Source organism: Nocardioidaceae bacterium (genome assembly GCA_018672315.1).
In the GTDB taxonomy this organism is placed as follows: Bacteria; Actinomycetota; Actinomycetes; order Propionibacteriales; family Nocardioidaceae; genus TYQ2.
Genome location: CP076053.1, coordinates 2,515,161 through 2,572,107, shown reverse-complemented (window position 1 = coordinate 2,572,107; position 56,947 = coordinate 2,515,161). Strand labels below are relative to the sequence as shown.

Genomic DNA, 56,947 nt, shown 5'->3' with positions numbered 1-56,947 from the left:
CCGCGGTGGCGCTCTCCTTCACCCGGCCCACGACCGAGAGCTGGATCTGCGTCCTGCTCTTCCTGCTCGCGGGCTTCCCGGAGCTGTGGAGCAAGACCGCCCGGTCGGTGTCGGTGGCCCTCGAGAGGCCTGCGAGCACGTCGGCTGCGCTGGTCGGTCAGCGCATCGTCACCGCCGTCGGCGTGCTGCTCGGCGCCCTGCTCGGCTACGGCATCGTCGGGGTCGGGGCCGGATTCCTCGCCGGCACGGTGCTGGGGTGGCTGGCCCACGTGGTCGCGGTGCGTCGCCTGGGGGTGCGCTCGGACTTCGGCTCGCTGGACCGCTCGGACCTGCACGTCGCGGCACGCCAGACGGCGATGCTCGGTCTCTCCGCACTGGTCCTGATGCTGCTGTTCCGTCTCGACGCGGTGCTGCTGGAGGTCTTCAAGGGCGACGGTGCGGTCGGTGTCTACTCCGTGGCCTACCGACTGCTCGAGACCACGCTCTTCGTCGCCTTCGCCATCAACCAGGCGATCTTCCCCGTGGTCAGCAGGTCACCGGAGAAGTGGAAGTGGAGCTACGCGTTCCGCCACGCCATGGCCATCGGCGGCTTCGTGTACCTGCCCTTCATCGCGGTGGCGGTCTTCGAGGGACAGGGACTGATCGACCTGCTCTTTGGCGCCAAGTACGCCGAGCGCGGCGCCGAGATCCTCTTCTGGCTGGCGCCCGCGGCACTGTTCTACGCCGTCGCGTTCTTCTGCAACGCACTGCTGGTCGCGGCGTACGACGGACGCGCCCTGTTCATCAGCTCGGTCGCGGCCACGGTGACCAACGTCGCGCTCAACCTCGCCCTCATCCCGCCCTTCGGCGGTGTGGGCGCCGGCGTCGCGACGGTGATCGCGTACGTCGTGCAGGCCGGCGTCTCGGTGTACGCCCTGCGTCGCGCCGGGGTGGAGCTGCCGTTGGTGCGGCCCCTGATCGTGCCCGCGGCCGCCTCGGTGGCGCTGGTGGGGGTGCTGTGGGCGCTGAGCCTGCCCGTGCTCGCGGAGCTGCTGGTCGGCGGTCCGGTCTACGTCGTGGTCTGGGCGGTGCTCGCCCGCTTCTTCGCGCCCGAGCAGCTCGACGTGGTGCGGTCCCTGCTGACACGGCGCGAGCCTCCGGGCGTGAGCAGCGCAACGCCGTGAGATGACCACACGGTCGTTGCACCTGGCTACGGTCGAGGGATGACTCGACCGTGGCCCGGCCGTCGCACGGCGGACGCCGGCCGCTACGTCCGGCTCACCAGCCCGCGCACCGCGGTGCTCGACACCCGGTGGCCGGGCCCTGCCGACTTCCACGCGACGCAGCTGCGGCGGGCGCTGAACCACGGGATGCCCGCCGCGGCCACGCGAGCGCCCCGCCTGCGCGCGCGGGTGTCGCGGTCGCCGCTGCCGACCGATCTCGCAGCCGCCGTATTGCGACGCCTGCCGACCTCGACCGACGAGGAGCTCGACGCGCTACGCCGGGACCTGGTCGACGCCTGGGCGGACTTCAGCGTCAAGGGGCTGCCGGGGCGCCGCGCGCCGTCGCTGGAGGAGGCGTCGCTGCTCGCGGTCTCGCGCAGTGGCGGCCGGACGGTCTTCGTCTTCCGGCAGGACGACCTGCACCCGAGCCTCGTGCTGACCTCGGCCCGGTCCTCGGGACGGCGCGCCGAGGCGGACGCGCAGGAGCGCGCGGCGTCCCTGGGCATCGCCCCGCGGCAGCTGGGGCGGTTGGGCTCCTGGCTGGTGCAGGAGGGTCTGGCCGGGCTGCCGCTGTGGATCGACGGGGACCGCGACGGCCTCACCTGGCCCGCGACCACCGTGGCGACGATCGAGGACCTGCACGACAAGCTCCGGCTGCTCGCCCTCGGCACCGCGCGGCCCGGCAACCCCGCGGCGGCGCTCGACGCGGTGTTCGACCCGCTGGGCACGATGCCGCTCGAGGCGCGCACCGTACGCCGTCTGGAGGCGGTGCGCCGCGACCTGAAGGCCCTGGACGTGCAGGTGCTCGAGCACCGCGACGTCTCCGCGCAGAACGTCACCGTGGACTGCGACGGGCCCGGCCCCGGACGGGTCACGGGGCTGGTGGACTGGGAGTACGCCCGTGACGACGGGATCGTCGGCTTCGACCACCTGCTCGCGGCCGTGTCGCTGACCGAGCACGCCCAGGGTCGCTACCGGTGGTCGGACGAGGCGTCGTACGAGCTGCTGCGCGACGGGTGGGACGACGCCCCGATCTACGCCGTCGCCCGCGCGGCGCTGCGGCGGACGCTGCGGGAGACGATCGGGTCCGACGCGCTCGCCGGGCAGATCGAGGTCGCGGTGATGGTCAGCCGACTGACGGCGGCGACGCGCAGGTCCTTGGCTCCGACGGTCGCGCAGCGCTGCCTGATCAGCTCGCTGGAGCTGGTGCTCGACCGCTGAGGTCGGGCCTGCTGCTCGGGCCTGCTGCTCGGGTCTGCTGCTCGGGTCTGCTGCTCGGGTCTAGCGCCGGCCGGCCACCTGCACCGCGACCGGCAGGTTGTCGTCGACACGGGCGCCGTCGCAGGAGAACCCCGTGGGGGGCCGCTGCCAGCACACCATCCTGTAGCTGGTGGCGGTGGCGAGCACCAGCACGCGGTCGACGTTGCTGCGCACGAACCCGATGCGCGCGGTGCCGGAGCCCCGCTTGTCGACCTTGACGGGACGGACGACGCGCTTGCCGTTGCTGCGCACCTGCACCAGCTTCACGCGTACGCCCCGGGCCCTCGCCGGCGTCTTGACCGCGACGACGAGGCGACGCATGCCGCTGGTGGCGTCCCGGGTCGGCACGACCAGGGACTGCGACCCGGTCTGACGCACCACGAGACGCTGGACCTGGCTGACCGGCGCCTGCCGGCTCAGTCCGATGCGCTGACCGGCCGACGCCGGCCGCCACAGCTTGCTCTCGCCGCCCTCCTCGAAGGTGCGCTTGGCGAACCTCAGGTCGACCGCGTAGCGGGGGAGCTGCGCCGCGAGCGTCGTGCCCCGGGCGCGCAGCGCGGTGTCGATGGCCTGCAGACCCCACTTGTCGGGTCCGGCGACCGAGTCGGCCTGACGCCAGGCCTGCAGCACGATCGAGGGGCCGAAGCGCTCGCTGAGCCAGCGCATGAACACCCAGTTGCCGTAGCGGCCGAGCGGGTCGTCGATCGGCAGGTTCGGGAAGGCGAGCTGGGACTCGTCGAGGTAGTTGCGGTTGCCGTTGGCGCGGTCGTAGAGCTCGTCCTCGATCCAGGTGGCCGTGGACTCCATGAACCACAGGTCCTCGACGGCGTCGTAGGCGAACTGCACGGCGTGGAAGAACTCGTGGGCGATGGTCTCGCGCAGGCTCTTGCGCGGCGGCGCCTTGAACTGGCGCGCGGAGAAGTCGTTGTCGACGACGCAGTAGCCGGCACCGGCGTAGTCGTACCCGGCCTTGGACTCCCAGGCGCAGTAGCCGAACAGCGGGAACGGGCGCAGCGAGCCGAGGTCGGCGAGGTAGACGTCGAAACGGCCGCGGGCGTCGGGGTCGGCGACGTCCACGTCGTCGACGAGCGGCGGACGGTAGCCCATCGCCACGGTGCGCTTGCGGACGTTCTCGAAGGTGCGGAGCGTCAGCTGCACCTGGTCTGGGACGCCGTCGCCGTCGGTGTCGGCCCGCGGCGGGGTGTCGTCGCGACCACGGGCAGGCGCTTCGTCGACCCAGTGCACGCACACCTGCGGCCCGCACGAGGTCTTCAGCTCCGCGCCCGCCAGGTAGGAGATGTAGTCGCCCTGGTACGAGCTCGTCGGTCGCGCCAGGATGCGTCGTGCCTCGCGCCTGTCGGCGGGCCCGAGGTCGTCGAGCTGCATGCCGAGGTCGCGCAGGGCGAGGGAGAGGTGCGCCTCGGGCTCCGCTGCCTCCGCGAGGCGACCCGGTGGGAGCGTCCCCGGGTCGGCCGGCGTCCCACCCGTCGCGGCGGGCTCGCCCTGCCCGGACAGGATCGCCTGGACTTCCTCCAGGGTCTCCTCCGCCTGCTCCGAGCGCTGCTCCTGCCCCATCTCCGCACCCGGTTCGGCGGGGCGGTCCGGCGTCCCGGCCGGTGTCCCGGCCGGCGTCCCGGTCGGCGCCGGTGCCGGCTCCTCGGCCTGGGCGGTGACCGCGAGGCCCTGGACGGTCAGCGCCGCCACGAAGGTCAGGGCCGGGACGGCCCGGGCGAGCAGACGGGGACGACGGTCACGGGTGGCTCGCACCAGCCAAGCGTAGGGCTCGCTGGGACAGTTCGCGAACGTTCGCCCAGTTCATCCGGCAGGTTTCCCCGGTCAGGGGTTGACGCAGACGATGTTCGGCAGGGGCCGGTAGGACGCCTCCAGGTCGTCGGTGCGCACCTGCGCGCCGCCGCCGGGTCGCAGGAGCGTCCGGGTGGCGGTGACGTCGAAGCCCGGCTGACCCGCGACGCCGACACAGCCCTCGGTGGACACGAACTCGCTCGCCGGGGACTCCTGGTCGGTGAAGGCCGAGAGCGACGTACGCACCTCGCGCCAGGTCGTCGACCACAGGGACACGGTCACCGCCCGGTTCCCACCCTCGGCGACCTCCGCGGTGACGAGGACGCCGTACGGGGAGGGGTTGGCGACGACGAGGTCGGTGACGCCGAACTGGACGGCGGCGTCGACGCCGATCGGGTACTCCTCGGGGTGCCATGGCATCGGGCTGCGCTCCTGCAGGTCCAGGGCGGACTGCCAGGCGGCGCTGGCGAGCGCGCTGGCCAGGCGGGAGAGCCCGGCACCGACCCCGGCGTACGTCTGACCGTCGTCGTAGCGGACGCCCTCGACGAAGCCGCGCTCGGGCGTCGGGGGGCCGATCGTCTCGTTGAACGACAGCGACTCCCCCGCCTCGATGAGCGTGCCGTCGAGCTCCTCGGCGCCGCGCGCGAGGTTGGTGTCGCGGAAGGGGGCGCTCGCGTACGGGATCTGCACCTCGGCGAGCTGCTCGGTGATCTCGAGCTGCTCGGCGGCGGCGGTGGTCAGCTCGGGTCGCCGCCGTTGCAGCGGCACCCGGAGGACGCGGTCGGCGACGTCGGCGGCCAAGGTGGCCTGCCGGAAGCGCAGGACCAGCGGCTCGGTGACGACCCGCTGGCCGACGACGGCGGGCTCGATCTCGACGCGTCCGTCGACGACGTCCAGCTGGGCGTCGCGTCCGGCGTCCAGCAGGTCGGCCTGGCTGAGCGCGAGGGACACCCGCAGCGGCAGGCGCTCCTCGTTGACGGCGAGCTCGAGCCGGCCCTGCACCGGCGTCAGCGAGACGAGGTCGGTGTAGTCGCGGGGGGCGAGGCGTACGACGTCCTGCCCCACCCGCAGCCGCACGGGCCCGGAGACGACCGGCTCGGCGATCTGGGTGACGGCGCGGCGTACGTCGTCGGCGTCGATGTCGGGCAGCGCGGGCTCCAGCGGCAGCTCCACGACGTCGGCGTCGAGCCACTGCGACCGCAGGGTCGCGACGGCCTGGACACGGTCGAGCCGGGTGCCCTCGACGGGCTCGACGACCTCGTAGTCGGCGCCGCTGATGAGGACCTCGCCCTCGACGGGCGCCTGCTCGGCGTCTGCGACGACGTCGTCGAGGAACGGCAGCAGCGTCGCGCGGTCGACGTCGACGACGGCGTCGAGACTGGTGCCGCCGGTGTAGAAGTCCCACAGGTTGGCCGGCAGCCAGCGCGATCCGCCGGCGGCCTGGTCGACGGTCGCGGCGTAGTCCACCGACAGTCCGAGCGACGACGGCGACCGGAGCACCTGCGCGCCGGCCACGGTGAGCTCGACGTCCTCGCTCGCGCGGGTCGCGAGTCCGTTGCGCAGCGTCAGCTCGGCGGCCGCGGGCTGGACCCCGCCGACGTCGACGCCGGCGACGGTGGTGCCGGGGGCGATGCGGTCCCCGGCGTTGAGCACCGCCCACACGTAGCCGGCCCCGGCGACCAGGACGACGGCGACCAGTACTGCGAGGGCCGCGCCGGCGCCGCTGCGCTCGGGCCCACTGGCCGGGTCGCCGAAGTCGTCGCCACCGACGCCTCGGCTCCGCTCGTCGGGTCGGTCGTCGGCGGCGTGCTCGTCGTCGGGACCGGTGGCATTCACGGCGACGAGGATAGAGCCCGGTCGGGCTGATTCCGTGGCCACGTGGCCGCGGCGACGACGAGGAGAATCAGGCCCACCAGCGCGAGGAAGACGCTGCGGACGTCCTGGGTGACCACGATGTCGCCACCGGGGCCGCCGCGGGCGGCGAGCAGCACCGCGAGCGTCCAGCCGACAGCTGCGGCCCCGCGTACCCGTCCCGGCGGTGTCAGCAGCAGCGCGGTCGTGCAGGTGACGGCGACCAGGGCGAGGCCCCAGTCGTACGCGTAGAGCGCCACGCTCGCGACGCCGGCGACGACACCGCAGGTCAGTCCGGCAGCAGGACCGGCCACGGAGCCGGCGACGCCGCGTACGTCGCGTGCGCCGCGTACGCCGGGAGCCACCTCAGTCGGCCGTGAGGCCGGCGAACAGGTCGGTCTCGAGCTGACCGTCGACATCGGGGTCGTCGCCGCCCTCGGGGTCGGGAACGGCCTCGCCCTTGACGATGCGGAAGTACTCCGCCGCCCACGCCTGCTGCCCGGAGTTGTCGGAGAGGGCGAAGAACGGCCCGTCGGTGGTGACCTGGGTGGCGTGGGCGCGCAGCGCGGCGAGCTTGGTGTCGACCAGGGTCTCGTCGGCGACGACGGTGGTGACGTCGGCGTCGGGGGTGATGAAGCGCGGCAGCGGTCCGTCGGGGTCGAGGCCCTCGAAGGAGGTGGTGTCGCCGGCGGCGCGGATGGCGCGCAGCCCGGCGCGCATGCGCGACTCGGGCATGGCCCCCCAGTAGATCTTGGGAATGTCCCAGGCCTCGCCGAGCTCGCGGCGGTAGGAGGGGACGGCGGCGAGCTGGGCGGCGTACATCGCGACGCGGTGGGCCTGGATGTGGTCGGGGTGGCCGTAGCCGCCGAACTCGTCGTAGCAGACCAGCACCTGGGGACGGACCTCGCGGATCACCTCGACGAGGTCGTTCGCCGCCGCCGTGAGGTCGGCGCCCCAGAACGCACCGGGGTGGATGTGCTCGCCGGCCACGGCGTGGCCCTCGTCGTGCCAGACCATGCCGGAGTCGCGGTAGGCGCCGAAGCCGCCGAGGAAGCGGTGGTCGGTGACGCCGAGGATGCGCATCGCCTCGGCGAGCTCGATGCGTCGGTGCTCGGCGAGGCGGTCCTCGCGGTCGGAGGCGAGGTGCTCGAGCTCGGGCACGAGGATCTCGCCCTCCTCTCCCCCGGTGCAGGTGACGAGGGTGACGTGGGCGCCGTCGCGGACGTACTTCGCCATCGTGACGCCCTGGCCGATGGTCTCGTCATCGGGGTGTGCGTGCACCAGCAGCAGGCGTCGGTCGGGCAGGTCGCTCATGCGCGCGAGCCTAGTCAGGGGGCGCTCGCTGCGTGAGCGCGAGTGAAGACGATGGACCCGTCGGGTTGTCGTCGGTGCTGGTAGCCGCCGTCGTGGATGCGGCGGTGGTGGAACGCGCACAACGGGACCATGTCGTCCAGATCGGTGGCGCCGCCGTGGGACCAGGGTCTGGCGTGGTGCAGCTCGGTCCAGGCGTAGGGGGTCTGGCACCCGGTCGCGGCGCAGGTGGTGTGCCGGGTCGCTCCCGCGAGGCGTTGGGCCTCGGAGAACAGGCGACGTTGCCTGCCGAGGTCCAGCGGTTGGGACTCCCCACCGAGCACGACGGGCACGAGCCCGGAGCTGCACGCGAGCCGCCGGGTGGTCGCGGCAGAGAGCCGCTCACCGGTGTCGATCCCGGCCGCCTTCACCGCCCCCGCGAGCGTGGTGTGGTCCATCGTGACCACGAGGGTCGTCGCGGTCTTGCCCGAGAGCCGGTCGGTGGGCAGGTGCTCGAGGAGGGCCGCGAACGCGACACCCCGCTCGTGCGCCCAGTCCCGATCGATGCTCTGACCGCCCTGCGCGTGTGATGCTCCCAGCGCGGCGCGGCGGGGTGCGGTCATCGCGGCCAGGATCTTGCGCAGCACCGATCCGGCCAGGTGGGGGACGGTGAAGTGTCCGGTCACAGTGCCATCAGCGTTGTCGTGCAGCGTCAACCGGGCCTTGGCCAGGGCGCGGGACTCCTCATCGACGAGCTGCGCGTCCTCGTGCGCATCGACCACGGCGGGGTCGGGTTCGACGACCTCGAGGACCCGGCGGGCGTGGCGCCGCAGCTGGGTCGGGTCCAGGGTGCGGCTGCGCTCGACGAGCCGCTGCTCGACGGTGGCCCTGTCCTGGGCGGACAGTCCGGTGGGGAGCTGGGCGGTGGCGTGCGCGATCACCGCGGCGTGCTCGCGGGAGACCAGCCCGGCGTCCAGGGCCTGACTGGTGGCGGGGAGCCGCTGGTCGAGGTCGGCGGCCAGACCCACGGTGCGGGCAGCGGCTGCCCCGGTGGTGCGGGTGCGAGCAGCCAGCCAGTCACTGGTGGTACGCACCCCCGCATCAGAGGCCACGGTCGTCTTCGCGGCCGCGGCGACCAGCCGCAGCTCGTACGCCTGCAACCGCGCCCGCGCCCGAGCGACCTCAGCGATCAACGCATCACACTCCCGCGACGAGAGCCCCTCGACCGGACCCGCAGCGTCGAGCGCGTCATGAACCGAACTGACCGTCTCCCGCGGACCCCGCACACGCGACCGCCCAACGATCGGGGCGGGGTCCAGGAGCGAGGTCATGCCTGCATGCTAATCGAACATGCGTTCGAATGCATGTCGGACACGCGTGCCTGTGGACGAGGCCGTGCTCACTCGCGCGGCGGTCGGTGGTGACGCCTCGGCGCAGCCGGCAGGTCCAACGGGGGCCTCGAGTGCGGGGGCGGTTCGGCGTCGAGCCAGCCGTCGTACTCCTCGCACAGGAGGTCCAGGGCGGCCTCGGGCGCGTCGGTGCGTACGGCCCAGGCGTGGTCCTCGTCGTCGTCCTCCCCCGCGAACGGCTCGCGCGCCGCGGTCGCCTCGAAGCCGTCGGCACGCAGGCGACGGGCGACGGCGAGGGCGTCGTCCTCCTCGCCGAAGATCGCGCGGGCGGTCATGCGGGGTCTCGCGGCTCGGCTGGCGCCTCGCTCCTCGACCACCGAGTAGCTAACTGGTCGACGAAGGGCAGGTCGGAGTCGAGCCAATCGACCTCTCGCAGCTGTCCGGCTGCCACCCACTGCACCGCTGAGTGCTCGTGGGGCGCCGGGACCCCGGAGACGAGGCGTACGAGCGCGACGCGCAGCACCAGGCCGGCCTTGACGGGGACCTCCCCGTCCAGCCACTCCAGCACCTCGGCCTGCACGTCCAGCTCCTCCGCGAGTTCGCGCACCACCGCGTCCTCCGGGCTCTCGTCGGGCTCGACCTTGCCGCCGGGGAACTCCCAGCGCCCGGCGACCTCGGGCGGGTCCGTGCGCTGGGCCGCCAGCACCTGCCTGTCGTCTCCGTCGCCGTGGACGATGGCGGCGCCCACGACGAGTCGGGGCGTGCCCTTCATGAGTCCGGGTCCTCGACGGTGCGCTCGAGCTGCGTGCCGGCGTCGCGGAAGCCTCGCGCCAGGGCGTGCTCGACGAGGGTCTGGTCGGCGGTGCCGGGCACGTGGGCATCGAGGCGTACGAAGCCGCGGTCCCGAGCCCAGGACCGCAGCGCCGCGTCGACGCCGTCGAGCGCGGAGGTGTCGAACCCACCACGCAGCCGGAGCGCGTGGAGCACGCCCCCGCGGACGGTCACGCCGCTCTCCCCCGCGGCCTCGACCTCACTGACCCAGACGTCGGCGACGACGCCATCACCCTCGCGGAGGGTGAGGAAGTGCTGTCCGGAGCTGCTGCGCATCGCGCGGAGGGCGGCACGGTTCGGCGTGCGCGGCATCGCGGCGAGCGTACGAGCGGAGGTCAACCAGGCCAGGAACGACGCGGCGTCCTTCTCCCCCGCCTCGGCCACCTCGAGCGCGTCGCCGGACGGCTTGCGGGAGAAGCGGGAGCGCCCCTTGGGCGTCCGGGGACCGACGGCGTCGCCACTCAGGTCGAGGGTCAGGTCGCGGCCGACGACGTCGAACCCGGCGGTGGTGAACGTCGCGAGGGCGGACTCCCCCGCCCAGGCGCGGAAGTGGGTGTAGCCGCCGCGCGTGAAGTTCTGCACGACCGCCTCGACGACCGTGGTGGCGAGGGCATCGTCGGTGACGTCGAGTGCGCGGATCTCGGCGGTGAGGCGTACGCCGGGCTCGGCGCGCACCAGGGCGTTGGCGACGGGGCCGGTGCGGGCGTACACGAGCACCCCGACCTCGGTGGTGCCGGGCCGCGCGGGGAGGTCGAGGGCGTCGCCGCGACCGGCGTGCCAGAGGGCGTACTCCTCCGGGCTCAGGGGGCGTACGCGCAGCTCGGCGGGTGGGACCATGGGCTCACCGTACGACTCGGTGGCCTCGGTATCGCGGCGGCTCCGGCTCAGCGGATGCGTGCACGCCAGACGCGGTCGATGGCGCCGTCCGCGGTGAAGAGCACGACGCGGTAGCCCGTACGCGCCTCCTCGTCGCGGTCGCTCACGCGGAACCGGACGGTGCGGCTGTGCTCGGCCGTCGCCTTTCCCATGTCGGCCGTCGACTCCCGGACGGCGCGTCGCTCGACCAGCTGGAAGGCACCCCGCTCGCCCTGCGCGCGGCGCGAGAACTCGACGCGACCGCCGTCGACCCGCGGTGGAAGGGCCACGACGCTGAGGTGGTCGCTGCCCCGGTCGTCGTGGGCCACCAGCCGTGGGCGGTAGCAGCAGTCGCGGCCGTACGACATCTCGACGTGCACGTGCTGCGACCGTGCACGGAGGTTGCCGTCGGGGGCTGCCCCGTCGCGGTCGTCGTTGGCCACGACGAGGGTGACGATGCCGGTCTCGAGCCGGTCCGTGGTGTCGCTTGGGAGGACGAGGTCCGCGGCGATGCGACCGTGTGGGCCCGTGGTGCGGGTGACCAGGCGGGAGCCGGTGCCGGGGGTCGGGTCGTCGTACTGGTCGACGAGCAGGCTGAGGGCCGCATCGGGGGCTCGGCCGGCGTCCTCGGTCGGCCCCGAGGGGGCAGGGATGTCGGCGCGGTAGCTGAGGGCGATGTCGCGGCCGGGCAGCGGGGTGCCGTCCTCGAGCGCGAGGCGGGCGCGGACGCTGCCGGGGCTCGCGGTGGTGCGCGCGGCGGGCGGCGGATGACCGGCCTTGTGGTCGCTGATGACCAGGGGCGACTGGTCGAGCGTCAGCGAGGCCTCGCCGATGGTGAGCTCGAGGACCTCGTCGTACGCGTCGGGGCCGACCTCCCGTACGCCCTTCGGGACGAGGCCGGCGTGGAGCCGGTAGACGCCGCTGACGCGTGCTCCGATCGGTGGGATCACGTCGATCGTGGAGACGTCGCGCACCGTCTGGTGTGTGACCACGGGGCCGGAGCGAGCCGGCGGGCGAGGGCTCTGGGCGATGTCGTCGAAGGGGTCGACGGTCCAGTACGTCCGCAGCTCCTCCTCCGCGCCGACGGGGACGGGTTGCCCGGCGAGGTCGGTGACGGTCACGGTGATCTCGCTGCGCGCGCTGTCGCCGGTGTACTCGTCGACGTCGAAGGCGAGACCGTCCTCGGAGTGCGCATCGAGGAGGCGGGGCGCCGTATCGCTTTCGGTCTCGGTCTCGAGCGCGTACGCCGCCACGGGCACGAACACCAGCGCGAGACCCCCGACGACGGCGGCGCAGCGTTGCCTGGTGCGTACGCGGACCACCCTCATCACACCTCGAGCGCGAGAGTCATCGGACCCGCCTCTTGTTCGAGACCGAGCGTGGGTAGTCCCCCTCGGCGGCGCGGAGGACGACGCGGTACTCGGTGGCCTCGGCGCCGTTCCGGTCCTTGACGCGGAAGCGCACGTCGCCGTGCTTGTTGGACGTCTTGGTGTCCATCAGCCAGCGCAGTTTGCCGGGCGAAGCCGTGCGGAACAGGTCGATGGTGCCGCCCGCGGTGTAGCGGGGTGCTTTCACAACGAGGACGTCAGCGCGCGCGCCGTTGTGCTCTGCCCGCAGCTGCAGGTAGGGCGTTGGCAACGGCGAGAGGGCGTACGCTCCCGATGCGCTGGTGACGAGTCCGACCGTGGCGATGGCTGTTGCGATGCGCGCCCTCATCGGATGCGCTGACGGTTCGAGGGGACAGTGCACGCCGCGCCGGCGTGCATCACGGCGCGGTACGTGGCGGGTCGTCGGCCGTTGCGGTCCGGCACCGTGAATCCGACGTTGCCGCGGTAACCGGCGCGGTCCCGGCCGACAAGCTGGCGGCCCCGGCCGAGTCCCGTGCGGTAGAGACGGACGACCTCACCCGCGATGAGGCGACCGCCCTTGGCGAGCATGAAGTCGTCCTGGGCGCCGTTGCTTCGCCCGCGTAGCGACAACAAGGGGTGCACGGGGGCGGGCGGGTCGTCCGAGGCCTGGCCAAACTGTGTGGGAACGGGGTCGCCCGGGGCGTACAAGTCCCCCTGCACCGTGGACCATGGCAGGTCGCCCCGGAGGAATGGGCTGTCGACCGGGATCTGCTCGGCAGCGACGGACAGGGTGCCCGACTCAGCCACCGCGGTGGACTCGCACGGCGTCCTTTCGTTCCCGGCGAGGTAGGCCTCGAAGATGCCGTCGCGATCGGTCACGCGACCGGTGCTCGTGCGCGCTCGCAGGGGGCGGGTCGCGTACGAGTACGGCAGGAAGGTCGCGGACCTGGCGCCACGGTCGGTCGCGGGCGTGTAGTCGAGGCTGATGAATCGACGCGGCAGGGTGGTGCCGTCCTCGAGGGCGAGCGTGCCGCTGATGCGGACGACCTCCTCGAGGTCGGCGACCAGCTCGTCCTGGTCGAGCGTCAGCGCGGCGTTGCCGGCAGTGACGCTGTCGATGGCGGCGTACGGCGGTTGCGCCGCCGTCTCGGCTTCATTAGCGGGCGTGACGAGGGTGGCGTGGAGGGTGTGGACACCAGGTACGGCCTGCTGTGCCGGGAACGGCACGTCGAAGATGTCACCGCCGAGTGCGTCGCCGTCGCCGGTGTATCGGGGGTCGTCGTTGACCTCGAAGGAGCCCTCGGTGTCTGGCACCCGTATCTCTTCGGCCGAGGGGTCGAACGGGTTGATGGTCCAGTAGTAGCGGACCTCGGCCCCGTCAGGCGCGCGCTCATCGGAGAACCCCCGTCCGCTGCGGCTCACGACCGCGACGGAGGTGTCGTACGAACCGGGCCCGTCGTACTCCGCGAAGTCGAACGCGGCTGCGTCGCGCGACGACAGCAAGAGGTCGAAGTCGTCCGACGTCTCGGCGGTGGCCGTCAAGGACAGCGGTGAGGTCACGAGGGCGGCGGCGGACAGCGCAGCGACCAAGCGGGGCGTACGACGGGGCATGGGGGTCCTCTCGACTTGCTGCCCTTCGTGGGCGTTATCGGGAAGACGTCGTACGCGGGGCGCGAGGTTCCGTCGGCATTGAACCTCCTTGGTGCGTACGCCAGAAGGCCCGGACGCCTGTCGCTCGGGAGAGCGACGAGGCGTCCGGGCCTTGTGGGTGGGACACGGGAAGCGACCCGGGACTCCTCACGGCAGCGGCGTCGCGAGGTGCCCCGGGCCGCGATCGTGGACCCAGTTTGAGCAGGTCCAGCCCCCGTCAAGGAACTGGAGCCGACCCAGGTGGGCGAAGCGGCCCCCGGCCGGAACCGGGGGCCGCCCCACCTCTGGGACGGATGGTCAGCTCACGCTGACCGCGCAGCCGTCAGGTCAGCGGACCTGACGACGGTTCGACACCGCGCGGTTGTACTCACCAGCGGACGGCGCCAGGAAGGCGCGGTACTGGGTGAACTTCTTGCGGTTGCGGTCGGCCACGCGGAAGCGCACGTTGCCGAACTGGTTGGACTGCTTCACCGCGACGAGCTGACGCGGCCGGTTCTTGAGACCCGTCTTGAAGAGACGGACCGTGCCGCCGGCCGTGTAGCGCGGGCCCTGAACCAGGAGACGGTCCGCCTTGGCGCCGTTGTTGCGGCCCTTCAGCGTGATCGTCGGGTCCTGGACACCGCCACCGGCACCGAAGGTCACCGTGTCGCTGACCTGGGATGCCGGCTGGACCGTGCCCGGGTCACCCTCACCGTTGAAGTCGATGCTGCGTCCGCTCCGGCCGATCGCCGTCACGGTCGCATCGCCAGCGGCCTGGCCGGTGAACACGTACGAGATCTGGCCGTCGGCACCAGTGAAGCCATCGAAGTCACCGTTGCCACGGTCCTCCGAGTTGCCCGGACCGTTGCGGAAGAACTCGACGTACAGGTCGTCGATCGGCTCACCGGTCTGGTCGAGAGCAGTGTACGTCTCAGTAACCGTCTCACCGACAGTCGCCTGATCGCCGGTGTTGTTCTCCAGCGTGAAGGTGCTGTTGGCGTAGTCGATCGCGTAGAAGTTGACCGTCAGAGCGTCGGTCACCGTCTCCTCGGCATTGCGGTACTGAGTGTCCGGCGCCGTGCCGGCGTCCCCTCCATCGGCCGCCAGCGTGCTGCGGTCGTTGGTCCAGCTGACGGTGACCGTCTCGTCCTCACCGGAGGTCGAGTCGAGGGTCGCGTCGAAGCGCTCGTCGTAGTCCGTCGTCCCGGTCCGCTCGAAAGCGTCTGAGTCCGGGTTGTTGCTCGTGATCGAGAACGGCTCGCCACCGACGCGGTTGCCGAACTGGTCGAAGGTCTTCACCAGGAAGTTCACCTGGTCACCCTGCTGAGCCTGCGGCAGGTTGCTCGAGTCCGAGGTGCTGTCGTCGAACTCGAGGGTGATCTCGCCTGCGTTAATCGGGTTCTCAGACGTGAAGCCCTGTGCCTGGGTGTCAGACGCGCTGCCGGACGTCGCGGTGATCGTCGCGTCCACCTGACCGTCGTCGTCAAAGCCCTCATCGCGACCGATCGCGATCGAGAACGTCGCCTGACCGGCACCGTTGGTGGTCACGGTCTTGGTCTGGCCGTCGTTGTCGAACACACCGGTGTCGTCGCCCGCGGCACCCTGCGGCACACCGTCGGTGAAGTACCCGTCGGTGGTGGTCAGGGTTACCTGCTGGTTGGACAGGAGGCGCGACTCGTCCGCCGCAGTGGCCGGGTCGTTGGCGGAGCGCACGGTCACCGTGTAGGTCTCCAGCTCGCCAGCCACCTCGTCATCGGCATCGCCGCCGCTGATCACCACCGTGGCGGGGGTGGTGCCGTTGGCGAGGAACTGCACCTGGAGGGTCCGGTCCGCAGCGTTCGGGTCACCGTCGGGCTCGTTGCCCGTCGTGGTGGTGATGCGGTCCTCGGTCGACGCAGTGACCGTTCCGGTCTCGTCCGCGGCGGCGGTGTTCGCCGGAGCGGCCGGGTCGTCGAGGACGGCGGAGAAGGTGCCGTTGCCGTCGGTGGTGAGGTCGATGCTGCGCGCGTCGGCCTGAGGCTGCCCGGCGGCGTTGTTGGGCTGGTTGAACGCGGCGCTCTGCGCGTCGGTGCCACCGGTGGAGGCATCCTCGGCGTAGTCGAGCTGGACACCGCGTGCCGGCAACCCGGTGCCGTCCTCGAGCGAGAGCTCACCGGAGACGGTGGTCTCGCCGCCCGCGGTGGACTGCACGGGTGCGCTCTGGTCGTACGACAGCGTCGCCTGACCGGCCTTGAAGCTGCCGACCTGACTGTTCGCGATGCCCTGGCCACCCGTGACGGGCCGCTCGTTAAGGTCCGCGAAGACCCGGTAGGTGCCGGACTCGGCACCGGGCGGCAGGGCCAAGTTGTAACGACCGCTGTCGGTCTCCATGGCCGTGAAGGTGCCCGTGGTCGGGAAGCGCCGGGTGGTCGAGGTCGCGCTGAAAGGCGTGAACTCGTAGTAGTAGTCGACCGTCTGGCTATCGGTGTTGAGGTTGTTGCCGTTCTGGTCCTTGACCTGCACGTACAGGTCGTCGGCCTGGTTCTCGTCGAAGTCGAAGGCCGAGCCGTCGGAGGACACGAACTGCAGCGAGCTCGGGGCCTGCTGGAACTCGCTGACGGTCACGTTGTCCGAGCGCACGTCGCCGCGGGTCGCCTCGAAGGGGTCCGAGTCCGTCGCGTTCGCGTAGTAGAACTCGGTGCCGTTGCCCTGCGTGTAGGTCACCTGGCCGTCGGCGTTGGTGAACTTCGAGGTCGTGGTCCCGTTGGCGCCACTGTCGAGCACCTCGGCGCCAGCGATCGGGTTGCCGTTCTGGTCGGTCACGGTGACCGTGACGTTCGCGGTCTGACCGATCGGCACGTTGGTGCGGTTGGCCGTGGCGGTCACGGTGGTGATGGTCTGCTGGTAGAGGGTGTAGCCCTCCACGTCGTCGGAGTCGCGCTCGGCGCCGAGGGCAACGAAGTCGGGGTCCTGGGCGGCGAAGTTGTAGGGCGCGTCGCCCTCACGGAGGTCGTACACGCCCTTGAAGGTTCCGGTGGTGGCGCCATCAGCGGCCGTGACCGCGAAGTCCTGCTCACCCGTCTGCACGCCGGTGGGACGGGTGGGCTCGCCGGTGGACGTGGTGTCGGTGTATCGCGACACGGTCACGTCGCCGCCGGTGGCCGACGTGGTGCCGGAGACAATGACGTTGAAGCCGTTCTCCGTGGTGTCGTAGTTCGGCTGCTGGAAGACACCAGCCTGCGAGGCCTCGTTCAGGTTGACCGACTCAGCGGCCTGGCCCTGTCCGACGATCTGGACGTCCTCGCGGACCTCCGCGTTCGGGTCCTCGACACCGGTGGGGCTGATGCCGACGGCGCGAAGGTCGACGGTCACGCCGACCAGGGTGGTCGCCCACTCGAAGGAGAAGAAGCCGTCGTCGTTCCGGTCCACGGTGGCAATGGTCTGCCACGGGTTCTCGGTTGCTCCCGCGGCTGCCGCGATGCGGTACTCGAACCGCGTCGTAGTGCCGGCCTGCGCTGCACTGTCCGCCTCGAGACGGATCGTCGTGTTCTGACCATCGTTCTTGATGGAGGCGAGGCCGGTGTACTGGCTGATCACCTTGGTCTCGTGGACGGCGTTGGCCACGCCCGCGAGCATGGGTGCGCCGGTAACTGCGAGAGCGGCGACGGCCGTGCTGGCCAGTCCCCGCTTGATGCCGCTGCTTGCCATGAAGGATTTCCCTTTCGGTCCTCCCGGCGGGTGTGTCCCACCGGGGTTGGTCCGGTCCCGAGAGGACCGGGGTCGGCGCAGGCTAGGCGTCGACCATTCGCGACCGTAGGTACGGGAGACACGCGTTGCGCCCGAGTTGCACAATCGAATGTCAAGATACAAATCGCTTGGATGTTTGCGTTTGCAACCGCCAGACTTCAGCAGTTTCGGGATCCCAGCCGTCGACTCGGGCGGCGGTTAGCAGGAGGTACGGCGAGTGGGTGTCGGCAGCGCTGACGCGGATCCGTCCCAACGTCCAAAGCCCCCGCGGGGCAGACCGTTCTCCCTCCCCAGCGACCAGACGCCGCTGACAGCGACTCGCGGGGGCGAGCAGACCCGCTTCGGCTGGTTGCTGGCGACGACCCGTCTCTACGCCTTTCCGGCGCATCTCGCGCGCCGCGTCGACCTCTCCGAGCACCTGCGCTCCATCGGCATCGCGTCCGACCAAGCTCGTCTGAGTCGGTGGGAATCCGGGTCGGCGGCGCCGAACGTGCGGGTGCTTGAGGCGTACGCGTCACTCGCAGACCGCGCCACCGACCCCCTGGTGCCGGCCGCGTACGCGCTCTCCGCGGTAATGCCCGACACCCACGGCGCCCAAGACTCTGACGAAGCGCGCGCCGACCTCGACGCCCGCTTCGACAAGCTGAGTGGCAGCTGGACCGTCATCACTGGACTCGAGTGGCTCCGGCTTGCTGACCTGCTCACCCGCATGCCTGGTCTTTATCTCTCCCCCGTCGAGCGTGAACGACTCACCGGACGGCTGACCGACGAGCTCATGCGATCCACCGGGAGCGAGTTCGTCGCGCGACGAGCTGCGCTGAAGATGCTCGCAGGACATCGACCGACGACGTTTGCCGTGCTTGATGCTCTCGAGAACGTCGTCAGCTCGTGGGCCTCGCCGGTGACACCAGAGGTCGTCTCTATCCTCGCCCACACCGAGCACGCACACGCGAGCGCCGTAGCCCTGCGAATGCTCACCTCTGAGGACCACAACCGGCGCGACGGCGCCGCTTGGGCTCTCGCGCACACACTGAGCTCGCCCTCGCTCTGCGCCGAGACGCGCATGATGATCGAACGACGTGTTGCGGCGCTGGACGGTCAGGCATCGAAGGCCCGCGCCCTCGTCGATGTGGCCGCGCGTCTCTCCGCGCTCCCCGGCCAACGATTCTTCGACCAGCGCAATAGGCCCGAGCGAGAGCGCATCATGGCGGTGAAGCGTACGGGCGAAGAAGTCCCTGCGGCCCGTTCACTCGAGGTCGTCGAGCCGCTCGTCTCGCACACGCTGTCGTCCATGGCACCCGTTGAGGGCGGGATCCAACCCGACGAGATGCTGCACCGACTCGTCCGTGAGTCGCTGTTCCACGGGCACGCCGAGCGCCGCTATCTGGCAATGACCACGGTCATGTCGTCGTCGTACCGCAACGCCTTGGCCGAGGCCGCCCTAAGCTGTCTCGGCGAGTACGGCGAGGACGTGGACGAGCGACTCCTCAGCGCGTTGTGCTGGTGGGCGGGGCCCGAGCAGAGCCAACGGCTGGTCGCCCTCGTGGACACGTGGAGCCACGGCCGCGTACGCGCTCTCGCGCTTCGCGCTGTCGTGCGCTGCGGCGTCGGAGTGGACGAGGTACTCACCTCAGAGAGCATCCAGTCGTCCTCAGGACGTACGCAGAGCGCCGGCATGTACGCGGCCGGCATGAACGGCTCCTCCGTATTGAGCAAACTGGCGCACACGCCTGGCCCGCACCGAGCGCAAGCGGGATGGTGGCAAGTCTCCGGCGCGGGAATCTTCGAGCAACGCTGAGTCCAGACAGCACGAACCCCGGATGCCTCGTCAATGGGAGGCACCCGGGGCGAGTGCAGGAACACGGGAGCGACCCGGGACTCCTCACGGCAGCGGCGTCGCGAGGTGCCCCGGGCCGCGATCGTGGACCCAGTTTGAGCAGGTCCAGCCCCCGTCAAGGAACTGGAGCCGACCCAGGTGGGCGAAGCGGCCCCCGGCCGGAACCGGGGGCCGCCCCACCTCTGGGACGGATGGTCAGCGCGAAGCTGACCGCGCAGCCCTCAGATCAACGGACCTGACGACGGTTCGACGCCGCACGGCGGTAGTTGCCCTCGTCCGGGCGGATGAAGGCCCGGTACTGGGTGAACCGCTTGCGGTTGTTGTCCGCCACCCGGAACCGCACATTGCCGAAGCGGTTCGAGGTCTTCTGACCGACGAACACCCGAGGACGGTTCTTCAGACCCGTCTTGAACAGGTTGATCGTGCCACCGCGGGAGTAGTTCGAGCCCTTGATGAACAGACGGTCAGCCTTGCCGCCGTTGTTGCGACCGCGGAGCGACAGCTCGGGGCGACGGTTCGGGTCGAAGCCGGGGTTCACCTCCTCGTCCTCACCGAACGTGACGGTGTCGGTCAGCGTCGCACCATCGATCGGCGCGCCGGTGGCGTCGTCCTCGTAACCGACGGTGGACACAGTCGCCTGGCCCTCCGTGGTGCCGATGAACGTGTACGAGATCGCGCCGTCGGGACCGGTCTGGCCCTGAGCGACCTGACCACCGTCCTGCTGGGTGTCCGGACCCGTGCGGAAGAACTGCACGAACACGTTCTCGATGTTCTCGCCGAACTGGTCGACGGCCGTGAAGGTCTCCACGACCGGGGTGCCCGGCTCGACCGTGTTGTCGTCACCCGCGTTGTTGGTGAGCGTGTAGACGCCGTTGTCGTAGTCGATCGCGTAGAACTCGGCCGTGGCGGTGTCGGTGAAGTCGGTGTTGTCGTCCTCGCCGGCCTCGCTGTAGTTCCACGTCGCCGTAACCGTCGAGGTGATGTCCTCGGCGGCGTTGGCGTCGATGACGACGTCCTCGTCGTCGACGAAGTCCGTGATGACCGTGCCGTTCTCCTGCGCAGGCACCTCTCCGGCAGCAGGCGTGTCGTCGTCGGTGTCGACCGAGACGTTGCCTGTGGCGTCGATGTCGACCTCGGCGCCGCCGACCGGGTTGCCGAACTGGTCACGCGCGATGACCTCAAACGCGACCGTGTCGAACGTCGCCTGGGCGCCGTTCTCGTTGTCCGAGTCCTGGTCCGCCGAGCGGACCAGCTCGACGGCCGACCCGTTGAGCGGGTCGCTGCTGTCGAACTGGTAGTCGTCGGAGTCCGAGGACCCGGCGCTGGTGGCCGTCACATCGGCGTCGACGAGACCGTCATCGTTGAAGCCGTCGTTCTGCCCGATGGTGAGGTAGGCAGTGGCGACGCCGTTCACGGTCTCGACCGTGATGGTCTGACCCTCGGAGTCGTACTCACCCTCCTCGCCGTCAACCGTGGTGTCCTCGGTGAAGTAGCCCTGGTCGGTGGTGAAGGTGACCTCGGTGCCGTCGGCGACCGGGTTGCCGGCGGTGGTGTTCACCGTGGCGGTGTAGGTCACGATCTCACCGGCTGCCGCGCCGTCGTCAGGGTCGTTCAGGCCGAGGTTGCTGACCGAGTTGTCGGACGTGAAGTCGAGCTCGACCTCGTCCGACTCGTCGGCGTTGCTGGTCTCGTCGCCGTCACCGTCGGGGTTGATGTCCGACTCGTCGGTGTCGGCCGTGGCGGCGGTGATCATGTTGTCGAGCTCGGCGCCCTGGTCGTCTGCGTCGGCCGTCTGGGGGTCGCGGGCGGTAAAAGACACCACCCCGGACTCGTCCGTTGTCAGGCTCAACGACTGGACCAGGTTGTTGCCCTGCACGAGGCCGGAGTCGGCCGTGCCGTCACCCGGGGCGAACTCATTGCCCTGCTCGTAGGTCACGTCGATGTCGCGGTTCGGCAGCTCCGTGCCGGACTCGAGCGCCAGCGTCGCGGTGAATGCCTGCGAGTCGCCAGCGTCGGCCTCGACCTCACCGTTCTCGCCGCCGCCGGGGTTGATCTCGAGGGTGGACTCGCCCGCCTCAACCGTCAACACGTTGGTGTAGTCGATGAAACCCGACTCCGGGTTGTTGCCCGTGCCGTTGATGGTGTCGCCGGTCAGGGCCGCGCTCAACACGTACGTGCCGTCGGCGTCACCGTCGATCTGCGGGAGACCGACCTCGTACTGACCGTTGTCGTCGTCCTCGTTGACGTAGTAGTCCGGGTCCGCGTCCTCAGCCGGGTACTGAACTGTCTCGCCACCGTCCGCCGGGGTGAAGTTCCAGCGGTAGTGCAGCTCCTGGTCCCCCTGCGGCGACGTGGGCTGACCGTTCTGATCGAGGATCTGGACCGTGAGTTCGGACTCCGAGCCCTCGTCCGTGCTGGTGTTGTCGCCGTTGCCGGAGACGAAGTTGCCGTTGTACTCGTCGAAGTCGAAGGCGGCACCATCGTCGGAAGTCGCCTCGAGCGAGTCGGTCTCGGGGGCGTCGCCCGCTGGGGTCGTGACCTCGTCGGTACGCACCTCGGTCGCGCTATCGAAAGCGTCGTTGCCGTTGAGGTCCGTGAAGTAGCGGTCGGTCGTGGCGTCGCGCTGCTGCAGAGTCACCTGACCGGCCTCGTTGGTGACACCAGTGGAGCCGGTGTTCTGCGAGTCGACCTGGATGCCAGCGACCGGGTTGGTGCCGTCGGTGACGGTGATCGTCACGTCGTAGGTGCCACCGGCGGAGACGTTCTGGCTGTCGAAGTCGTTGTCAGCCGCCACTGCTGCGATGCTGAGGGTGCCCTGCTGAAGCTCAAACGCCTCGACGTCGTCGTCGGTGTTGTCGCCCAGCGTCGCGACGAACGCGATCTGGTCGGGCGTGCCGGCGCGGTTGTAACCCGACACGGTGAACGAACCGGACCAGGTGCCGTCCTCGTCGACGGTGACGTTGCCGTTGTTGGACGCGACCGAGACGCCGGGGACCGGCGAGGTGACCACGACAGCGGAGCCGGCGTCGGCGCTGGAGGTGCCGCTCAGAGAGACGACGAAGTTGCCACCGCCGCTGAGAAAGTACGAGAGGTTCTCACCATCGGTGATGTCGACCGTCGGCTGGTCACCGGTGAGGAGCACGTTGCCGGCCGGGTTGTTCGCCACGAGGGTCTGACCAGCGGCGTTCGTGCCGGTGCGGATGACCCGCAGGTCGACGGTGGTGCCGTTCGGCAGCGACGGGTCCCACTCAAAGGAGAAGAAGCCGTTGTCGTTGCGCTCGGCGACGGTCGCGATGTCGACCCAGACGTCCGGGTTGCCGGTGTTGTACTGGAACGTCACCGACGAGGTCCCGGCGCCGGCGCCCGCCTCGAGGCGGACCGTCTCGTCGCCCTGGGTCGAGGCCACACCCTCGCTCTGCGACAGCAGTGCGATCTGGTTGGCGGTGTAGAAGCCGTCGTTGCCGGCTGCCGGCTGGGCGTACGAAGCGCCCTGGAAGCCGGAGACTGCGAGTGCGGCGACGGCCGTTGAGGCCAGTCCCCGCTTGATGCCGCTGCTTGCCATGGAGGATTTCCCTTTCGTGGAGTCCTCTCCACGGGGCCTTCCCCCGCGGAGCTGATCCCCCGGGGCAGGTTCAACATCGCCCCAGGAGGGTCCGCAGACGGCAAGGCCTGCGGACCGCGCTCGACGCTAGGGGCGGCACGGCGGATACCGGCAGTAGTTGCATGCCAAGACGGACCTGTGAAACAAATAAGTACGCCAGGGCTTGAACCGTGTCTTGCCCGGCTCGTACGCAAGCAATCCTCGGCGCTCGGGAGCCCTCGTGAACTGGTCGAACTCGGACCCCCGGCAGCCCCTGGCGTCTACGGCGCCGCCGAACCGCGGCCGAGGTCGACCGTTCAGATTTCCTGACGACCCCACCCCCATCACGGCCACCGACGGTGGGGAGCGCACGCGGTTCGGATGGCTTCTCGCGGCCTGCCGCGTGTACGCCGCTCCCCCACCGATCAGCTCGCGGCGAGCTTTCGGTTCTGCCTTGCGCGACGTCGGAGTGACCTGCGACCAGGCGCGCCTCTCGCGCTGGGAGTCCGGTGGCCTGCCCGTGCCGCGGACGGCGGTGGCAGCGTACGAGGAGCTGTGCGGTCTGCCCCAGGGGCACCTGATCTGTCACGCAGCGTCGCTCGAGCCTGCGACTCGGGAGAACCCTGTCGTCGACGGGCCGGCGGCCGACGACACCCTCGACGAAATCTTCTCGGCCCGCGCGGAAGGCGGCCTCGACGGTGGTGCGTGGCTGCGCCTGGCCGAGACGCTCGCGACGTACGAATCGGTCTATCTCCCGCCGCAGCTGTGGGCCGACCTGACCGACGAGCTGCTGCGCGAGACCGTACGAGCGACCCAGCACGAGTTCACCGCCCGCTACGAGGCGATGCGCGTGCTTCTCGCGACGCCACGCGGACGGCGTGCCGGACTCAGGGCGATCGGTCGTTTCCTCACCGATCCCCACGCCCAGTCGGTCGCCCCCGCGTTGACGCTGCTCGGAGAGGTCAAGCACCGCAAGGCGCAGCGCCTCATCCTGAAGATGCTGGCGCAGGGGTCCGACCCAATCCGCTACGGCGCCGGCTGGGCGGCCGCCGCCGCGCTGGCTCGCGGTCACCTCGAGCCCGAGATCACCGGTGACCTCGAGAGACTCATGCACGCGCGTCTCGGCGGGGCGCCCGACGCGCACGTCGAGATCACCGACGTCATCGCCCGGATGCCGCCGAAGGCATTGGACCGCCTGCGCGCCGCCGCGGCAGCCGGCGACCAGAGGCGACGACTCGAGGCGGTGCTGCGTCACGGCCAGGTGCTGCCCCGCTCCCGCGTGCTCAGCGTTCTCGAGGACTGCGTGCCCCGCATCCAGGACGCCACAGCGCAGAACCGAGCGGTGGAACCGGACGAGATGCTCCACCGCCTCGTCCGCGAGGCGCTGTTCCACGGCCACCAGGCCCGTCGGCGACGCGCTGCGATCCTGCTGGCCGCCAGCCCGTACAGGACCGCCGTCGCGGACGAGTTCGCCGGCCTGCTCGAGCACCCGGAGCCCGTCATCGCCGCCCAGGCCGCCAGCGCGATGAGCGCCCTCGCCACCACGGAGCACGTCGCTCTCATGCAGGAGCGGTCGTTGCGGGAGGACACGGTTGAGGACCTCCGCGTACGACTCCTGTACGCCCTCGGCAGCTGCGGCGCCGACGGCGAGACCATCACGCCGGCGATCAGCGCTGCGCTGGCGACGACGTCGGAGACCCTGCGACGAGCAGCGCTCTTCGCCGCGGGCATGACGGGGTCGCCGTGTCTGATGACCGTCGCGCAGAGCGCCGGTGATCCCCTGGCGGGTCATGCTCGCTGGTGGCTGGAGCTCGGGCCGGCGATCACACCGGGTGGTTTCGAGACGGCCGCCTAGCGGCGAACTCCTCAACCACCGAGCAGACGGCCGCCTAGCGGCGACCTCCTCAACCGCTCGGGACGCAGTGCGGGAGACTGCGGCGGTGAGCGAGTACGACGACCTGACCCGCGTCCGACGCACCGACGGTGCGACAGGCGAGGGCGGTGAGCGCGCGACGTACGTAGGTGCCCTCGGCGACGCCTGGTCCATCGGCGCCGCCGTGAACGGCGGAGCGGTGCTCTCGGTGATCGGCGCCGCCCTGTCCGACCTGTTCGGCGACAGGCACCCTGACCCGCTCTCGGTCTCGGCCGTCTACCTCGCCCCGGGCACCGACGGTCCGTGCGACATCACCATCGACGTGCACCGGCGCGGGGGGCGTACGAGTGTCGCCTCGGCGACCTTGTCCCAGGACGGCACCGAGAAGGTGCGGGTGCTCGCCACCTACACCGACCTCGACCTGTGGACCGGTGAGACCCACCTGGCCGGCGAGCAGCCGGCGATCCCGTCGCCGGAGGACTGCTTCGGTCGCGAGTCCGCTCCCGACGGCGGACCGGAGCAGCCGCCGCTGACCCACCGGCTCGACCTGCGCTTCGACCCCGCGTGCATCGGCTGGGCCGTCGGCAAGCCGTCGGGACAGGGCATGCTGCAGGCCCAGATCGCGCTCGCCGACGGCCGCGACTGGGACGCGGTCTCGCTGCTGCTCGCCGCCGACGCCCTCGTGCCCACCACCTTCGACCTCGGCATCCCCGGGTGGGCGCCGACCGTCGAGCTCACCGTGCACGTGCGCGCCAAGCCCGCGCCGGGCCACCTCCACGTACGCCACGCCACCCGCTTCATGACCGGCGGACTCTTCGAGGAGGACGCCGAGGTCTGGGACTCCGCCGGCACGCTCGTCGCCCAGGCACGGCAGCTCGCGATGGTGCCGAAGGACGCGCGCTAACACCCCGACCTCCCGGGTAGGGGTTGTCGCAGACAACCTCGATCGTTAGGAGCGCAGATGCGCGTCGCAGTGCTGGGAACCGGGATCATGGGCCGCGCGATGGCCGCCAACATCGCCGCCGCAGGCCACGACACCGTGGTGTGGAACCGGACCCGTGACAAGGCCGAGGGCATCAAGGGCACCACCGTCGCCGACAGCGCCTCGGGCGCCGTCGCCGGACGCGACGCCGTCGTCACCATGCTCGTCGACGCCGACACCGTCCTCGAGGTGATGAACCCCGACGTGCTCGGCGCCGCGAAGGGCGCGGTGTGGCTGCAGATGTCGACCGTCGGCGAGGAGGTCTCGCGACTCGCCGAGGCCGCCGCGGACGCCGACATCCCCTTCGTCGACGCGCCCGTCGCCGGCACCAAGGCACCCGCCGAGCAGGGTGAGCTGACCGTGCTCGCCTCGGGCCCGACCGACGTACGCGAGACCGCCGACGCCGTCTTCGACGCCGTCGGCAAGCAGACCCACTGGCTCGGCGAGGACGCCGGCGCCGGGTCCCGCATGAAGCTGTTGGTCAACGGCGTGCTCGTGCACCAGGTCGCCGCCGTCGCCGAGGGCGTACGCGGCGCCACCGCCCTCGGACTCGACCCGGAGCAGTTGCTCGAGGTGCTCGACGGCGGCCCGCTGAACTCTCCCGTCGTGCAGGGCAAGGGGAAGCTGATGGTCGGCGGCAGCTTCGACCCGCAGTTCCCCCTCGAGCACGCCGGCAAGGACGCCCGGCTGCTGCACCAGGCCGCGAAGGACGCCGGTCAGGACCTGCCCGTGCTCGAGGCCATCGCGCAGCTGCACGCCGATGCCGTCGACGCCGGGCTCGGCCGGGAGGACATGGCGGCGATCGTCAAGCAACTGGACTGATGCTCCCGCAGGGCGCGGATGATGTCGAGACGACCTCGCCCAGCGGCTCGGCCTCCTCAACCGTCGGGGTGATCCGTCCACGGGTCGAGGACGGGCACCCCGAGCGGCTCGACGTACCGCACGTTCCGTGTCACCACCGCCATGCCGGCGGCCTGGGCCACCGCGGCGATGAGGGCGTCGTCGAACGGTGCGTGCTCAGAGCCCCGGTAGCCGGCCAGGATCCGTGCGGCCGCCAGATCGAACGGCAGCACACGCCCCGCGAACGCAGGCAGGACGTTGGCTTCCAACCACCGTCGTAGCACCAGCCCCTGGCTGGCGTCGACGCGTTCCTTGGCGACCACGCCACGCTCGATCTCGGCGACGGTGAAAGCCGAGACGAACTGAGCCTCGAGCGGCACCGACACCGCCCAACCCTCCACCGCCGGATGACGACCGCGCACTCTGAGCGCGGAGACCACGTTGGTGTCGAGCAGATACCTCACAGGTGCGCTGATCGAGCCGTCAGCCCCAGCCGCTCCGGCTCGAAGTCGATGTCCGCGCCCTCATCGGTGCCCAGCAGGTCGACGATCGTGGCAGGTTCGTCGCTCAGCGCCTCAGCGAGGGCATGGCGTGCTTCGGCCTCCAGCGATCGGTGATTTCGTGCGGCGCGCTTGCGCAGCGCCGCCTTCGTCCCGACAGGGAGGTTGCGGATAAGGATCTGCTCCACGGCGACTCCTTTGATATCACTACCACGATAACAGGGCGATTCTGCACGTGGAGATCTGCCAGCTGGGCCGCGGTGAGAGGTTGAAGGCATGAGTGGCGAGACGAGCACCAGCGACACGATGTTCGCGAGCCGGTCGGTGCGGGTGCACTGGGCGCGAGGCATCGCGGGGCTCGCGCTGGTCGTGCTCGCGCTGGCCCTGACGCCTGCGTACGGGGCCGGCATCTGGATCGTCGCCCTCCCCGCCCTCGTGCTGTGGCGCGGATGCCCGACCTGCTGGACGCTGGGACTGATGCAGACCAAGCAGGTCTGCGCGATCAGGGGTCGGTAGGTCTCGCGGCTCGCCTATCGGGTCGCACCTCGACCACCGGAGCGGCTCGCCTATCGGCTCCCACCTCGACCACCGCAGCGGCTCGCCTATCGGCTCGCGCCTCGACCACCCGAGCGAGATCAGGGGTCGATGACGGCGACCTGCAGCGCGGAGTCCGGGAACCACTCGACGGTCGCCAGCCAGCCGCGGCCCTCGCGGCGGACGAGGTAGACGACCTGCCCCTCCCAGCCGTCCGCCCCGCGGCGCCACTCGAGCAGCAGCCCGGCGCGCTTCTCACCCGTGTGGTCGGCGGCGTCGAGCACCCAGCAGTGGCGGGCAGGGCAGGCCGGCGTCGGGGGTGGTGACGCCGGCGTCGACGCCGGGTCGCGCCCGAGGCGTACGCGCTCCGCCATCGGCAGCCCCGTGCTGCCTCGCTTGTTCATGCCGCCTGCCATGACCCCACCATGGGTCAACCTTGCCACACAGTTCGAACACATGTTCGAAACGGGGTCGACGACTCACCCGTCGCCGATGGTGAACCAGACCTCCGTGCCTCCCTCGGCCCCGCTCTCCACGCCGATGAGACCCCCGTGCGCCTCGACGGTGCGAGCCACGGTCGCCAGGCCCGTCGCGCCGGCGTCGAAGTCGTTGAACTCCTCGAAGATCTGAGCGACCCGCGCACTGTCGACCCCGGGGTTGCCCGACCCGGAGTCACGGACGCGCACCGTGAAGCCGTCGCGACCCTCCTCCCCCATGACCGAGATCTGCGGCGATTCCTCGCCGTGGTCATGGGCCAGCCCTTGGGCGACGAGGTTGAGCAGCACGCTGTAGAGCTCGGCCCGCGCACCTCCGATCTCACCGGCGGCCCCCATGCCCGACCACGTCACGGAGCCGCCGGTCTGGGCGATCAGCCCGGCGAGGTCCGTACGCACCTCCCGCATCACGCCGTCGAGGTCGACCGGTCCGGGCGGCTCGACCGCCACTGCCGAGCTCTCCAGCCCGTGGGCGAGCTGCTCGGACATGGCCAGGGCCCGACCGACGAGACCGTGCGCGAACTCCCCGACCTGCTCGCTCCACAGGATCGTGTCGAGCACCTCCAACGTCGCGCGCAGCACGATCATGGAGGCGCCCGGTGGCGGTGCCGCGGCACGGTGCTGGTCGCGGCGGACGCGGGCGTCGACCGCCGTCGAGGCGGCACGAGCGAGCACCTCGAGCAGCTTGCGGCCCTCGGCGTCCATCGTGCGCGGCTCGTGGTCGAAGAGGCAGACCCGCCCGACGAGCGCCCCGCCGACCCGCAGCGGACAGGACCCGAAGTAGCGAAGCGCCATGCGGCGTCCGTCGACGACGGCGTAGTTCTTCGTGCGGTCGTCGCGGGAGAGGTCGGGGATCTCCACGAACCCGTCCACGTCGAGCACGAGGTCGCACAGCGCCTGGTCCCGCGGGTTGGCGAACGGGCCGAGACCCGAGCACACCAGGTAGTTGAACGCGTCGTCGTCGAGCACGCTGACCGAGGCGACGTCGACGTGGAGGGACTCGCGGAGCAGGTCCACGATGTCTTGCAGCTCGGTGCCCGACCAGTGCTCGAGCGCCGATCTCGCCTGCGCGGCCAGCTGGCCCGTCGGCGCCGACCACGTGTCCGCCGACGCGCGCTCACCGAGCGAGACGACGCCCGGTGCAACCCCGCGCCGGCGCCACGACTGCCGAGTCGAGTCGTCGTCGGTCCAATCGGATTGCGCGCCCATGAGGCACTGCTTAGCAGCGCAAACGCGTGCGTGACAGTGGGGCCCACCACCTGGGCCGTCCCGGCTGCGACCTCGTACGGTGGCCGCATGCTCGGACGCACCCTCCCCCGTTCCACCCGTCTTCGTCACCTCGTCGTCGCACCGCTGGCCGTACTGGCCCTCGGCGGGTCGCTCGGCGCCTGCACCTCCGGCGACGACGCCTCCTCCGACGGCACCTCGGCGTCCGACGGCTCCGGCACCTCGGGAAGCTCTGGTGAGGCCGCCGAGGAGGCGGCCGCCGACGGCACGGCGGGCTACGTCCTGCACTCCGGCGACGGCGTCGTACGCGTCCTCGAGGACGGCTCGACCGAATCGATCAGCGACACCGGCGCCGCGGACGCGTACGGCGTGGGCTCGGTCGTGGTCTTCCAGGACGCCGCCCGCGGCCGCTTCGCCGTGGACGGCCCGGTGCGCGTGTGGCAGGACGGCGAGGTGGCCGACCTCGAGGGCAGCGACGGCAGCAGACTGCTCGAGGCCGGGTACGTCGACGGGCAGCCGGTCGCGGTGCTCGTACGCCTCGACGGCTCCTCGGACGGCGACGCCGGTCAGGTCGTCGCCCAGCCGCTCGGCGGCGGCGAGCCCACCACCCTCGCCGAGGCACCGGACGGTGACGCCGCCCAGGTCATCGGCCACGGCCGACTGGTCGACGGCGCCTGGATGCAGCTGCGCGAGGAAGGCGACCGGCCCGTGTTCTTCGTCGAGCGCTACGACGAGCCGGGGCAGGCCGCCTGGAGCGAGCAGGTCGCGACGGTCTCGCTGACCGAGATCGCCGGCGACGAGCAGCAGATCGCCGTCATCCAGCCCGCGATCGACGGTCGGCCCGGGCGCAACAACGCACCGCTGCTCGAGGTGACCCAGCTGAACCCGGCCGACGGGTCGACGCAGAACTCCAGCATCGTGAGCCTGGACCTGCCGCCGAGCGAGCAGTTCCAGAACGTGCCCCGGTGCTACGACTTCTCCGACTTCTACCTGCTGACCTGCGGGGTGCAGGGTGAGCAGCCGGTCGACATCCGTGTGCCGGACGGCGGACTCAGCCCGATCATCGAGGGCGCGGACCTCCCGGTCGGGGCGATCCCGGCGCCGATCCGGCTGCCCGCCCAGGGCTGATCGGGGCTGATCGGGGCCGGGTCAGTCGGGCACGTCGACCGTGCGGGTCCCGCCCCCGAAACCGTTCCGGAGGTCGCGACCCTCGACGGTCACCTCGTCGACGTCGGCGGGGATCTCCAGGGCGTACTGCGTGCGGGTGAAGGGCTGCTCGTCGGCGTGGTCGTGGGTGAGCTCGTGGACGCCGAGGACCTCACCGTCCTGGTCCATCACCCGCCAGCCGTCCGCGTACCGCTCGGGGCTGTCGTACGGCGAGCTGATGGTCACCGCGACGTCGTAGGTGCCCTGCCCGGCCGGGGTCAGCTCAATCGATCGGACCTCCGGGTACGCCTGGCCCTGCGACGGCGAGGCGTCCTCCGGCGCACCGTTCACCCCGGGCGTCTGCTCGCCGCCGCATCCGGTGAGGGCGAGCGCCAGGCAGGCGACCGGCACGGCGAGACGACGACGCATGATCAGACGGTGCCCGCTTCTCAGCCGCGGGACACCGGGATCTGCCAGCGGCGCCGCAGCGCGATGAGCCGGAAGCCGGTGATGAGGATCGCCGCCCCGATCGCGACGACGGGCCCTTGCACATCCAGGGAGTACAGCGTCGCGAAGGTGGCGCTGCCGACCAGCGCGGGCACGGCGTAGAGGTCGCGGTCGGCCAGCAGCGCAGGCACCTGGTCGGTGAGCAGGTCGCGGATGAGTCCGCCACCCACCCCGGTCAGCGTGCCGACGATGATCGCCGTGTGCACCGGCACGCCGAACTGCAGTCCCTTCAGCGTGCCGGCGATCGCGAACGACCCCAGCCCGAACGCGTCCACGACGAGCAGCGGCCGACGGCTCCGCTCCACGCCGCCGGGCAGCAGGAACGCCACCATGCCGGCCAGCAGCGCCGAGAGGATCAGCGTCCAGTCGCTGATGCCGACCGGCGGGACCGCCCCGATGAGCAGGTCGCGCAGCACGCCCCCGCCGAGCCCGCACGCGCCGGCGAGCACGAGGACGCCGAAGATGTCGAAGCCCTTGCGTACGCCTGCCAGCCCACCGGCCAAAGCGAACGTGAAGACACCGACGATGTCGAGGATCGTCAGGCCGATCGTCTGCGCGTCCGGGGTCACGCACGCGACCCTAGACACCCGCGCCAGGGCGCACCGCCGACGGTTGTCGGCGCCGCGTGATCTGCTGAGCCCGTGCCTTCGGAGACGTTGACCGCGCGCGGCTGGAACCGTGCCCTGCTCGCACGTCAACTGCTGCTCGAGCGCAGCGACCTCGACGTCGTCCCTGCGGTGCGCTCGTTGCTGGCGGTGCAGTCGCAATCGGCGCCGTCGGCGTACCTGGCACTGTGGAACAGGCTCGCGAGAAGTGACCTCTCGGCGGGGGGGCGGCCGGGGGTGTGGCCGGAGCTGGACGTGGCGTACGCGGACGGTCGTCTGGTCAAGGCCTCCCTGATGCGGCTGACGCTGCAGACGGTCACCGCTGAGGACCTGCCCACCCTCACCACCGCCATGCGGCCGCTGCTGCGCGACCGCCTCGGCGACGCGCGCTTCGCCGACGGCGGCGTCGCCCGCGACGAGGCCCTGGCCGCTGCCCCGGAGTTCCTCGCCGAGCTGCACGAACCCCGCACGAACGAGCAGATGGACGCCTGGACCCAGTCCCGCTTCGGGCAGCACCCGACCCCCAGCGTGTGGTGGGCGATGCGGTACCTGCTGCCCGTGGCACACACCCCGACCGGCGGGCCGTGGAGCTTCGGGCAGAAGCCCGCCTTCCGCGCGACCGGCCACCCGATGGTCGACGCCGACGACCTCGACGGGCAGCACCGGGCCGAGGAGCAGCTCGTACGCCGCTACCTCGCCGCCTTCGGCCCGGCCACGGTCGCTGACATCGCGCAGTTCACCGTGATGCGCCGCGCGCCGGTCACCGCAGCCGTCGCCCGGCTCGGCGACGAGCTGACCGAGGTCGCCGTCGAGGGCGTACGCGGTCGCTTCCTCGACCTGGCCGACACCGCGCTCGCCCGGCGACCCGACCCGGGGACGCCGGCTCCCCCGCGGTTGCTGGGCATGTGGGACGACGCGTTGCTGGGCAGCGCCGATCGCTCGCGCACCCTGCCGCCCGCGATCAAGGCCGCCGTCGTGCGCCGCAACGGCGACGTGCTGCCCTCGCTCCTCGTCGACGGCTCCGTCGCCGGCGTCTGGCGCGTCACCCCTCACGGTGACCGACACCGGATCGAGGCCCACGCCCTCATCCCGATCGCCACCGCCGACTGGGACGGGCTCGAGGCCGAGGCGACCGCTCTGCTGCCCCTGCTCGCCGAGCGCGAGCCCGCTCCGTACGCCCGCTACGACCACTGGTGGGACAAGCACATGCCCAGCGTCGAGGTCCGCCTGCTCGGCTGAGGGAGGCGCCTCAGTCGGCGGCGTACGCCTCGATCAGGTCCGCGGTCAGCCGCGGCACACCCTCGTCGCCCGGCGTCGGGCTGAAGCCCATGCGCAGCACCACGAGCTCCTCGCTGGGGACGACGACCAGCCACTGGCCGTCGTGACCGAGCCCGAAGAACGTGTCGACCGGCAGCTCCTCGTGCACCAGCGTGCCGTCGGGACGCTCGTTGGCCCACCAGCCGGCGGCGTACCCGGGGTCCTCGTTCTCGGCCGGGTCCGCCAGCTCCACGGCGGTGGTGGACGACTCGACCCAGCCCTCGGGCAGCAGCCGGGTGCCCTGCCAGACCCCGTCGTCGAGAGCGAGCTGACCGAAGGCGATCCAGTCCCGCGGGACACCCCAGCCGTAGGAGGAGCACACCGGGGTGCCGGCCCCGTCGGGCTCGACGAGCATCGAGGCGGTGCCCAGCGGCGCGAAGAGCTCCTCAGTCATCAGCGTGGCGGCCGCGGAGCCGGTCCGGCCGGTCGCGTCGGCCAGGGCACGGCACAGGAAGGTGGTGCTGCCCGAGGAGTACTCCAGGTGGGTGCCCGGCGCGAACTCGTCGCCCTGCCGGGACACGTAGTCGGCCATGTCGTCCTCGAGGTAGAGCATGCGGGTGATCGGGGTGCCGAGGCTGTACGTCTCGTCCCACCGCAGCCCCGAGGTCATCTGCTCGAGCTGGCGGATCGTGATGTCGGCGCGGCGGTCCCCTCCGGTCCAGGAGTCGCTGAGGCCGGCGGAGTCCTCGCGCACCTGATCGGCGAGCACCAGGCGACCGGTCAGCAGGTTGGTGAGGCTCTTCGTCAGCGACCAGCCGAGTTGCGGGGTGCTCTCGTCGTACCCGTCGCCGTAGCGCTCGGCGACCAGCTCGCCGCCCTGCAGCACCAGCACCGCGCGGGTGCCGAGTTCCTGCGCCGCCGCGTCGGAGAGGTCGTCGCCGAACGCGCGACCGAGCGCCACGTCGACCTCGTCGGACGGCACGCTCGCCGTCGCGGTGCGGAACGGGTTGCCCTCCACGACCTCCGCGGCGGCAGGCAGGTCGAGCTCGTCCTCCTCACCGAGGGTGCAGCCGAGCCCGTCGGTGTAGGTCGCACGCTGACCCGCGAGAACCCCGAGGACGCTGGCGGTCGCGCCGGTCTCGTCGACGCTGGTGCGCAGCACCGGGATCAGCGGGTTGTCGGGCAGGTCGCGCTCCGGGTCGTCCCGGTCGGCGAGGAACTGCAGCGCGCAGGCGTTGTGCGCGGCGTACCCGGTGCCGGTGAGCAGCAGCGGGCGGGCGTACCAGTAGCCCCCCACCAGGACCACCACGAGCAGGCCGACGGCGATGAGCACGAACTTGCGCATCTGCGGAGGCTAGAGGACCTCTCCGACGAACGGGCACAACCTCACCGCGAGCAGCTCCTCGCCGTCGCGACCGCAGTTGTGCACGTTCATCGGACAGCGATGTGTGCGAGGGTCGGCCGATGAGCGTGGACGCCGACGTCATCGTGGTGGGAGCGGGCCTCGCGGGCCTCAGCGCAGCCCGGGCACTCGTCGCCGCCGGACGGTCGGTGGTCGTGCTCGAGGCCCGCGACCGCGTCGGCGGGCGCACGCAGACACTCGACCTCGCCGGCGCACCGGTCGAGGTCGGTGGCACCTGGCTCGGGCACGGCCACACCGCGATGTACGCCCTGGTCGAGGAGCTCGGCCTCGAGACGTTCCCGACGCACAACACCGGCGACCTGCTCGTCGAGCTCGGCGGGAAGCAGAAGCGGATGTCGCCACGTCGGGGGGCCGTGCCGCCGCTCAACCCGTTCGTGCTCGCCGACCTCGCCCAGGGGCTGCTGCGCTTCGAGCGGCTGGCGCGCACCGTCGACGCGACACGGCCGTGGGAGCACCCCGACGCGACGGTGCTCGACGGGCAGACGTGGGAGTCGTGGATCCGCCGCAACCTGCTGACCGAGACCGGACGCACCTACTTCCGGGTGGCGGCAGAGGCGATCTACTCCGCCGACGCGAGCGACTTCTCGCTGCTGCACGCGTTGATGTACACCCGCGCCAACGCCGACCTCGAGACGCTGCTCTCGGTCGAGCGGGGGGCGCAGGAGGCGCGGGTCGTCGGCGGGTCCGACCGGGTCTCGCACGGGTTGGCGCAGGGGCTCGACGTACGCCTCTCCACCCCGGTCGCCTCGATCGCGCACGACGACATCGGTGTGCGGGTCACGACGCGGGGCGGGGCGACGCTGACCGCCGGGAGGGTGGTCGTCGCGATGCCCCTGGTGCTGTCCTCCCGGCTCGTCGTCGATCCTCCGCTGCCGGCAGCACGCGACCAGCTGACCCAGCGCACGCCGGCCGGTGCGGTGGCGAAGTGCTTCGCGGCGTACGAGACACCGTTCTGGCGCGACGACGGACTCAACGGCCAGGCAGTCAGCGACCGCGGACCGGTCAAGGTCACCTTCGACGTCTCCCCGCCGGACGGACCGGACGGTCGGCCCGCGCCCGGATCCCCCGGCGTGCTGATGGGGTTCATCGAGGCGACCGACGCCCGCATCTGGCAGCGCCTGCCGGCCGGCGCACGACGGCAGAGCGTGCTGGACGCCTTCGCCCGCTTCGTCGGCCCGCGGGCCGCAAACCCGGTGGCGTACGTCCAGCGTGACTGGGGCGCGGAGGAGTTCACGCGTGGCTGCTACGGCGCGCACTTCACGCCGGGCACGTGGACGGGCTACGGGCCGGTGCTCCGCGAGCCGGTCGGGCGGATCCACTGGGCGGGGTCGGAGTACGCGACGGAGTGGACCGGCTACATGGAGGGCGCCGTGAGGTCGGGCCGCGCGACGGCGGCCGAGGTGTCGAGCAGACTGACGAGCGATGTCTGAGCGCCCGCCCCTGCTGCACGTCGCGTACGCCTCGGACTGGGCGGAGGCCCAGCGCACCGGCACCTACCCCTGGTCGACGCGCGGCGCGACGTACGCCGAGGTCGGCTTCGTGCACTGCGCCGAGCCCGACCAGGTCGACGGGGTCCTCGAGCGCTTCTACGCCGACGTCGACGAGCCGCTGGTGCTGCTGCACCTCGACCCCGACGATCTCGCGCGCGACGGGGCCGAGGTGCGCTGGGAGCCCGTGCCGGGTGGCGAGGCGTTTCCCCACGTGTACGCCCCCCTCGACCCGGCCTGGGTGCGCGCCACCCAACCGCTGGATCGGTAGCGGGTCGCCGACACACCGTCGTCACACGACGGCCCTAGCCTCCCGGCATGACGCTCCCGACCCTCGAGACGGGCACCGGACCCGTGTCCGGCACGTACCTGCCGAGCACCCCCGACGAGGTGCTCTGGGGACGCCTCCCCTGCGCCGCCGACGACCCGGTGCTGCGTGTCGACCCGGGCACCGACCTGAGCATCGACACGCTCAGCCACGAGGGCATCCTCGAGGACCAAGGACGCGACCCACGGGCCTTCTTCGCCCCCTACGACGTGCCGGTGCTCGACGACGCCGTCGCGCTCGCCGCGTCCGACCACCCGCACACCCAGGCGGCCGACGGCCCGCACGTGGTCTCGCGTCCGGTCGCCGTCACCGGGGCCCGACCCGGCGACCTGCTGGCCGTCACCCTCACCGACACGCGGCCGCGGGTGCCGTACGGCGTGGTCTCCAACCGCCACACCAAGGGCGCGCTGCCCGGGGAGTTCCCCGCCGACGGCCTGCCTCTCTTCAGCGCCTTCGCCGCCCTCAACGACGACGACGGGCAGACCATCAGCATGGGTCTGCAGCCCGGACCCGTCGGGCCCGACGACCCCGTCGTACGCTTCCCCGCCGCCCCGTTCCCCGGCATCCTCGGCGTGGCCGTGCCGGGTGCCGTGCGCCCTCACTCCACCCCGCCCGGGCCGCACGGCGGCAACCTCGACATCCGCCTGCTGACGACGGGCGCGACGCTCTATCTCCCGGTGCTCGTGCCCGACGCCTTGTTCTACGTCGGTGACCCGCACTTCGCGCAGGGCGACGGCGAGGTCGCGCTCACCGCGGTGGAGGCGTCGCTGCGGGTCGACGTGCACCTCGACGTCGTGCCTCGCGAGGAGGCCGTGGCTCGGTTCGGCGAACTGGTCGGTCCCCTGGCCGAGACCCGCGAGCACCTCGTGCCGACCGGCCTCGACGAGGACCTCGACGTCGCCGTGCAGCAGTGCGTCCGCGCGGCGGTCTCACTGCTCGTCGCGCGGCACGGGATGCACCCGGCAATGGCGTACGCCTACCTCTCCGCCGCGACCGACTTCGACATCTCCCAGGTGGTCGACGTCGTCAAGGGCGTGCACGCACGCATCCGCAAGGCCGACTTCGCCCACCTGCCGAGCGCCTGGTGAGCCCCGTGATGAGTGTGAGCAGCGGCCAGCCCGGCGACCTGCCCGAAGGTCTCATGGCCGCCTTCGCCGCGTACGAGGCCGCGCTGATGAGCAACGACACCGCTGAGCTGGACCGCCTCTTCGCCGCGGGCGGCTCGACCCTGCGCGGCGACGCCGACGGGCTGCTCGTCGGGCACGACGCGATCAGCGCCTTCCGCGCGAGCCGCGGAGGCGCGCCCCCGCGGCGCATCGCGGCCACCCACGTGCAGGTCGTCGACGACGACCACGCGCTGGTCGTGGCCGTCACCGAGCCGCTCCGTGGGGGCGCGGCCAGCAGACCCAGCTCTGGCAGCGCGGCCCGGACGGCTGGCAGGTCACCGCCGCGCACGTCGCGGTGCCCGCGCCCGCCCTCGACACCCGCGTCTGGCGGGTCGTCGGCGACCCCCTCGTCGCCGGCTCCGGGGCCGGTCCGCTGCACGGGGAGACGGTCGCGGTGAAGGACCTGTACGCCGTCGCCGGTCACCCCGTCGGTGCCGGCAACTCGACCTGGCTCGCCGAGGCCGCCCCCGAGACCGCGCACGCCGGCGCGGTCGCACGCCTGCTGGCCGCCGGCGCCGACGTGCGCGGCATCGCGCGCACCGACGAGCTGGCGTACTCCCTCGCCGGCAGCAACCACCACCACGGCACCCCGCCCAACCCGCGTGCCCCCGGACGCGTGCCCGGCGGCTCCTCCTCGGGCTCGGCGAGCGCCGTGTCCCTCGGCCACGCCACGATCGGGCTCGGCACCGACACCGGCGGCTCGGTCCGCGTCCCCGCCGCCTACCAGGGCCTCCACGGCCTGCGCACCAGCCACGGCAGGGTGGACCGCAGCGGCCTGCTGCCCCTCGCCCCGAGCTTCGACACGGTCGGTTGGCTGACCCGGTCGGCGGCCCTGCTGCGCTCTGTCGGCGACGTGCTGCTGCCGCCGCCGACCGCCGGAGCCGAGGCCGCGCCGATCGAGCAGGGCGACCTCGTGCTCCTCGGCGACCTGACGGCACTGGCCGAACCCGACGTCGCCGACGCCGTCCTCGCCTGGGCACGCGACCGCGACGTGCACCCCGAGACCTGGGCGGGCGCCGCGCAGCTGCCGGCGTGGCTCGACGCGTTCCGCACCTGGCAAGCGTACGAGGCGTGGCAGGCCCACGGCGCCCGGCTCGAGGGACGGCTCGACACCCTCGGCCCGGACGTCCGCGGCCGGTTCGAGACCGCCCGCGGCGTCGACGAGGCGTCGGCGACCGCCGCGTACGAGGTGGTGCAGACCGCACGCGACCGCATCATGGACCTGATCGGCGACCGGGTGCTGGTCCTCCCCTCCGCCGCGTCGGTCGCGCCGACCCCGACCGGGGCGGGTGCCGCACGCGAGGCGACCATGCGTCTGACCTGTCTGGCCGGACTCGTCGGCGCGCCCGCGCGGAGCGTGCCGACCACGACCCGCGACGGCCTGCCCGCGGGGGTCTGCCTGGTCGCGGCACCGGGGCGCGATCGCGCGCTGCTGCGGTTCGCCGCGTCCGACGACGCCACCGCGAGCCGGGCGTCCGTGGACGACCGCAGGCCGTAACCGGCCAGAAACGCGCGTTCCTCGCGCTGAAACGAACGCGCCCTACGTTCACCGCACGAGGTCCGGCCCCCCGGACCCGCGCCGGGCGAGACCCGGCGTCGTGCGAGGAGGACGGGACCACCGTGCAGCTGCAGCAGCTCAACACCTGCCCGTCGGCGGAGGCGGACGCGGCCTTCCGGTCGTGCGCCGACGTCGACCGCTGGGTCGACCGGCTGGTGCAGGACCGGCCGTACGCCGACCGCGACGTCCTGCTGACCCACGCGGCCCAGCTGGCGACGACGTGGACCGAGCGCGACCTCGACGCCGCGCTCGCCGACCACCCCCGCATCGGCGAGCGGCATGCCGGCGACGGCGCCTCCGCCGACGCGAGCGCGCGTGAGCAGGCAGGCGTCGGCGACGACGCGGACGTGCGGGTCCGCCTGGCCGAGGGCAACGCCCGCTACGAGGAACGCTTCGGGCGCATCTACCTCGTCCGCGCCGCCGGGCGCGACGCCGAGGAGATGCTGGCCCTGCTCGAGCAGCGGTTGCAGCACGACGACGCCACCGAGGTCGCGGTCGCGGTCGGGCAGCTCGCCCAGATCGCGCTGCTGCGTCTCGCCGCCCTGCTCGACGACGGCGACGGGGCAGGCGGGACCGGCGAGGCGCGGTCCACGGATGACCGGGCCGAGGTGCGCGCATGAGCACCCTGTCCACCCACGTGCTCGACACCGCGACAGGCACCCCGGCCGCGGGCATGACGGTCACGCTGCGCGACGACGCCGGCTCCGTGGTCGCAGACGCCGTCACCGACGACGACGGACGCGCCCGCTTCGACGGCGACCACACCGGCACGGTCGTCCTGCGCTTCGCGACCGGCGCGTGGTCGGCCTCGCGGGAGGCCTCGACCTTCTACCCGTACGTCGACGTCGCCGTGGCGCTGGCCGCCGACCGACCGCACCACCACGTGCCGCTGCTGCTCTCCCCGTTCGGCTACTCCACCTACCGGGGGAGCTGAGATGAGCGACTCCCCACCACGCAGCGGCATCGTGCTCGGCGACAACCAGTTCGGCAAGGCCGAGGTGCGGCTCGTCCGCGTCGACCGCGAGGGCTACCCGCAGCGTCCGGGCGAGCCCCGGCACCACGTGCTCCACGACCTGTCGGTCACGAGCCTCCTGCGAGGCGACTTCGCCGCCGCCCACACCGACGGCGACAACTCCGGCGTCATCGCCACCGACACCCAGAAGAACACGGTCTTCGCCTTCGCCCGGCAGCACGGCGTCAGCACTCCCGAGCAGTTCCTGCTCACGCTGGCCGACCACTTCGTCGGCACCTTCGACCACGTCACCGGGGGGCGGTGGAGCGCCGAGCAGTACACCTGGGACCGCATCGTGACCGGCTCCGGCGACGACGCGGCACCTCACGACCACGCGTTCGTGCGGGGGGGTCGGGAGACCCGCACCGCGCTGGTGCACCGCGACGGGGATGCGGTGCACGTGCTGGCCGGCGTCGCCGACCTGACGGTGCTGAAGTCGACCGGGTCGGAGTTCAGCGGGTTCCCCCGCGACCGCTACACCAGCCTCGCCGAGACCGACGACCGCGTCCTCGCCACCGACGTCACGGCCTGGTGGCGCTACACGCCGGGCCGGGAGCCCGCGGACTACGACGCGACGTACGCCGAGGTGCGCGACCTGCTCCTCGCACGCTTCGCCGAGGTGCACTCGCTGGCGCTGCAGCAGACGGTCTTCGCGATGGGCCGGGCCGTGCTCGAGGCACACCCGGAGATCACCGAGATCCGGTTGTCGTGCCCCAACAACCACCACTTCCTGGTCGACCTCTCGGCGTACGACCTGGACAACCCCGGCGAGGTCTTCCACGCCGCCGACCGTCCGTACGGCCTGATCGAGGCCGCGGTGCGCCGTGAGGACACCGTCGAGGGGCCCGCGGTCTGGGCCAGCGTCACGGGGTTCTGCTGAGGTGGCCGACGGGAGCGTCGTGGACGAGCACACCGGGCTCGTCGCGCAGCAGGTGCTCGTCGACGGGGTGCTCGGCCCCGCCGCGCTGCGCTGGGCCGACGGGGTCGTCACCTCGATCGTGCCGGGCGCGGACGACGCGGAGGACGGGGCCGGCCTGCTCCGCGTGCCCGACTCCGCGGTCGTGCTGCCGGGCGTCGTGGACAGCCACGTCCACGTCAACGAGCCGGGGCGTACGCACTGGGAGGGCTTCGCCACCGCCACCCGGGCGGCCGCGCTCGGTGGCGTGACGACGCTCGTCGACATGCCGCTGAACTCGGTCCCGCCGACGACCACCGTCGCGGGACTGCGGGCCAAGCAGCAGGCCGCGGCGGGCCAGTTGGCCGTCGACGTCGGCTTCTGGGGCGGCGCCGTGCCGGGCAACCTCGCCGACCTGCGACCCCTGTGGGACGAGGGTGTGCTGGGGTTCAAGTGCTTCCTCAGCCCCTCCGGGGTCGAGGAGTTCCCCCCGCTCGACCCCGCCGGCTTCACCGCGGCGCTGCGCGAGGTCAGCTCCTTCGACGGCCTGGTGGTCGTGCACGCCGAGGACGCCGCCGTGCTCGAGGCCGCCCCGACGGCACCGAGCCGCGCGTACGCCGACTTCCTCGCCTCGCGTCCCGACGAGGCCGAGCTGGCCGCGATCAGGCAGGTGCTCGACGGCGCGCGGGAGACCGGGTGCCGGGTGCACGTGCTGCACCTGTCCAGCGCCCGCGCGCTCGACCTGCTCGCCGACGCCCGGGCCGAGGGCCTGCCGGTGACGGTCGAGACGTGCCCGCACTACCTGTGCCTCGCCGCCGAGCACATCCCCGACGGCGACGCGGCGTACAAGTGCTGTCCGCCCATCCGCGACGAGGGCAACCGCGACGCGCTGTGGGACGCGCTGCTCGCCGGGGTCATCGACATGGTCGTCTCCGACCACTCCCCCGCCGACGTCGCAGCGAAGACCAGCGGCGGCGGGGACCTCATGCAGGCCTGGGGCGGCATCGCCGGGCTGCAGGTGGCGTTCCTCGCCGTCGCCGACGAGGCCACCCGACGCGGCATCGGGATCGAGTCGGTCAGCCGCTGGATGTCGACCGCCACCGCCGACCTCGTCGGCCTCTCCGCCAAGGGACGACTCGCCGTCGGCGGCGACGCCGACCTGCTGGTGCTGGACCCTGCCGCCTCGACCACCGTCGACGCCGCCGCGCTCGCGCACCGCCACCCGATCTCCGCGTACGACGGCCGTCGGCTCTCCGGTCGGGTCACCGACACCGTGCTCCGTGGCCGCCGCATCGCGTCGGGCCGGACCGGGCCGTCCGACGAGCCGCGCACCGGCCTCCAGCTCACCCGACCCGAGGAGTCCCCGTGATCCAGCCGATCGACCCCCCGCCGCGGCTGCTGATGGGCCCCGGCCCCATCACGGCCGACCCGCGGGTGCTGCGGGCGATGTCGGCGCAGCTGGTCGGGCAGTACGACCCCGCCATGACCACGGCGATGAACGAGACCATGGAGCTCTACCGGCAGGTGTTCCGCACCGCCAACGAGCACACGTTCCTCGTCGACGGCACGTCACGCGCCGGCATCGAGGCCGCGCTGGTGAGCCTGCTCGAGCCCGGCGACCGGGTGCTCGTGCCGGTCTTCGGCCGCTTCGGCCACCTGCTCGTCGAGATCGCCGAGCGTTGCCGCGCCGAGGTGCACACGGTCGAGGTGCCGTGGGGCGAGGTCGTGCCCGAGGACCTGCTGCGCGACGCGGTCGCATCGGTCGAGCCGCGCCTGGTCGCCACGGTGCAGGGCGACACCTCGACCACGATGTGCCAGCCCCTCGCGGGCCTCGGCAGCATCTGCGCCGAGGCCGGGGCGCTGCTGTACGTCGACGCGACCGCCAGCGTCGGCGGCAACCGCCTGGAGACCGACGACTGGGGACTCGACGTCGTCAGCGCCGGACTGCAGAAATGCCTGGGCGGACCGTCGGGCAGCGCCCCGATCACGCTGTCGCCGCGGGCCGCGGAGCACGTCGCCGGCCGCAAGCACGTGGAGGCCGGGCTGCGCCAGGACGGCGACGCGCGCGCCGAGGGCGACCGACGCATCGCGTCGAACTACCTCGACCTCGCGCAGATCATGGACTACTGGGGTCCGCGCCGGCTCAACCACCACACCGAGGCCACCACGATGCTCTACGGCGCCCGCGAGTGCGCCCGGATCCTGCTCGAGGAGGGCCTCGACGCAGGGATCGACCGGCACACCCGGCACGGCGAGGCCATGACCGCCGGGCTGCGGGGACTCGGTCTGGTCGTCTTCGGCGACACCGCGCACAGGATGACCAACGTCGTCGCCGTCGAGGTGCCGGCACCCCTGGACCACGCGGGCGGGGAGCGCGTGCGTCGCCGCATGCTCGAGGAGTTCGGCATCGAGATCGGCACCTCGTTCGGACCGTTGGCCGGGCGCGTCTGGCGCGTCGGGACGATGGGCTACAACGCCCGCACCGACGCCGTGCTCACCACGCTGGCCTGTCTGGAGGCGGTGCTGCGCGGCGAGGGCGTGACCACCGTGCTCGACGCGCCCGGCGGCGGTGTCGAGGCGGCGCGTGCGGCGTACGCCATCCGTGACGAGCAGGGGGCGGCGTCGTGACCACCGGCGCGGAGGTGCTGGCGCGGTGCGCGCAGCTCGACACGTTCTCCGCGGACCCGGTGATGCTCGTACGCACCCACCTGACCCCGCAGCACGCCGCGGCGAACACCGCCACCGCCACATGGATGGTCGAGGCCGGCATGCACACCTGGGTCGACGCGGCCGGCAACCAGTGGGGCCGCGTCGAGGGCCGGCAACCGGGCCTGCCCGCCCTGGTGCTGGGCTCGCACCTCGACACGGTGATCGACGCCGGCTCCTACGACGGGCCGCTCGGGGTGCTCATGGCCGTCGCGGTCGTCGAGCGGCTGCGCGACCGACTGAAGGAACTGCCCTTCGCGATCGAGGTGGTCGCCTTCAGCGACGAGGAGGGCACCCGATTCGGGTCCGCGCTGATGGGGTCGTACGCCGTCGCGGGTCTGTGGGACGAGGCCTGGTGGCAGCTGCGCGACGCGGACGGTGTCGGGCTCACCGAGGCCTTCGAGCGCTTCGGCCTCGACCCCGCGCGGGTCGGCGAGGCGGCCCGCCGACCCGAGGACGTCGTCGGCTACCTCGAGGCGCACATCGAGCAGGGCCCGTACCTGGAGCGGGACGACGTCTCGCTCGGCTACGTCACCACCATCGCGGGGGCCCGGCGGTTCACCCTGTCGGTGATCGGGGAGGCGCGGCACGCGGGCGGCACCCCGTACGACCGTCGCCGCGACGCCCTGGTGGGGGCGAGCCACGCCATCACCCTGATCGAGCAGCTCGCCCGCGCCTCCAGCGCCGACGACGACGGCGGGTTCATCGCGACCGTCGGCCGGATCGAGGTGCACCCCGGTGCGGTGAACGTGGTTCCCGGGCGCGCCGACTTCAGCCTCGACCTGCGCGCCGGCACCGACGAGGTGCGCGACGCCGCCTGGGACCGGATCGTCGCCGGCATCGAGGCGCTGTGCGAGGAGCGCGGCCTGGCCCTCGAGTCCGTCGAGCGCTACCGCGCCGCCGCCGCCACCTGCGCGCCGTGGCTGCGCGACGCCGTCGTCGCCGGGATCGTCGCCACCGGGCAGACCGAGGTGCCGGGGCTGTGGAGCCGCGCCGGGCACGACGCGATGGCGATGGCGCGACTGACCGACATCGGCATGCTGTTCGTGCGCTGCCACGATGGCATCAGCCACCACCCCGCCGAGGCCGTGCGCGAGGTCGACGTCGACGCCGGCCTCGAGGCCCTCGAGGTCGCCGTGCTCACCGCCGCCGCGCACTCCGTCGCCGACACCGTCGACCAGCCGGGAGCGCACGCGTGAGCGGCTCCCTGCGCGACCGGATCGCCGTGTCCCGCCGCGACCTGTCCCCGACCGAGGAGCGGGCGGCCGACGCGTTGCTGGACCACCTCGAGGACGTCGGCTCCTACCGCGCCGCCGAGCTGGCCTCCCTCGCCGGCGTCTCCAAGGCCACGATGAGCCGGCTCTTCCGCCGCCTCGGGTACGCCTCCTTCGAGGAGGTCCGCGACGACCTCCGCGCCCGACGCGCCGCCGTCGGGGAGCCCCGGCGCATCGCCGGCGGCGGGGACCTGACAGCCCACGTGCGCACCGAGTCCGCGGCCGTCGCCGCCGTGGTCACCCAGCCGCTGGTCGGCGAGGTCGTCGCCGCGCTGGCCGGCGCCGAGCGGGTCACGGTCATCGGCTGGCGCGCCAGCCACGTCGTGGCCGCCCACCTGCGTCAACAGCTGGCCCACGTACGCGGCTCCGTGCGACTCGCTCCCCTGCCCGGCCAGGTGCTCGGCGAGGAACTGGCCGACCTGGTCGCCGGCGACGTCGTCGTGCTCGTCGGCTTCAGCCGCCGACCGCGCGGCTTCGCGGCCCTGCTCGAGGAGACCGTCGCCACGGGGGCGACGGTGGTGCTGCTCGCCGACGAGTCCGCCCGCCCGTACGCCTCCCGGGTCGACCTCGCGCTGGAGTGCCCCGTGCGGGGCGAGCTCGCCTTCGACTCCTACGCCGCCGCGATGAGTCTCGTGACGGTGCTGGCCGACGGCGTGCTGACCCGGCTGGGCGCCGAGGCGCAGCAGCGGGTCGGCGAAATCAGCCGGCGGTACGCCCGCGCCGAGGAGACCGAGCAGCACGTGGGGGGACGCTGACATGGACCTGCACCCCGTCGAGCGGTTCCGCACCGCCCGGACCCGCGACGACCTCACCCTCGCCCCGGGCGAGACCCTGCTGGGCGGCGGCACCTGGCTGTTCTCCGAGCCCCAGCCCGCCGTCACCGGCCTGGTCGACCTGACCATGCTCGGCTGGGAGCCGGTCGAGCACCGCGACGACGGGGGCGTACGCCTCGCCGCCACCTGCCCCGTGGCGACGGTGCGGGCACTCGGACCCGCCGTGTGCCGCGAGGCCGCCGACGCCCTGCTGATGTCGTGGAAGGTCGCAGAGGTCGCGACCGTCGGGGGCAACATCTGCCTGGGACTCCCCGCGGGCGCGATGACGTCGCTGACCGCCGGCCTCGGCGGCACGGCGCTGGTGTGGGCTGCCGACGGGATGGAGCGTGAGCTCCCGGTGCTCGACCTCGTCGTCGGCGACGGTCGCACGGCACTCGCGCCGGGAGAGGTGCTGCGCGCCGTCGACCTGCCGCCCGGCTGGGACGACGAGTCCGCGGTCGCGTGGCGGCGTGCCTCGCTCACCGACGCCGGCCGGTCCGCCGCGGTCGTCGTCGGGCGACGCACGTCCGCAGGTCCCGTCGTCACCGTGACCGCCTCGACCCCTCGCCCCGTGGTCGTGCGCGAGCCCGCCGACCCGGCGGCGCTGGAGCAGGCGGTCACCGGTCCCGGTGGGCCCGGCTGGTTCGACGACGTGCACGGGGCGCCGGACTGGCGGGCCGCGGTGACCGCCCGGCTGGTCGCCGAGGTCGTGGAGGAGCTGTCGTGAGGAGGCCGGCATGAGGGTCGACGGGACCGAGGTCGAGGGCACGCCGCTGCCCGGTCAGTGCCTGCGCACCTGGCTGCGCGACCAGGGGCGCACGGGCGTGAAGAAGGGCTGCGACTCCGGTGACTGCGGCGCCTGCACCGTGCTGGTGGACGGCCGACCGCGGCACGCGTGCCTGGTGCCGGCGGCGCGGGTGGGCGACGCCGAGGTGACCACGGCGGCCGGGCTGGGCACGCCGGAGGCACCGAGTGCGGAGCAGCAGGCGTTCGTGGCCGCCCAGGGCTTCCAGTGCGGGTTCTGCACCGCCGGGTACGTCGTCACCGCCGCCGGACGCGGCTGCGCCCCCGAGCCCGACGACGTCGCGCACACCTTCAAGGGCAACCTGTGCCGCTGCACGGGCTACCGGTCGATCCGGGCCGCGCTGGCGGGCGAGCGCACCGTCGAGACCGGACCCGGCGTCGTCGGGACCTCCTCCCCCGCCCCCGCCGGGCCCGACCTGGTCTCGGGCCGCACGACCTTCACCCTCGACGAGCCGGCGCCGCCCGGGCTGCTGCACCTCGCGGTGCTGCAGAGCCCCCACAGCCACGCGCGCATCCGCGGCATCGACACCACGGCGGCGGAGGCGGTGCCCGGCGTGCACCTGGTGCTGACCCACCGCGACGCACCCGAGGTGCTCTTTTCGACCGCGCGGCACGACAACCGCCTCGACAACCCCGCCGACACGCGGGTGCTCGACGACGTGGTGCGCTTCGCCGGCCAGCGCGTCGCGGCCGTCGTGGCCGAGTCCGTCGCCGTCGCCGAGGCGGCCGTGGCGCTGCTCGACGTCGACTACGAGGTGCTGCCCGCCAGCCTCGACGCCGAGACGACCCGTGACGCGGGCGCCCCGCTGGTGCACGGGGAGAAGACCGACGAGCACATCGGCATCGCCGAGGCCGCACGCAATGTCGCGGCGGCCACCCACGGCGAGGTCGGTGACGTCGCCGCCGGGCTCGCCGCAGCCGTGCACACCGTCGCGGGCACCTGGCGCACCTCCCGCGTGAACCACGTGGCGCTGGAGACGCACGGCGCGCGCGGGTGGTTCGAGGGGACCCTGCCCGGACGTCCCGGCGACGCCACGGGCCGGCTGGTGGTCCGCAGCTCCACCCAGGTGCCGTTCCTCGTACGCGACGAGCTGGCGGAGCTGTTCCGCGGTCACGGCCTCGGCCGCGACGAGATCCGTGTGAACACCGGCCGTGTCGGCGGCGGCTTCGGCGGCAAGCAGGAGCTGCTCGTCGAGGACCTCGTCTCGCTGGCCGTGCTCCGGCTGGTCGAGCGCGGCACCCCCCACCCGGTGCAGTGGGAGCTGACACGCGAGCAGCAGTTCACGATGATCCCCGGCCGTCACCCGTTCCGGGTCTCGCTCGAGATGGGCGTCGACGCCGACGGAGTGCTGACCGCGATGGCGCTGGACGTGCTCAGCGACACCGGGGCGTACGGCAACCACGCCCCCGGCGTGCTCTTCCACGGCTGCCACGAGTCGGTGGCGCTCTACCGCTGCGCCAACAAGCGGGTCGACGCCGAGGCGGTCTACACCCACAACCTGCCCTCGGGCGCCTTCCGGGGGTACGGGCTCGGCCAGGTCATCCTGGCCATCGAGTCGGGTCTCGACGAGCTGGCCCGCCGGGCCGGGCTCAGCCCGGCCGAGATCCGGCGCCGCAACTGCGTGCGCCCCGGCGACCACCTCGTCGTCAACGGACCGCCCACGAACGACCTCGCCATCACCGGCGACGGGCTCGTGCCCTGCCTCGACCTGGTCGAGGCGGCGCTGGCCGAGCCGGGACGCGACCTGCCGGTCCCCGCCGGGGACGGCTGGCTGGTCGGCGAGGGGGTCGCGGCGGCGATGATCGCGACCATCCCGCCTCGGGGTCACCACAGCGAGGCCACCGTCAGCCTGCTCGAGGACGGGACCGTGCAGGTCGGGGTCGGGTCCGCCGAGTTCGGCAACGGCTCGGCGACCGTGCACCACCAGCTCGTCTCCGGCGCACTGGCCCGTCACGGCATCGACGCCTCGGCCGTCCGGCTGGTCTCGGGCGACACCGACGCCGCGGCGTACGACACGGGGGCGTACGGCTCCACCGGCTCCGTCGTCGCCGGCAGCGCCGTGCTGGCCGCGGCCGAGGACCTCGCCGCGCAGCTCGACGAGGACCCGGGCACCCGGCCGCTGGTCGGGCACGGGGAGCACCACGGGAACCCCCGGTCGGCGGCGTACAACGTGCACGGCGTCCGCGTCGCCGTGCAGCCGACCACCGGCGAGGTGCGCGTGCTGCGATCGGTGCACGCGGCCGACGCCGGGGTGGTGCTCAACCCCGAGCAGCTGCGCGGCCAGGTCGAGGGCGGGGTCGCGCAGGGGTTCGGCTCGGCGCTGGCCGAGGAGGTGCGCGTCGTCGACGGCGTCGTCACCACCCGCGCGATCCGTGACTACCGCGTGCCCCAGATCGGCCAGGTGCCCGTCACCGAGGTGCTGTTCGCCGACACCGTCGACCCGCTCGGGCCGCACGGCGCGCGGTCGATGAGCGAGGCGCCGTACAACCCCGTCGCGCCGGCCGTCGCCAACGCCGTCCGCGACGCCACCGGCGTACGCCCCCACGAGCTGCCGATGACCCGCGACCGGGTCTGGCGACTGCTGCAGACCGCCGACCCCGACCAGGAGACGCCATGACCCCGCACAGCAGCGAGACGTCCACCGGGCCCTCCGCAGGGACCTCCGCCGCACCTGACCTCGACGCCTCGTTCCTCGACCAGGCGGTGTCGCTCGCGATCCGCAACGTCGCGGACGGCGGGGGCCCGTTCGGCGCGGTCATCGCCCGCGGCGGGGAGGTCGTCGCGCTGGGACAGAACCGCGTCACCCGCGACCTCGACCCCACCGCCCACGCGGAGGTCGTCGCGATCCGGGAGGCGTGCCGCACCACCGACGACTTCTCGCTCGCCGGCTGCACGCTCTACACCTCGTGCGAGCCGTGCCCGCTGTGCCTGAGCTCCGCGCTCTGGGCACGCCTGGACCGGGTCGTGTACGCCGCCGACCGCGACGACGCCGCCCGGGGCGGCTTCGACGACCGGGCGTTCTACGAGCTGTTCGGCGTCGACACCCTCGACACGGCCAGCTGGCCGACCGTCGTGCACGAGCAGCGCCCCGCCAACGCGACCGCTCCCTTCGACGCATGGCTCGCCAAGGGCGACCGCACCCACTACTGACGCCGTCGGACGGACGTGCACAACGTCGCCAACGGACCGGAGATCGGACGCGACCGAGGGTTGTGCACGTCCGGCCGACAGTCACCCACCGAGGTGGCGTCAGAGCTGCTGCTGGCTCATCCCCATGCGCGCGAGCACCGCGGTCTCCACGAGCAGCACGACGTTGTAGAGCGCCAACGTGATGAGGGTGATGATCGCGACCGACGCCCAGAGCTGGTCGAACTGCGCGGCGGCGCTGTACTTCACGATGTTGCCCCCCACGCCGGTGCCGGTCGAGAGCCACTCGGCGAGCAGCGCGCCGGTGACGGCACCGGGCACCGAGACCCGCGCGGCTGCGAACAGCGACGGCAGCGCACCCGGGATCGCGACCTTTCGCAACGCGGCGAGGTTGCCCCCGCCGGACACGTGCACCAGGTCGAGGCTCTCCCTGCTGGCGCGGCTCAGGCCGAACAGCACGGAGGCGAGCGCGGGGAACAGCACCACGATCGTGCCGATGACGGCGACCGACGCCGCCGTGCCACGCCCGGTCAGCAGGATGATCACGGGCGCGATCGACACCAGCGGCACGCTGCGCAGCAGCAGCGCCAGCGGCATCACGCCGGCCTCCACGGCTTTGCTGAGGGTGAACAGCACGGCGAGCACGATCGCGACCGAGAGCCCGACCGCGAAGCCGAACGACGCATCGGTCAGCGACGTCCACGTCACCGCCCACATGTCCGAGCGGTGCTCGGCGGCGGTCGTGCTCGCACCGGCGTCGGTGACGAAGAGGAAGCGGTAGACGTCCAGCGGTCCCTTCGCGACGTACTCGGAGATGCCGGTGAAGGAGACGACCGCCTGCCACAGGCCCACCACGATCGCGAGGGTCAGCACGGCGTTGCCCGCCGCACGCCCGACCGCCCGGAGCGTCTGCCGGTCGACCACCGGTCCGGGCGTCACCGCGGCGAGCCGGCGGCGTACGGGCTGCATCGTCAGCTCGGTCATCAGGCGGCCCTTCCCGAGACCCAGGGGGTGACCAGCCGCGAGATCAGCCCGAGCGCGGCGTACCCCACCAGCGCGACGAACGCGCACAGCAGGAACACCGCCCACACCCGGACGGAGTCCAGGTTGCCCTGCAGCCGGATCAGGGTGATGCCGACGCTGCGGTCCGTGGCGCCGAGGTACTCCCCCAGCACCGCGCCGAGGAACGAGCTCGGCACCGCGATCTGCAGCGCGTTGAGGATCGCCGGCAGCGCCGCGACAAGGCGCACCTTGCGCAGCTGGGTGACCCGGCCGCCGCCGTAGACGCGCACGACGTCCAGCGACGACCGGTCGGCCGCCTTGAAGCCGAGCAGCGCCCCCACGACGGTCGTGAAGAAGACGGCCAGGGCCGCCAGGAAGACCGCCGTGCGCGACGGGTCACCGGGCTGCGAGGCGCCGCCCAGCACGACGATCGAGATGCCGCCGACGGCCACCATCGGCAGGCAGTACGACGCGACCGCCACCTGCACGACCACCGCCTCCAGCTTCGGCGCGACCAGCACCGTCGCGGCCAGGGCGAGGGCGAGCACGTTGCCGATGAAGAAGCCGTACGCCGCCTCGGTGATCGTCACCTCGAAGGGTCCCCAGTAGGCACGCGGTCCGTCCGCGATCATCTGGGAGAACACCGCGAGCGGCGACGGCACCGGGGTGTACGTCGTGCCCGGCGGTGGCGCGAACGCCAGCGCGAACAGCGACCACGCCCCCAGCAGCACCGCGAGCCCGACCATGCCTGCGGCCCAGCCGGGCAGCCTCCCCTGCGTCCTCATCGAGCCCTCACCGCCGCCTCACGCCTCGGCCTCGGCCCGGCCGTCGACGCCGAACAGCAGCTCCGAGGCCCGGTCGGCCAGCGCGTGGAAGGCCGGCGTACGCATCATCTCCGGGGTGCGGGGCCGGGGCAGGTCGACGTCGATGACCTCCTTGATACGTCCCGGCCTCGGACTCATCACCGCGACCTGGTCGGAGAGGAAGATCGCCTCGTTGATGCCGTGGGTGACCAGCAACGTGGTGGCGGGCTTCTCGGTCCAGATGCGCAGCAGCTCGAGGTTGAGGTTCTGCCGCGTCATGTCGTCGAGGGCGCCGAACGGCTCGTCGAGCAGCAGCACCGACGGCTTCAGCGCCAGCGCCCGCGCGATCGAGACGCGCTGCCGCATGCCGCCGGAGAGCTGCGACGGCTTCGACCTCTCGAAGCCGTTCAGCCCGACGAGGTCGATGAGCTCCTCGACGTACGCCGTGTCGACGGGGCGCCCGGCGACCTCGAAGGGCAGCGCGATGTTCTTGACGACGCTGCGCCACGGGAGCAGCGCGTGGTCCTGGAACGCGATGCCGAGCTCGCTGGCGCGGCGGAGCTCCGCGGGGGTACGCCCGTCGACAAGCGCCCGGCCGGTGGTGGGCTCCTCCAGCCCTGCGAGGATCCGCAGGATCGTGGACTTGCCGCATCCCGACGGACCGAGCAGCGCCAGGAACGACCCCTGCTCGGTCTGCAGGTGGGCGTCGTCCAGGGCGGTCACCGAGCGGCCCCGGCCCGACCCGAAGGTCTTGCCGAGGCCCTCGATCTGCAGGCCGATGCCGGTCATCCGCTGGGTCCTCTGCTCGGTCCTCTGCTGGGAGGTGACGGCGCTCAGGACCGGTAGTCCTTCAGCTCCGGGTTCTCGGCGTAGATCTCGTCGATGATGGAGGTGTCGAAGAGCTCGTCGACGGTGACGGTCCAGCCGGCGGCCTCGAGCGAGTCGACCGTCTGCTGCTGCAGCTCCGGCGTGATCGTGAAGAGACCGTTGGCCTCGGTGTCATCGGTCGAGATCAGCTCGGCCTGCGCCTGCAGACCCAGCTTGGTCTTCTCGGGGTCCAGGGCGCCGAAGACCGACTCCAGACCCTCGGAGTTCTCCGAGGCGGCCTGGTCGTAGTACTTCGTGATCAGCTCGACCGTCGCGTCCTCGGGCTCGGTGAAGGTGTCGCTCCAGCCCTTGATCTCCGCGATGAGGAAGTCCTTGAGCAGGTCACGGTTCTCCGCCAGGTACTGGTCGGTCACCGTGTAGGTCTCGGCGACGTACGGCACACCGTTCTCGGCGTACGGCAGGTTGGTGACCTCGTTGCCGGCCAGCTCGACGGTGATCGCCTCGTTGGTCAGGTAGGCCATGAAGCCGTCGACCTCGCCGTTGATCAGCGGGGTGGGGTCGAAGTCCACGGGCACGACCGTCACGTCGTCGGGCGAGATGTCGTTAGCCCGCAGGATGGCCGAGAACACCGACGCGTTCGAGTCCTGCACGCCGATGGTCTTGCCGACCATGTCCTGCGGTGTCGCGATGTCGCCACCGTCGGCCAGCGACAGGATCGTGAAGGGGTTCTGCTGGAAGGTGGCACCGATGATCGTCAGCGGTGCGTCCTGCTCGGAGATCGCCGCACCGACCGAGGCGGCGTCGCTCAGCGCGACCTGCACGGTGCCCGAGAGCAGCTTCGCGACGCCGGTGTCGGGCCCGGAGATGCCGTTGACGGTCTCGAAGCCGGCCTCGTCGTAGTAGCCGTTCTCGTAGGCGTAGTACTCGCCGGCGAACTCCTCGTTCTTGATCCAGGAGTACTGCAGGTCGATCTCGCCGTACGAAGCGCTCTCGCCACCGCCATCACCTCCGGACGCGGAGCTGCCGTCGCCCCCACCGCAGGCAGCGGTGAGGGCCAGGGCCGAGAGGGTCGCGCCGACGACGAGCAGACGGCGTACGCGGGAACCGCTGGGGGTGTGGGACATGGACGGGCCTCCGAAGTCGTGGGAACGACCGGAACGTACGGCTCGTGCGTTTCAGGCCCTGGCACGCGCGTTTCGGGTAGGTAAAACCCTTTCGGCCGCGGCGCCGCCGTCCTCGCCCGCGTCCTCGCCGCGGTCGTCCGGCAGGGCGACCATGCTCACGAGCGCTCCGGTGACGGCGCTGCCGAGGAACACGACGGGCAGGGTGAGGGCCTCGGCCACGAACCCGAGGAGTGGCGCTCCCACGGCCTGACCCACCGCGATCGCGAGGAAGCCGGCACCGACCCCGGCGCCGACGTGGTCGGGCCACACCCGGGAGGCGGAGACCAGCACGAGGCCGGTGAGGGCGATGTAGGCGGCGCCGAAGACCACCGCGGCGGCGTACGCACCGACGCCCGCGGGAGCGACCGCGAGGAGGGCGGTCGCACCACTCAGCGCCAGCAGCAGCACGCGCCAGAGCCGGCCTGGCCCGACCCGCGCGGCGAGGTCGCCGCCTGCGGCGCCGAGCACCCCTGCGACGCCCAACGCGATCCAGAGCACGGCCGAGCCGGTGGCGCCCATGTCCCCTGAGCTCTGCACCAGCTGTCGACCGAAGGTCCACGTCGCGACGCTGACCGCACCCATGCCGAACGCGACCAGCAGCAGCCGTCCGGCCCCCGGCACGACGGGCGGCACGACCTGACGGAGGCCGCGCTCCCGGTGCGTCCCCGACGACGGGCGCGTGACCCGCTCGGTGTCGTCGCTGTCCGCGGGGAGCACCAGCCAGATCCAGGCCGTGGCCACGACCGCGACGACCGAGAACACCGCCCACGCGAGTCGCCAGGCGTCCCCGGCGGCCAGGACCACCGGACCCGAGACCGCCACGCCGATCCCGGTGCCGGCGTTCACGACGGTCTGCGAGCGGTCCCGGCGCGGCCGGGCGACCCAGCGGGCGACCGCGGACGCGAGCGGTGGTGAGGCCGCACCCGTGCTCGACCCGGCGATGAGCACGCCGACCGCGAGCACGGCCGCGTTCGGCGCCACGGCCACCAGCGCCGTCCCCGCCGTGGCGACGAGTCCGGCCGCGGTCGCGGTGCGACGGGCGCCCCAGACGGGGGTCAGCAGGCTGCTCACCACGATCGCGACGCAGTAGCCGACGTACGAGCTCGAGGCGATCAGCCCGGAGACCGCGCCGGAGACGTCGAGGTCTGCCCGCATCTCGGGCTCGGTCAGTCCGTAGGCGAAGCGGGCGAACCCGTAGCAGACCGCGATCAGGGTCGTGCCGGCTGCGACGAGCAGCCAGGTGGCTCGGGAGGTCATGGAGTCAGCATAGAACGATCGTTCTAATCGACCGGATAGGATGGGGTCATGCCCCCACCGACGACGCGGTCCCCGAGGACGCCCGTACGCACTCGGCTGCTCGAGGCGGCCGACGAGCTGTTCTACGCCGAGGGCATCGCCGGCACCGGCGTCGATGCCGTGCTGTCCCGCTCCGGCGCGGCCATCGGTTCCCTCTACTCCCACTTCGGCGGCAAGGACGGGCTGGTGCTGGCCTACCTGCAGGCGCGCGAGGACCGCTGGCGCGAGGTCTGGGACGCCGAGGTCGCGCGGCACGACCGCTCCCGCGAGCAGGTGCTGGCGATCTTCGACGCCCAGGAGCGCTGGTCGGCTGCGACCCCGAGCCACCACGGGTGCGCCCACGCGGCAGCCGTCGCCCAGCTGCCGGCCGGCCATCCGGCACGAACAGCCGCCCTGGGCTACAAACAGGGCGTACGCGCCCGCCTCGCCGACCTGGTCGCGGGCCTCGACGTCACCGAGCCCGGAGATCTCGCGGACGAGTTGACCCTGCTCTACGAGGGCGTGCTCGTCGCCGCGTCACTGGGCCTGCCGGACCCGGCGCGACGGGCTCGGAACGCGGCGTCCCGACTCCTGGAGGCGGCCGCCCCCCGGTCGTAGGGTCGAGCGGACCTCAGGGGTGCGCGGAGGTGGTCGTCGCAGCCGTCACGCGACGGGCCAGGGCCAGCACCAGGACCGTGGTGGCGACGAGCGCGCCGCACGCTGCCAGGAAGCCGACAGGCTCGGTGACGGCGAAGGTCGGGACGAGCCGGTCGGGGATCGCCGTCGCGAACACCCCGGCGATCACCAGGCCGAGCCAGCTGCCGAGCATCGCCGAGGCGTGACCACGCACGTCGCCGGCGCGGATGCGCCACAGCGAGTAGCCCAGCGAGACCAGAGTGACGACCGAGAGGATGTGGAGCCAGCTGAAGTCCCCGCCCCGCAGGTCGCGGATCCAGAAGCTCGACGCCGCAACCCACACCATCAGCACCACCCAGGCACGACCTACGACGCGGTGCCGCGCGTCGCCACGAGGCCTGCGCAGCAGCTGCACCCCGCCGAGCGGGATGGCCACGACCGCCGCGGCGGCGTGCGCCGCGACCAACGCGGTCGGCGCATCGCTCATGCGGTCACGTCCTCGGCGGCGACACGATCCAAGGCGCCGGTCAGCAGCCTGACCTGACCGGCGAGCGCCCGATGGTCGACGCCGACCGACTCGGCAAGACCTTCGAGTCGCCCTTCCAACGTCCTCGCGGCGTCGGCGCGCAGCCTGTCACCCTGCTCGGTGAGCGCGAGGCGACGCGTACGCCCACCCCCCGGCCTCGCCTCGATGAGTCCGCGGTCGACGAGCGAGGCGACCATGCGTGACACCGCCGCCTCGGACTGGCCCGCGGACTCCGCGAGCTCGCGCTGCGAGGGGCCGTCGAGCTCGTGCACGGCGAGCAGCGCGCGGTAGCGCGCGTATGTCAGCCCGTGGGCCGTGCGCAGGATCCGCTCCGCAGCGACGTCGAGTCGACGGACGAGGCCGTGCAGCTCGTGTGCCAACGCGTCAGTCGAGGCCATGGCGTCATGCTTGCATATGCAACTTGCACACGCAAGTCATTAGCGTGGTCAGCCGTACGTCGGCTCCTGCGGCCACCCCTCCGGGCTGTCCTCCCAGTCCTGCTGCCGTCCGTACACGGTGCGGTCCATGATGTGCGCCAGCGGCAGGATCGCCTCGGTGCCGCGGGCCCTGGTCATGTACGTGAGATACGGCCTGCCGTCGCGCAGCAGGTAGTAGGAGTAGCCGGGCTGCGGTCCCGTGTAGCCCTCGCTGCGGTGGATCCAACCCCAGTCGTCGTCGTAGGTCGTGCCTCCGGACGAGACCCAGGTGTGGTCCCAACCCTGCTTCTCGCGCCACGCCTGCAGCTTCTCGATCGGCCCCTGGGAGACCATCGCGAAGGCGATGCCGTGCTCGTCGAAGCGACCCATGCGCTGCGGCAGGTTGTCGGTCGCCCAGGTGCAGCTCGGGCAGCCCTCGTCGCCCCAGTCGGCGCCGTACATCACGTTCTGCACCAGCAGGAGGTAGTGGTCACCGAACAGCTCGGTGAGGCGTACGGGCCCGTCGGGTCCGGTGAACTCGTAGTCTTCCACCTCGATCATCGGCAGCCGCCGTCGCGCCGCCGAGACCCGGTCGCCCAGTCGGGTGACCTCTTTCTCTGCCTCGATCTGCGCGGCGAGAGCCTCGTCGAAGGCGGGGCGGCCGACGATCGGCGGGGCGGCGTCGGGAGCCTCTCGTGCCGTCATCGGCGCTCCTTCCGCCCGCGCGTGGCGAGCGTCTCGAGGTGGTGCAGCGAGTTCGGGAGATGGTGCGCCGGGAACGGCGGGAAGTCCAGGTAGGTGCGAGGCTCCGCACCCACGGCCGACCAGTCGTACGTCAGCGTCACGGTGGTGCCCTCGGTCGACGGTTCGAGGTCGTAGCGCCACCACCAGCCGCCGACGGTGAGCTCGTCGTCTCCCCGCTCCTGGTAGCCGGTGCGCCAGGCGATCACGCGGCCCGCCTCGAACGCGGTGACCTCGTTGACGGTCTCGTACGCCCCGCCGCCGCGCTCGTGGAACATTCCCATCGCGAAGAGCTGTCCGACGTGGGTGAGCGGCGCGGCGTCGACCGCGTCCGTCACCCACCCGGTGCCGTCGATGGCGGCGTGCGCGGACGGGTCGGCGAGCACGGCGAAGACCTGTGCGGATGTTGCCGGCAGG

General features: G+C 72.3%; 52 protein-coding genes and 1 pseudogene (2 of these 53 only partly in view). 24 read left to right on the top strand and 29 right to left on the bottom strand.

Annotated features, from left to right (window positions below):
- Window positions 1-1,163, top strand: the 3' portion of a protein-coding gene (locus KLP28_12435) for a flippase (protein ID QWC84378.1). Its footprint begins 316 nt before the window's first position; only the last 1,163 of its 1,479 coding nucleotides appear in the window; its start codon lies beyond the left edge, outside the window; it ends in the stop codon at window positions 1,161-1,163.
- Window positions 1,164-1,202: 39 nt separating this feature from the next.
- A complete protein-coding gene (locus KLP28_12430) occupies window positions 1,203-2,423 on the top strand; it encodes a hypothetical protein (protein ID QWC84377.1) in 1,221 nt (406 codons plus the stop codon).
- Between the two features lie 60 nt (window positions 2,424-2,483).
- Here the strand turns inward: KLP28_12430 and KLP28_12425 are convergent, their stop codons facing one another.
- From KLP28_12425 to KLP28_12370, 12 genes are all read right to left on the bottom strand, one after another.
- A complete protein-coding gene (locus tag KLP28_12425) occupies window positions 2,484-4,229 on the bottom strand; it encodes a hypothetical protein (protein ID QWC84376.1) in 1,746 nt (581 codons plus the stop codon).
- A gap of 69 nt (window positions 4,230-4,298) precedes the next feature.
- Entirely contained in the window at window positions 4,299-6,101 is a 1,803-nt protein-coding gene (locus tag KLP28_12420; GenBank protein QWC84375.1) for a VanW family protein, read from the bottom strand.
- Complete coding sequence (locus KLP28_12415; GenBank protein QWC84374.1) at window positions 6,098-6,481, bottom strand: hypothetical protein; 384 nt, start codon at window positions 6,479-6,481, stop codon at window positions 6,098-6,100. Before KLP28_12415 ends, KLP28_12420 begins: the two co-directional genes overlap by 4 nt.
- Window position 6,482: 1 nt before the next feature.
- Window positions 6,483-7,430: an N-acetyl-1-D-myo-inositol-2-amino-2-deoxy-alpha-D-glucopyranoside deacetylase gene (gene mshB / locus KLP28_12410; protein QWC84373.1), complete on the bottom strand. Its 948-nt coding sequence runs from the start codon at window positions 7,428-7,430 to the stop codon at window positions 6,483-6,485.
- Between the two features lie 14 nt (window positions 7,431-7,444).
- Window positions 7,445-8,599: an HNH endonuclease gene (locus KLP28_12405; protein ID QWC84372.1), complete on the bottom strand. Its 1,155-nt coding sequence runs from the start codon at window positions 8,597-8,599 to the stop codon at window positions 7,445-7,447.
- A gap of 206 nt (window positions 8,600-8,805) precedes the next feature.
- A complete protein-coding gene (locus tag KLP28_12400; GenBank protein ID QWC84371.1) occupies window positions 8,806-9,090 on the bottom strand; it encodes a hypothetical protein in 285 nt (94 codons plus the stop codon).
- Window positions 9,087-9,527, bottom strand: coding sequence for a (deoxy)nucleoside triphosphate pyrophosphohydrolase (locus tag KLP28_12395; GenBank protein QWC84370.1), 441 nt, complete (start codon window positions 9,525-9,527; stop codon window positions 9,087-9,089). The genes KLP28_12400 and KLP28_12395 overlap by 4 nt, the downstream gene beginning before the upstream one ends.
- A complete protein-coding gene (locus KLP28_12390; protein ID QWC84369.1) occupies window positions 9,524-10,423 on the bottom strand; it encodes a hypothetical protein in 900 nt (299 codons plus the stop codon). Before KLP28_12390 ends, KLP28_12395 begins: the two co-directional genes overlap by 4 nt.
- Window positions 10,424-10,470: 47 nt before the next feature.
- Complete coding sequence (locus KLP28_12385) at window positions 10,471-11,769, bottom strand: hypothetical protein (protein ID QWC84368.1); 1,299 nt, start codon at window positions 11,767-11,769, stop codon at window positions 10,471-10,473.
- Window positions 11,770-11,788: 19 nt separating this feature from the next.
- Window positions 11,789-12,157 carry a hypothetical protein gene (locus KLP28_12380; protein ID QWC84367.1) on the bottom strand — a complete coding sequence of 123 codons (369 nt, stop codon included), beginning with the start codon at window positions 12,155-12,157 and terminating at the stop codon, window positions 11,789-11,791.
- Window positions 12,154-13,401, bottom strand: a complete 1,248-nt coding sequence (locus tag KLP28_12375) for a hypothetical protein (protein ID QWC84366.1) — start codon at window positions 13,399-13,401, stop codon at window positions 12,154-12,156. The genes KLP28_12380 and KLP28_12375 overlap by 4 nt, the downstream gene beginning before the upstream one ends.
- A 366-nt stretch (window positions 13,402-13,767) precedes the next feature.
- On the bottom strand, window positions 13,768-17,106 hold the full coding sequence (locus KLP28_12370; protein QWC84365.1) for a hypothetical protein: 3,339 nt from the start codon (window positions 17,104-17,106) through the stop codon (window positions 13,768-13,770).
- A 388-nt stretch (window positions 17,107-17,494) separates the two neighbouring features.
- Here KLP28_12370 and KLP28_12365 point away from each other — a divergent pair, with 388 nt between their 5' ends.
- Window positions 17,495-18,943 (top strand): hypothetical protein, encoded by a 1,449-nt coding sequence (locus KLP28_12365; protein QWC84364.1) that lies wholly within the window; start codon window positions 17,495-17,497, stop codon window positions 18,941-18,943.
- Between the two features lie 265 nt (window positions 18,944-19,208).
- Here the strand turns inward: KLP28_12365 and KLP28_12360 are convergent, their stop codons facing one another.
- The gene (locus tag KLP28_12360; GenBank protein ID QWC84363.1) at window positions 19,209-22,544 is read right to left on the bottom strand and encodes an MSCRAMM family adhesin SdrC; all 3,336 of its coding nucleotides are present in this window, start codon (window positions 22,542-22,544) and stop codon (window positions 19,209-19,211) included.
- A 472-nt stretch (window positions 22,545-23,016) separates the two neighbouring features.
- On the opposite strand from KLP28_12360, the gene KLP28_12355 reads away from it, so the two are divergent.
- The 3 genes from KLP28_12355 (at window position 23,017) to KLP28_12345 (ending at window position 26,239) form a co-directional block, all read left to right on the top strand.
- Window positions 23,017-24,417: a hypothetical protein gene (locus tag KLP28_12355; protein QWC84362.1), complete on the top strand. Its 1,401-nt coding sequence runs from the start codon at window positions 23,017-23,019 to the stop codon at window positions 24,415-24,417.
- A gap of 85 nt (window positions 24,418-24,502) precedes the next feature.
- Window positions 24,503-25,339, top strand: coding sequence for a thioesterase family protein (locus KLP28_12350; protein ID QWC84361.1), 837 nt, complete (start codon window positions 24,503-24,505; stop codon window positions 25,337-25,339).
- Window positions 25,340-25,396: 57 nt separating this feature from the next.
- Window positions 25,397-26,239, top strand: coding sequence for an NAD(P)-dependent oxidoreductase (locus tag KLP28_12345; protein QWC84360.1), 843 nt, complete (start codon window positions 25,397-25,399; stop codon window positions 26,237-26,239).
- Between the two features lie 56 nt (window positions 26,240-26,295).
- On the opposite strand, the gene KLP28_12340 is transcribed toward KLP28_12345, so the two are convergent.
- Complete coding sequence (locus KLP28_12340; protein ID QWC84359.1) at window positions 26,296-26,697, bottom strand: PIN domain-containing protein; 402 nt, start codon at window positions 26,695-26,697, stop codon at window positions 26,296-26,298.
- Window positions 26,698-26,717: 20 nt separating this feature from the next.
- Window positions 26,718-26,945 (bottom strand): plasmid stabilization protein, encoded by a 228-nt coding sequence (locus KLP28_12335; protein QWC84358.1) that lies wholly within the window; start codon window positions 26,943-26,945, stop codon window positions 26,718-26,720.
- 88 nt (window positions 26,946-27,033) lie between these two features.
- Here KLP28_12335 and KLP28_12330 point away from each other — a divergent pair, with 88 nt between their 5' ends.
- Window positions 27,034-27,273: a hypothetical protein gene (locus KLP28_12330; GenBank protein ID QWC84357.1), complete on the top strand. Its 240-nt coding sequence runs from the start codon at window positions 27,034-27,036 to the stop codon at window positions 27,271-27,273.
- A 119-nt stretch (window positions 27,274-27,392) separates the two neighbouring features.
- Here KLP28_12330 and KLP28_12325 read toward each other — a convergent pair whose 3' ends face one another.
- Both KLP28_12325 and KLP28_12320 read right to left on the bottom strand, forming a co-directional pair.
- Complete coding sequence (locus KLP28_12325; GenBank protein ID QWC84356.1) at window positions 27,393-27,707, bottom strand: hypothetical protein; 315 nt, start codon at window positions 27,705-27,707, stop codon at window positions 27,393-27,395.
- A 63-nt stretch (window positions 27,708-27,770) separates the two neighbouring features.
- Window positions 27,771-28,994, bottom strand: coding sequence for a GAF domain-containing sensor histidine kinase (locus KLP28_12320; GenBank protein QWC84355.1), 1,224 nt, complete (start codon window positions 28,992-28,994; stop codon window positions 27,771-27,773).
- A gap of 87 nt (window positions 28,995-29,081) precedes the next feature.
- On the opposite strand from KLP28_12320, the gene KLP28_12315 reads away from it, so the two are divergent.
- Window positions 29,082-30,140 (top strand): hypothetical protein, encoded by a 1,059-nt coding sequence (locus KLP28_12315; GenBank protein ID QWC84354.1) that lies wholly within the window; start codon window positions 29,082-29,084, stop codon window positions 30,138-30,140.
- A gap of 21 nt (window positions 30,141-30,161) precedes the next feature.
- Here the strand turns inward: KLP28_12315 and KLP28_12310 are convergent, their stop codons facing one another.
- Both KLP28_12310 and KLP28_12305 read right to left on the bottom strand, forming a co-directional pair.
- Window positions 30,162-30,587 carry a hypothetical protein gene (locus tag KLP28_12310; protein ID QWC84353.1) on the bottom strand — a complete coding sequence of 142 codons (426 nt, stop codon included), beginning with the start codon at window positions 30,585-30,587 and terminating at the stop codon, window positions 30,162-30,164.
- Between the two features lie 20 nt (window positions 30,588-30,607).
- Entirely contained in the window at window positions 30,608-31,234 is a 627-nt protein-coding gene (locus tag KLP28_12305; protein ID QWC84352.1) for a TRIC cation channel family protein, read from the bottom strand.
- A 72-nt stretch (window positions 31,235-31,306) separates the two neighbouring features.
- On the opposite strand from KLP28_12305, the gene KLP28_12300 reads away from it, so the two are divergent.
- Window positions 31,307-32,509: a winged helix DNA-binding domain-containing protein gene (locus KLP28_12300; GenBank protein ID QWC84351.1), complete on the top strand. Its 1,203-nt coding sequence runs from the start codon at window positions 31,307-31,309 to the stop codon at window positions 32,507-32,509.
- Between the two features lie 10 nt (window positions 32,510-32,519).
- Here the strand turns inward: KLP28_12300 and KLP28_12295 are convergent, their stop codons facing one another.
- A complete protein-coding gene (locus tag KLP28_12295) occupies window positions 32,520-33,872 on the bottom strand; it encodes a beta-lactamase family protein (protein QWC84350.1) in 1,353 nt (450 codons plus the stop codon).
- 119 nt (window positions 33,873-33,991) lie between these two features.
- Between KLP28_12295 and KLP28_12290 the strand changes: the two genes are divergently transcribed.
- From KLP28_12290 to KLP28_12225, 14 genes and pseudogenes are all read left to right on the top strand, one after another.
- Window positions 33,992-35,380 (top strand): flavin monoamine oxidase family protein, encoded by a 1,389-nt coding sequence (locus tag KLP28_12290; GenBank protein ID QWC84349.1) that lies wholly within the window; start codon window positions 33,992-33,994, stop codon window positions 35,378-35,380.
- Window positions 35,373-35,708, top strand: a complete 336-nt coding sequence (locus tag KLP28_12285; protein ID QWC84348.1) for a DUF952 domain-containing protein — start codon at window positions 35,373-35,375, stop codon at window positions 35,706-35,708. Before KLP28_12290 ends, KLP28_12285 begins: the two co-directional genes overlap by 8 nt.
- Before the next feature lie 47 nt (window positions 35,709-35,755).
- Window positions 35,756-36,853 (top strand): acetamidase/formamidase family protein, encoded by a 1,098-nt coding sequence (locus tag KLP28_12280; protein ID QWC84347.1) that lies wholly within the window; start codon window positions 35,756-35,758, stop codon window positions 36,851-36,853.
- 8 nt (window positions 36,854-36,861) lie between these two features.
- A pseudogene (locus KLP28_12275) lies at window positions 36,862-38,429 on the top strand (DUF3225 domain-containing protein).
- Between the two features lie 122 nt (window positions 38,430-38,551).
- A complete protein-coding gene (uraD, locus tag KLP28_12270) occupies window positions 38,552-39,109 on the top strand; it encodes a 2-oxo-4-hydroxy-4-carboxy-5-ureidoimidazoline decarboxylase (protein ID QWC84346.1) in 558 nt (185 codons plus the stop codon).
- A complete protein-coding gene (gene uraH, locus KLP28_12265) occupies window positions 39,106-39,423 on the top strand; it encodes a hydroxyisourate hydrolase (GenBank protein ID QWC84345.1) in 318 nt (105 codons plus the stop codon). Before uraD ends, uraH begins: the two co-directional genes overlap by 4 nt.
- Window position 39,424: 1 nt before the next feature.
- The gene (gene pucL, locus KLP28_12260; protein QWC84344.1) at window positions 39,425-40,381 is read left to right on the top strand and encodes a urate oxidase; all 957 of its coding nucleotides are present in this window, start codon (window positions 39,425-39,427) and stop codon (window positions 40,379-40,381) included.
- 52 nt (window positions 40,382-40,433) lie between these two features.
- On the top strand, window positions 40,434-41,765 hold the full coding sequence (gene allB, locus KLP28_12255) for an allantoinase AllB (GenBank protein ID QWC86965.1): 1,332 nt from the start codon (window positions 40,434-40,436) through the stop codon (window positions 41,763-41,765).
- 32 nt (window positions 41,766-41,797) lie between these two features.
- A complete protein-coding gene (locus KLP28_12250; GenBank protein QWC86964.1) occupies window positions 41,798-43,024 on the top strand; it encodes an alanine--glyoxylate aminotransferase family protein in 1,227 nt (408 codons plus the stop codon).
- Window positions 43,021-44,301: an allantoate amidohydrolase gene (locus KLP28_12245; protein QWC84343.1), complete on the top strand. Its 1,281-nt coding sequence runs from the start codon at window positions 43,021-43,023 to the stop codon at window positions 44,299-44,301. The genes KLP28_12250 and KLP28_12245 overlap by 4 nt, the downstream gene beginning before the upstream one ends.
- Window positions 44,298-45,131, top strand: coding sequence for a MurR/RpiR family transcriptional regulator (locus tag KLP28_12240; protein ID QWC84342.1), 834 nt, complete (start codon window positions 44,298-44,300; stop codon window positions 45,129-45,131). The genes KLP28_12245 and KLP28_12240 overlap by 4 nt, the downstream gene beginning before the upstream one ends.
- Window position 45,132: 1 nt before the next feature.
- Window positions 45,133-45,915 carry an FAD binding domain-containing protein gene (locus KLP28_12235; GenBank protein QWC84341.1) on the top strand — a complete coding sequence of 261 codons (783 nt, stop codon included), beginning with the start codon at window positions 45,133-45,135 and terminating at the stop codon, window positions 45,913-45,915.
- Between the two features lie 10 nt (window positions 45,916-45,925).
- Window positions 45,926-48,610 carry a molybdopterin-dependent oxidoreductase gene (locus KLP28_12230; GenBank protein ID QWC84340.1) on the top strand — a complete coding sequence of 895 codons (2,685 nt, stop codon included), beginning with the start codon at window positions 45,926-45,928 and terminating at the stop codon, window positions 48,608-48,610.
- Window positions 48,607-49,143 carry a nucleoside deaminase gene (locus tag KLP28_12225; GenBank protein ID QWC84339.1) on the top strand — a complete coding sequence of 179 codons (537 nt, stop codon included), beginning with the start codon at window positions 48,607-48,609 and terminating at the stop codon, window positions 49,141-49,143. The genes KLP28_12230 and KLP28_12225 overlap by 4 nt, the downstream gene beginning before the upstream one ends.
- A 99-nt stretch (window positions 49,144-49,242) precedes the next feature.
- On the opposite strand, the gene KLP28_12220 is transcribed toward KLP28_12225, so the two are convergent.
- From KLP28_12220 to KLP28_12200, 5 genes are read right to left on the bottom strand one after another with little or no spacing between them, the layout of a single operon-like run.
- The gene (locus KLP28_12220) at window positions 49,243-50,109 is read right to left on the bottom strand and encodes an ABC transporter permease subunit (GenBank protein ID QWC86963.1); all 867 of its coding nucleotides are present in this window, start codon (window positions 50,107-50,109) and stop codon (window positions 49,243-49,245) included.
- A 14-nt stretch (window positions 50,110-50,123) separates the two neighbouring features.
- On the bottom strand, window positions 50,124-50,927 hold the full coding sequence (locus KLP28_12215) for an ABC transporter permease subunit (protein ID QWC84338.1): 804 nt from the start codon (window positions 50,925-50,927) through the stop codon (window positions 50,124-50,126).
- Window positions 50,928-50,945: 18 nt separating this feature from the next.
- A complete protein-coding gene (locus tag KLP28_12210; GenBank protein ID QWC84337.1) occupies window positions 50,946-51,734 on the bottom strand; it encodes an ABC transporter ATP-binding protein in 789 nt (262 codons plus the stop codon).
- Between the two features lie 44 nt (window positions 51,735-51,778).
- The gene (locus KLP28_12205) at window positions 51,779-52,897 is read right to left on the bottom strand and encodes an ABC transporter substrate-binding protein (GenBank protein ID QWC84336.1); all 1,119 of its coding nucleotides are present in this window, start codon (window positions 52,895-52,897) and stop codon (window positions 51,779-51,781) included.
- 51 nt (window positions 52,898-52,948) lie between these two features.
- A complete protein-coding gene (locus KLP28_12200; protein QWC84335.1) occupies window positions 52,949-54,193 on the bottom strand; it encodes an MFS transporter in 1,245 nt (414 codons plus the stop codon).
- Between the two features lie 48 nt (window positions 54,194-54,241).
- On the opposite strand from KLP28_12200, the gene KLP28_12195 reads away from it, so the two are divergent.
- On the top strand, window positions 54,242-54,829 hold the full coding sequence (locus KLP28_12195; protein ID QWC84334.1) for a TetR/AcrR family transcriptional regulator: 588 nt from the start codon (window positions 54,242-54,244) through the stop codon (window positions 54,827-54,829).
- A gap of 13 nt (window positions 54,830-54,842) precedes the next feature.
- On the opposite strand, the gene KLP28_12190 is transcribed toward KLP28_12195, so the two are convergent.
- The 4 genes in view from KLP28_12190 to KLP28_12175 are tightly spaced (at most 48 nt apart) and all read right to left on the bottom strand, a layout consistent with a single transcriptional unit that may run on beyond the window.
- The gene (locus tag KLP28_12190) at window positions 54,843-55,334 is read right to left on the bottom strand and encodes a DUF2306 domain-containing protein (GenBank protein ID QWC84333.1); all 492 of its coding nucleotides are present in this window, start codon (window positions 55,332-55,334) and stop codon (window positions 54,843-54,845) included.
- Entirely contained in the window at window positions 55,331-55,771 is a 441-nt protein-coding gene (locus KLP28_12185; GenBank protein QWC84332.1) for a MarR family transcriptional regulator, read from the bottom strand. The genes KLP28_12190 and KLP28_12185 overlap by 4 nt, the downstream gene beginning before the upstream one ends.
- A gap of 48 nt (window positions 55,772-55,819) precedes the next feature.
- Entirely contained in the window at window positions 55,820-56,494 is a 675-nt protein-coding gene (locus KLP28_12180) for a DUF899 domain-containing protein (protein ID QWC84331.1), read from the bottom strand.
- Window positions 56,491-56,947, bottom strand: partial view of an SRPBCC family protein gene (locus KLP28_12175; GenBank protein ID QWC84330.1) — the 3' portion only. The gene runs 32 nt beyond the window's last position; the window shows 457 of its 489 coding nt (coding positions 33-489); its start codon lies beyond the right edge, outside the window; the stop codon is at window positions 56,491-56,493. Before KLP28_12175 ends, KLP28_12180 begins: the two co-directional genes overlap by 4 nt.

Coding starts and splice junctions, on each gene's coding strand:
- KLP28_12430 (QWC84377.1), top strand. CDS start 1,203: ATGACTCGACCGTGGCCCGGCCGTCGCACGGCGGACGCCGGCCGCTAC.
- mshB (QWC84373.1), bottom strand. CDS start 7,430: ATGAGCGACCTGCCCGACCGACGCCTGCTGCTGGTGCACGCACACCCC.
- KLP28_12400 (QWC84371.1), bottom strand. CDS start 9,090: ATGACCGCCCGCGCGATCTTCGGCGAGGAGGACGACGCCCTCGCCGTC.
- KLP28_12395 (QWC84370.1), bottom strand. CDS start 9,527: ATGAAGGGCACGCCCCGACTCGTCGTGGGCGCCGCCATCGTCCACGGC.
- KLP28_12390 (QWC84369.1), bottom strand. CDS start 10,423: ATGGTCCCACCCGCCGAGCTGCGCGTACGCCCCCTGAGCCCGGAGGAG.
- KLP28_12385 (QWC84368.1), bottom strand. CDS start 11,769: ATGAGGGTGGTCCGCGTACGCACCAGGCAACGCTGCGCCGCCGTCGTC.
- KLP28_12380 (QWC84367.1), bottom strand. CDS start 12,157: ATGAGGGCGCGCATCGCAACAGCCATCGCCACGGTCGGACTCGTCACC.
- KLP28_12375 (QWC84366.1), bottom strand. CDS start 13,401: ATGCCCCGTCGTACGCCCCGCTTGGTCGCTGCGCTGTCCGCCGCCGCC.
- KLP28_12370 (QWC84365.1), bottom strand. CDS start 17,106: ATGGCAAGCAGCGGCATCAAGCGGGGACTGGCCAGCACGGCCGTCGCC.
- KLP28_12360 (QWC84363.1), bottom strand. CDS start 22,544: ATGGCAAGCAGCGGCATCAAGCGGGGACTGGCCTCAACGGCCGTCGCC.
- KLP28_12345 (QWC84360.1), top strand. CDS start 25,397: ATGCGCGTCGCAGTGCTGGGAACCGGGATCATGGGCCGCGCGATGGCC.
- KLP28_12330 (QWC84357.1), top strand. CDS start 27,034: ATGAGTGGCGAGACGAGCACCAGCGACACGATGTTCGCGAGCCGGTCG.
- KLP28_12325 (QWC84356.1), bottom strand. CDS start 27,707: ATGGCAGGCGGCATGAACAAGCGAGGCAGCACGGGGCTGCCGATGGCG.
- KLP28_12320 (QWC84355.1), bottom strand. CDS start 28,994: ATGGGCGCGCAATCCGATTGGACCGACGACGACTCGACTCGGCAGTCG.
- KLP28_12315 (QWC84354.1), top strand. CDS start 29,082: ATGCTCGGACGCACCCTCCCCCGTTCCACCCGTCTTCGTCACCTCGTC.
- KLP28_12310 (QWC84353.1), bottom strand. CDS start 30,587: ATGCGTCGTCGTCTCGCCGTGCCGGTCGCCTGCCTGGCGCTCGCCCTC.
- KLP28_12295 (QWC84350.1), bottom strand. CDS start 33,872: ATGCGCAAGTTCGTGCTCATCGCCGTCGGCCTGCTCGTGGTGGTCCTG.
- KLP28_12290 (QWC84349.1), top strand. CDS start 33,992: ATGAGCGTGGACGCCGACGTCATCGTGGTGGGAGCGGGCCTCGCGGGC.
- KLP28_12285 (QWC84348.1), top strand. CDS start 35,373: ATGTCTGAGCGCCCGCCCCTGCTGCACGTCGCGTACGCCTCGGACTGG.
- KLP28_12280 (QWC84347.1), top strand. CDS start 35,756: ATGACGCTCCCGACCCTCGAGACGGGCACCGGACCCGTGTCCGGCACG.
- uraH (QWC84345.1), top strand. CDS start 39,106: ATGAGCACCCTGTCCACCCACGTGCTCGACACCGCGACAGGCACCCCG.
- pucL (QWC84344.1), top strand. CDS start 39,425: ATGAGCGACTCCCCACCACGCAGCGGCATCGTGCTCGGCGACAACCAG.
- KLP28_12250 (QWC86964.1), top strand. CDS start 41,798: ATGGGCCCCGGCCCCATCACGGCCGACCCGCGGGTGCTGCGGGCGATG.
- KLP28_12235 (QWC84341.1), top strand. CDS start 45,133: ATGGACCTGCACCCCGTCGAGCGGTTCCGCACCGCCCGGACCCGCGAC.
- KLP28_12230 (QWC84340.1), top strand. CDS start 45,926: ATGAGGGTCGACGGGACCGAGGTCGAGGGCACGCCGCTGCCCGGTCAG.
- KLP28_12225 (QWC84339.1), top strand. CDS start 48,607: ATGACCCCGCACAGCAGCGAGACGTCCACCGGGCCCTCCGCAGGGACC.
- KLP28_12220 (QWC86963.1), bottom strand. CDS start 50,109: ATGCAGCCCGTACGCCGCCGGCTCGCCGCGGTGACGCCCGGACCGGTG.
- KLP28_12215 (QWC84338.1), bottom strand. CDS start 50,927: ATGAGGACGCAGGGGAGGCTGCCCGGCTGGGCCGCAGGCATGGTCGGG.
- KLP28_12210 (QWC84337.1), bottom strand. CDS start 51,734: ATGACCGGCATCGGCCTGCAGATCGAGGGCCTCGGCAAGACCTTCGGG.
- KLP28_12205 (QWC84336.1), bottom strand. CDS start 52,897: ATGTCCCACACCCCCAGCGGTTCCCGCGTACGCCGTCTGCTCGTCGTC.
- KLP28_12200 (QWC84335.1), bottom strand. CDS start 54,193: ATGACCTCCCGAGCCACCTGGCTGCTCGTCGCAGCCGGCACGACCCTG.
- KLP28_12195 (QWC84334.1), top strand. CDS start 54,242: ATGCCCCCACCGACGACGCGGTCCCCGAGGACGCCCGTACGCACTCGG.
- KLP28_12190 (QWC84333.1), bottom strand. CDS start 55,334: ATGAGCGATGCGCCGACCGCGTTGGTCGCGGCGCACGCCGCCGCGGCG.
- KLP28_12185 (QWC84332.1), bottom strand. CDS start 55,771: ATGGCCTCGACTGACGCGTTGGCACACGAGCTGCACGGCCTCGTCCGT.
- KLP28_12180 (QWC84331.1), bottom strand. CDS start 56,494: ATGACGGCACGAGAGGCTCCCGACGCCGCCCCGCCGATCGTCGGCCGC.